A 57,671-nucleotide genomic window follows, 5' to 3' on the forward strand; every position below is an offset into this window, starting at 1 on the left:
GCCGTTTGCGAAATACGAGACGATGAGCCTGTCTTCCTGCGCTTTTAACCCTATGGGCGCAGAGTGTATGAAGACAGGCTCCAGACAAATCAACTGAATTAGAAACAGATAAGGAATAGACCATGTCAGAACGTTTGAATAATGACGTGGATCCGATCGAAACGCGTGACTGGCTGCAGGCGATCGAATCGGTTATCCGTGAAGAAGGTGTTGAGCGCGCGCAGTTCCTGATTGATCAGGTTCTGGGCGAAGCACGTAAAGGCGGCGTGAAAACCGCTGCCGGCAGCGCAAGCAGCAGTTACATCAACAGCATCGCCGTTGAAGACGAACCTGCCTATCCGGGCAACCTTGATCTGGAGCGCCGTATTCGTTCAACGATCCGTTGGAATGCGGTTATGACCGTACTGCGCGCTTCTAAGAAAGATTTGGAACTGGGCGGCCACATGGCGTCCTACCAGTCCTCCGCCACCTTCTATGAAGTGTGCTTCAACCACTTCTTCCGCGCACGCAACGCGCAGGACGGCGGCGACCTGGTTTACTTCCAGGGACACATCTCCCCGGGCGTTTACGCCCGCGCATTTGTCGAAGGTCGCCTCACTGAAGAGCAGATGAACAACTTCCGTCAGGAAGTACACGGCCATGGTCTGTCTTCTTATCCGCACCCGAAACTGATGCCTGAATTCTGGCAGTTCCCGACCGTTTCCATGGGGCTGGGCCCGATCGGTGCGATCTACCAGGCTAAGTTCCTGAAATACCTGGAACACCGTGGTCTGAAAGATACCTCTAAACAGACCGTCTACGCCTTCCTGGGCGACGGGGAGATGGATGAGCCGGAATCCAAAGGCGCCATCACCATCGCGACCCGTGAAAAACTGGACAACCTGGTCTTCGTCATCAACTGCAACCTGCAGCGTCTGGACGGACCGGTTACCGGTAACGGTAAGATCATCAACGAGCTGGAAGGCGTGTTTGGCGGCGCTGGCTGGGAAGTGATCAAGGTTATCTGGGGCGGGCGCTGGGACGAGCTGCTGCGTAAAGACACCAGCGGTAAGTTGATTCAGTTGATGAACGAAACCGTGGATGGCGACTACCAGACCTTCAAATCGAAAAACGGCGCCTACGTGCGTGAGCATTTCTTCGGTAAATATCCGGAAACCGCGGAGCTGGTCAAAGACTGGACCGACGATGAAATCTGGGCGCTGAACCGTGGCGGCCACGATCCGAAGAAAGTCTATGCCGCACTGAAAAAAGCGCAGGACACCAAAGGCAAACCGATCGTCATTCTGGCGCATACCATCAAGGGTTACGGGATGGGTGATGCGGCGGAAGGCAAAAACATCGCTCACCAGGTCAAGAAGATCAACATGGAAGGCGTTCGCTACTTCCGCGATCGTTTCAACGTGCCGGTCAAAGACGAAGAGCTGGAAAAACTGCCTCTGCTGAGCTTTGATAAAGATTCCGAAGAGTACAAATACCTGCACGAACGTCGTCAGGCGCTGGAAGGCTATGTGCCGTCTCGTCAGCCTAACTTCAGCGGTTCTCTGGATCTGCCGACGCTGGAAGACTTTGGTCCCTTGCTGGAAGAGCAAAACAAAGAGATTTCCACCACCATCGCTTTCGTTCGTGCCTTGAACGTGATGCTGAAGAACAAGTCGATCAAAGATCGCTTGGTGCCGATTATCGCGGATGAAGCGCGTACTTTCGGTATGGAAGGTCTGTTCCGTCAGATTGGTATTTACAGCCCGAACGGTCAGCAGTACACGCCGCAGGACCGCGAGCAGGTGGCGTACTACAAAGAAGACGAGAAAGGTCAGATTCTGCAGGAAGGGATCAACGAACTGGGCGCGGGCGCGTCCTGGCTGGCGGCGGCAACGTCATACAGCACCAACGATCTGCCGATGATCCCGTTCTACATCTACTACTCCATGTTCGGGTTCCAGCGTATCGGCGACTTGTGCTGGGCTGCGGGCGACCAGCAGGCGCGCGGCTTCCTGATTGGGGGCACCTCTGGTCGTACGACGCTGAACGGCGAAGGTTTGCAGCATGAAGACGGCCACAGCCACATTCAGTCTCTGACTATCCCGAACTGTATCTCCTACGATCCGGCTTTCGCCTACGAAGTCGCTGTCATCATGCATGACGGTCTGCACCGTATGTACGGCGAAGCGCAGGAGAACGTTTATTATTACATTACGACGCTGAACGAAAACTACCACATGCCGGCGATGCCGCAGGGCGCCGAAGAAGGCATCCGCAAAGGTATCTACAAGCTGGAAACGGTGGAAGGCAGCAAAGGCAAGGTACAGCTGTTGGGCTCCGGCTCGATTCTGCGCCACGTCCGCGAAGCCGCAGTGATCCTATCCCAGGACTACGGTATCGGCTCCGACGTCTACAGCGTGACCTCCTTCACCGAACTGGCGCGCGACGGTCAGGACTGCGAACGTTGGAACATGTTGCACCCGGCCGAAACGCCGCGCGTACCGTACATCGCTCAGGTGATGAGCGAAGCGCCTGCCGTCGCGTCTACCGACTACATGAAGCTGTTCGCCGAGCAGGTACGTACTTACATCCCGGCCAGCGACTACCGCGTTCTGGGTACGGACGGCTTCGGTCGCTCCGACAGCCGTGAGAACCTGCGTCACCACTTCGAAGTGGATGCGTCTTACGTGGTGGTTGCCGCACTGGGCGAACTGGCTAAACGCGGCGAAGTTGAAGCGTCTGTTGTGGCTGAAGCCATTAAGAAATTCAACATCGACCCTGATAAAGTTAACCCGCGTCTGGCATAAGAGGGCAAGATTACATGGCTATCGAAATCAATGTTCCGGATATCGGTTCGGACGAAGTTGAAGTCACCGAAGTGATGGTGAACGTCGGCGACACTGTTGAAGCTGAACAGTCGCTGATTACGGTGGAAGGCGATAAGGCCTCCATGGAAGTGCCTTCCCCTCAGGCGGGCGTGGTGAAAGAAATCAAGATTGCCGTCGGCGACAAAGTCTCCACCGGTTCTCTGATCATGGTATTTGATTCGGCAGACAGCGCGGCGGAAGCGCCGGCAGCCGCACAGCCGGAAGCGGCACCCGCGGCTCCGGCTGCGGCCAGCGCGGTGAAAGACGTCGACGTGCCGGACATCGGCGGCGACGAAGTCGAAGTCACCGAAGTGATGGTGAATGTCGGCGACAGCGTTGAAGCAGAGCAGTCTTTGATCACCGTTGAAGGCGACAAAGCCTCTATGGAAGTCCCGGCACCGTTCGCGGGCGTGGTGAAAGAGATCAAGATCGCCACGGGCGACAAAGTGAAAACCGGCTCCCTGATCATGGTGTTTGAAGTGGCAGGCGCCGCGCCAGCCGCACAGGCCAGCCAGCCGGCTGCCGCTCCGGCCGCAGCTAGCACCGGTTCTGCCGCGAAAGACGTCAACGTGCCGGATATCGGCGGCGACGAAGTGGAAGTCACCGAAGTGATGGTCAGCGTCGGCGACAACGTCACGGCAGAGCAGTCTCTGATCACCGTGGAAGGCGACAAGGCTTCCATGGAGGTGCCGGCGCCGTTCGCGGGCACGGTTAAAGAGATCAAGATCGCCACGGGCGACAAGGTGAAAACCGGCTCCCTGATCATGGTGTTTGAAGTCGAAGGCGCAGCCCCGGCTGCGGCACCGGCAGCGAAAACCGAAGCGAGCGCCGCGCCTGCTCCAGCTAAAGCTGCGCCGGCCGCGGCCAGCTCCAGCGCGAAGGGCGAGTTTGCTGAGAATGACGCTTACGTGCACGCGACCCCGGTCATCCGTCGTCTTGCGCGCGAGTTCGGCGTCAATCTGGCGAAGGTGAAAGGAACCGGTCGCAAAGGCCGTATCCTGCGCGAAGACGTACAGGCTTACGTAAAAGACGCGGTCAAACGCGCAGAATCCGCTCCGGCGGCGGGTGCGGCGGGCGGTTCTCTGCCGGGTCTGCTGCCTTGGCCGAAGGTCGACTTCAGCAAATTCGGCGAAGTCGAAGAAGTGGAACTGGGTCGTATTCAGAAGATCTCCGGCGCCAACCTGCATCGCAACTGGGTGATGATCCCGCACGTGACGCAGTTTGACGAAGCGGATATCACCGAAGTCGAAGCGTTCCGCAAACAGCAGAACGTGGAAGCCGAGAAGAAGAAACTGGACGTGAAGATCACGCCTGTCGTGTTCATCATGAAAGCCGTCGCGAAAGCGCTGGAAGAGTTCCCACGTTTCAACAGCTCGCTGTCTGAAGATGGTCAGCGCCTGACGCTGAAAAAATACATCAACGTCGGCGTTGCGGTTGATACGCCGAACGGTCTGGTGGTTCCGGTATTCCGCGATGTGAACAAGAAAGGCATCGTTGAACTGTCTCGCGAGCTGATGGAGATCTCCAAAAAGCCCGCGCCGGTAAGCTGACGGCTTCCGACATGCAGGGGGGATGCTTCACCATTTCCAGCCTGGGCGGCCTTGGCACTACGGCGTTCACGCCGATCGTCAACGCACCGGAAGTGGCTATCCTCGGCGTCTCCAAATCGGCCACCAAGCCGGTATGGAACGGCAAAGAGTTCGCGCCGCGCCTGATGCTGCCACTGTCTCTGTCATTCGACCACCGTGTTATCGACGGTGCGGACGGCGCGCGTTTCATCAGCTTCATCAACAATGTGATGTCTGATATCCGTCGTCTGGTGATGTAATCGCCGGGGCCGGCCTGCGGGCCGGTCTTTTGGCTAACGTCGACGCCGCGGCGGCAGGCTGCTCGCCGTGGCATGTTTGAGACGCAGATCCCCCTGGCTCGCCTTGCAGAGCGTTAACAACTCTGTAAACTCAATGTCAGTGTGGGGCGTCCCGGTGGATGACGGACGTACTGATCCATAACAACCACGTCTGACCGCCGGACAAACAAAACAAGAGGTCATGATGAGTACTGAAATTAAAGCCCAGGTGGTGGTGCTTGGCGCGGGCCCTGCAGGTTATTCTGCGGCGTTCCGTTGCGCGGACTTAGGTCTGGACACCGTACTGGTAGAACGCTATTCCACGTTGGGCGGGGTTTGCCTCAACGTCGGATGTATCCCTTCCAAAGCTTTACTGCACGTTGCAAAAGTCATCGAAGAAGCTAAGGCCCTTGCCACGCACGGTATCGTGTTCGGCGAACCTCAGACCGACATCGACAAGATTCGTTCCTGGAAAGAAAAAGTCATCAACCAGCTGACCGGCGGTCTGGCAGGCATGGCGAAAGGCCGTAAAGTTAAAGTGGTCAACGGTCTGGGTAAATTCACCGGCGCGAACACGCTGGTCGTTGAAGGCGAAGGCGGCAATACCACCATCAACTTCGATAACGCGATCATTGCTGCGGGCTCCCGTCCGATCCAGCTTCCGTTTATTCCGCATGAAGATCCGCGTGTATGGGACTCCACCGATGCGCTGGAGCTGAAAACCGTACCGGAACGCATGCTGATCATGGGCGGCGGTATCATCGGTCTGGAAATGGGGACCGTCTACCACGCGCTGGGTTCCAAGATCGACGTCGTCGAAATGTTCGATCAGGTGATCCCGGCCGCTGATAAAGACGTCGTGAAGACCTTCACCAAGCGCATCAGCAACAAGTTCGGCCTGATGCTGGAAACTAAAGTGACGGCGGTAGAAGCCAAAGAAGACGGCATCTACGTCACGATGGAAGGTAAAAACGCGCCGGCAGAACCGCAGTGCTATGACGCAGTACTGGTCGCTATCGGCCGCGTGCCGAACGGCAAATTTTTGGATGCCGGTCAGGCTGGCATTGAAGTTGACGATCGCGGCTTTATCCACGTCGATAAACAAATGCGCACCAACGTGCCGCACATCTACGCTATCGGCGATGTCGTCGGTCAGCCGATGCTGGCGCACAAAGGCGTGCACGAAGGTCACGTGGCTGCAGAAGTCATCGCCGGCAAGAAACACTACTTCGATCCGAAAGTGATCCCGTCCATTGCCTATACCGAACCGGAAGTGGCGTGGGTCGGTCTGACCGAGAAAGAAGCGAAAGAGAAGGGCATCAGCTACGAAACAGCGATCTTCCCTTGGGCGGCGTCAGGCCGCGCTATCGCTTCCGACTGCGCGGACGGCATGACTAAGCTGATCTTCGAGAAAGAGAGCCATCGCATCATTGGTGGGGCGATCGTCGGGACCAACGGCGGCGAACTGCTGGGCGAAATCGGTCTGGCCATCGAAATGGGCTGCGACGCGGAAGATATCGCGCTGACGATCCATGCGCACCCGACGCTGCACGAATCTATCGGGCTGGCGGCGGAAGTGTACGAAGGCAGCATCACCGACCTGCCGAACCCGAAAGCAAAGAAAAAATAAGCTGAAGGCGAGTGTACGCAGGCGCAAATAAGCGCTTGCGTATCATGACAGGTTCAAAAAATCCGGGGCAGCCGCCGCCGGATTTTTTTTCGTGTGACGATCGATGACGGAAGGGGAACGTCTGTCCGTAGGCGCTAACTCAGCAGCAGCGTCAATAGCGTTCGCGGGTTACCTGGCTGTTGCAACCGACAGTGGGCGAGCACTTTATCGCAGTCCAGATGCGGCAGCGGCTGCCGCAATCGTTCTCAGCGTCGCCGTATTGTGGTATCCCTGCGCATAGAGTCGGGGGCCGCTGGCCACACTGTTTTCCCCCTGTCATCACGACGCTGATGACATACGCCGTGAGAAAATCTTTCTCCGTCGCAGTGGGGATTTCCGCCGCCCGCGCGTAAGCGCGGGCAGGATCACCGTGCTGGGATGGTCGCGCAAGGCGGGGGGAACGTCATCGAAGTCCAACGCATGTCCGGCGTAGCCGAGCCTCAGGCTGTGCGACAGTCTGTCGTTATTGCGTAAGACCTGTTTCACGTCAACCAGTCCCTTATCCATTACCGCGTCTTCCGAGACGGGCAGCCCCAAGGCAACGAAATCGATCGCTCCTCGACGCGCGGCGTACTGGTGGTGTTGAGTTCAGCTAATGCAGGGGGGGTGTCTGCAGAGATAAGGATCATAGGCAGCCAGACACCGAGAGGAAAAAGGGCTTTTGATCTGCCGTGGCGACGGGATGTCGTCGTATAACCACGCGCCATAAGCCAGGTAGCGATGCTATATGCCGATGGCGTATGGCTAAAAACGCTCTTTGATTTGCCCCGGCGTGACGCCGAAAGTGCGGCGCAGCGCGGTGGTGAAGTTGGCCGAACTGTTGTACCCGGCGAGGCTGGCCGCCTGAGAAATCGCCATGCCGTCGCGTTGCAGCGCTAGCATGGCGCGCCGCAGTCGACAGGTGCGCAGGTATTCGAAGACGGTGATGTTAAAGGTGTGGCGGAAATGGCGTTGAAGCGTGCTGGCGCTCATGTTGACGCACTTGGCGATTTCGTCCATCGAGAGCTGGTCTGCTTCCCCGCTTTCCAGCATGTCGCGAACTTGCTGAATACGGTGATGGTTGCGCAGGTCGATGCCGTCTCGGTGCTTCGCCTGACTTTTAGCGGTCAGCGAACTCAGGGCCTCAATAATCAGCAACATGCACTGACTCTCCAGATAGAGCCGCTGCAGCGGGGTGTTGCAGCTGGGGGAATTGAGGATCTGCAACGCGATGGCCTGCGCCTGCCGGGACGGCATCCAGAGATGAGTGGCGAGATGGGTTTGCGAGAAGTCGTAGATGGCCTGCCAATCGCTGACGCTGTCGAGCAAATTTCCGTAAAGCCACTCCTGGCTGAAGGTTAGCGATACCGTGCGCTCATGCTCGTCACGTTTGCCGAGGCGACTGAAACGCGTGGGTTCGGTGAGCGAAATAAGCGAAGCGGGCTGTACGTTGCCCAGATGCAGCATTTGCTCGCCGTAGGTCACATGCGCGATGCCGTTGACGACAATCGCCAGCTTGAGCGCGCCGTTCAGGAGCGTCTGGGTCTTCATATTGGTCAGATTTACCACATCCGCAGTGTGGAGGATCAAATCGCGGTTAAGTTGAGTGACGTTAAATTCGCCAAACAGCAGCGGCGTATTGTCTATACCGGCCGGCGTCAGAAAGCGATAATCTCTGGTAATCAATCTCGAACTTTGAACAATATGATTTTTAAATATATTTTTCGACTCTGGTACTTTATTGTCCATGTTTTCCTTTCCTTTTGTCTGGCTATCCGTTGCCATTTCGATGTTTTCGCAAAACATTTTGCCGTTTGCACAAACCTCGCGTTAGAAAACAAATGTAACAATGATCGTGCCAAAAGGGTAACGCAAACGATTATCAGTGATGCTTTCTTACTGACGGTTCATTTTTCGCGCAGGTCATTTCGTTTCGCGCGGTTCGTTGCTTTCCATTGCGTAAGATGATGGAAGGGAATGTCCCCGTCTGTCAGCAGCAGCCGTCTTTCCCAATGATAAAGATATAGGGCGATTTACATGACCAAACACCCAACCCGCCACTATCTGGCGACGCTGATAGGGTTGGCTTGCTCCACCTTGTCCGGCCTGACATGGGCTGAGACAGCCGAAACGTTGAACACAATCACCGCCGCAGGGGCGAACGCGATCAACACCAGGGAACCGATCGCGACGACGAAAGCCCCGATATCCACCGAGACTTCAGCCGCCAACACCAGGGATCAGGGCCAAAGCGCGGAGAATGCGGATACGATGATTGTGACTGCCGCAGAGCAGACTCGTCAGGCGCCAGGTGTTTCCACCATTACGGCGGAAGATATCAGTAAAAGGCCGCCGGCGAATGATGTGTCGGAGCTTATCCGTACCATGCCAGGGGTGAATCTGTCAGGAAACTCGACCAGCGGTCAACGCGGCAACAACCGGCAGATTGATATTCGCGGCATGGGGCCGGAAAACACGTTGATTTTGGTGGACGGCAAGCCCATATCGAGCCGTAACGCGGTGCGCTACGGTTGGCGTGGAGAGCGCGATACCCGCGGCGACACCAACTGGGTGCCTGCGGACATGGTCGAACGGATCGACGTGCTGCGCGGTCCGGCCGCGGCCCGCTATGGCAACGGCGCGGCGGGCGGGGTGGTGAATATCATCACCAAACAGCCGACGAAAGAGTGGCACGGTACCTGGAACGCTTATATGAATATGCCCGTGCATAAAGCGGAAGGGGCGACCAAGCGTACCGACTTTAGTCTGATGGGCGGTCTGACTGATAACCTCAGCCTGCGTCTCTACGGTAATTTCAATAAAACTCAGGCCGACGCCTGGGGCATCAACCAGGGTCACCAGTCGGAGAGAACCGGCGCCTACGCCAGTTCGCTGCCCGCCGGACGTGAAGGGGTCCGTAACAAGGACATCAACGGTGCGCTGCGCTGGGACATTACCGCACAGCAGTCGCTGGAGTTCGAAGTGGGATCGAGCCGTCAGGGCAATATCTACTCCGGCGATACGCAAAATACCAACAGCAACAGCTATGTGGTCGACAATTACGGCAAAGAGACTAACCGGATGTACCGCCAGAACTATGCGGTGACTCACCGGGGTTACTGGGATAGCGGCATCAGCACTATGTCTTATCTGCAGTACGAACGTACCCAAAACACCCGTATCACGGAAGGACTGGCGGGCGGCACGGAGGGCATTTTCTCCAGCGCCAATGACTATGGCACGACCAAGCTGGATACGGTGACCGCCCACAACGAGGTCAATATTCCGTTTGACGTGCTGTTCAGCCAAACCGCCACGGTGGGCGTCGAGTGGTCGGGACAAAAAATGAAAGACCCGACGTCGACGTCGCAGGCGCTGTCGGGCGGCACGATTGACGGTTATGCCGTTGGTCCGCGCAGCGGCAAGATGTCGGCGCGTATCGCCTCCGTATTTGCGGAAGATAATATCGAGCTGACGCCCAGCACCATGTTAACGCCGGCGCTGCGGTTCGATCACCACAGCATCGCGGGCGGCAACTGGAGTCCCGGCCTTAATCTCTCGCAGGAGCTAGGCGACGACTTCACGCTGAAATTGGGCATCGCCCGCGCGTACAAAGCGCCAAACCTTTACCAGCTCAACCCGAACTATCTGCTGTATAGCCGCGGACAAGGTTGCTACGTCAGCGGGACCAACGGCTGCTATCTGTTGGGGAACGACGCCTTAAAGGCGGAAACCAGCATCAACAAAGAAATCGGGCTGGAGTTTCATCGTGACGGCTATCAGGCGGGGCTGACTTATTTCCGCAATGACTATCGCAACAAGATTGAATCGGGTATGTCCCCAATGGGGATGAGCACCAATGGCAGCACCTACATTTTCCAGTGGGAAAACGTACCCAAGGCGGTGGTGGAAGGGTTGGAAGGCTCGCTGAATATTCCGGTGTCGGATACGGTCATTTGGAACAACAACCTGACGTGGATGTTGCGCTCGGAAAATAAAACCACCGGGGATTACCTCTCCATCACGCCGCAATATACGCTAAATTCATCAGTGAGCTGGCAGGCGACCGACAAGCTGTCGTTACTGGCTAATTTAACCTGGTATGGGCGTCAAAAGCCGAAGAAATATAACTATAAAGGCGAGGCGGTCAGCGGCTCCGAGCTGACGCAGGTCAGCCCGTATTCGGTCGTCGGCCTGAGCGGGACTTACAAGTTCAATAAGAATGTGAGCCTGACCGCAGGTGTGGATAACTTGTTCGACAAGCGTCAGTTCCGTGCGGGCAACGCGCAGTCAGTGAGGAACCTGACCACCAATGTCGTCACCATTACCGGCGCCGGCGCGGCCACGTTCAATGAGCCGGGCAGAACCTTCTTTATGGGGATTAACACCAGTTTCTAAGGTGTTGCGAGCGGGAATGGCGTACCCAATCCGCTCTGCAACAAGGTCGCCGCCTGATGGGAAGGATCCCGTTCGGGCGCGACGTCGGTTACACAGGAGGCAGGGTGTATCAATTGCTCAATACCAGGGACGATATCGTTGAGTCTGCGGCGCGTGGCCATTATCGCGTAATGACGTGGAGCCCCGACGGCGGGGCGGTGCCCCCGGATGAGGGGTGGCCGGTGATTTACCTGCTGGATGGCGCCAAATATTTCTCCATGGCGGCGTCCGTGATGGCGTCGCTTAGCCGTCCTCGCTGCGGTATTACGCCGGGGATTGTGGTCGGCATCGATTATGTCGGCACCTCGCGCCGCGATAGGGACTACCGTCCTGCGGTGGTGGACCGCGTGCTGGAGCCTAATCCCCAAGGCGGCTACTATCCGGCCGGGATGGAGGGCGATGCAGCCGGATTTCGCCGCTTTCTCATTGCTGAGTTAAAGCCGATGATTGCGGCCCGCTACCCCATCGATCTGCAACGCGAAGCGCTGTTCGGCCACTCCTACGGGGGATTGTTTTCCCTGGATACGCTGTTCTGGGCGCGCGAAAGCTTTCAGCATTATTACGCCTGTAGTCCGTCGGTCTGGTGGAATGGCGAGTACATATTGCGTCAGGCGGCCTCGCTTAATCTGCAAAACCCCACCGTCTCGCCGGTGAGTCTGATGTTGAGCGTCGGCGAATATGAGCAGTCACTGGAGCCATGGGAGAGGGAATTACCCTCCGGGCAACGGGAGCTGTTGCTTGAGCATCGTCGGCGGCGCAGAATGGTCGACGGCATACGCGAACTGGCGATGGTGTTGAAAAATCGCGCGCCGGAGGTGGACGTCTTCCTGCAAACCTATCCCGGACAGTCGCACCAGTCCGTTCCATTTTTGGCGGTGCATACCGCCTTACGCCACCATTTCCAGCCATCCTGACCCATTGCCGTTCGCCCCGTGCCGCCCGCGGGCAGTTTACAGGGGCGCAACGGCAGGGGTTTTATATAAATCATTGATATAAAACGAATCATGCTTATCCTTTTCGTGAGCGGATGGTGCATTTCTGCACACCCATGTTATTCTGCTGACGTGAAAGCGTGAGCGATCAAACTACGATAATTCCACCGCGATCGCGGTTAAATGCGCCAAATGTTGCTATTATGTGAACGAAATAACCCGTGAGTGAACAAACCCAAATAGGCTGACGACGCTGAGCCGGGCACGCGAAATCTTGCTTCCACACGCCGATCTCCAGGCATGAGGATAACCATGGGCACAACGTGCGCGGGTATAACGAAGAAGATAATGAGAGCGAGGAAAATGTCGTGCTAGAAGACTATCGTAAGCACGTAGCCGAGCGGGCTGCGCAAGGGATCGTCCCCAAGCCGTTAGAGGCTTCCCAAATGGCGGGTTTGGTGGATTTGTTGAAACAGCCGCCTGCCGGAGACGAGGAGTTTCTGGTCGATTTGCTGGTCAACCGCGTGCCGCCGGGGGTAGATGAGGCCGCCTACGTCAAGGCCGGTTTCCTCGCGGCGATCACCACCGGTGAGGCGACGTCCCCATTGATTTCCCCCGAAAAAGCCGTCGAGCTGCTGGGCACCATGCAGGGCGGTTACAACATTCACCCGTTGATCAACGCACTGGATAATGGGGCTTTGGCCCCCATCGCGGCCAAAGCCTTGTCGCACACGCTGTTAATGTTCGACAACTTCTATGACGTGGAAGAGAAAGCCAAGGCGGGCAATCCCCATGCGCAGCAGGTGTTGCAGGCCTGGGCGGACGCGGACTGGTTCCTTTCCCGCCCCGCGCTGGCTGAAAAAATCACCGTGACCGTATTCAAAGTGACTGGCGAAACCAACACCGACGACCTGTCGCCAGCGCCGGACGCGTGGTCGCGCCCGGATATTCCACTGCATGCGTTGGCGATGCTGAAAAACGCCCGCGAAGGGATTGAACCGGATCAGCCGGGCGTGGTCGGTCCGATTGCTCAGATCGACGCTCTAAATAAGAAAGGGTTCCCGTTAGCCTATGTCGGCGACGTCGTAGGGACGGGGTCTTCGCGCAAATCCGCCACCAACTCGGTGCTGTGGTTCATGGGCGACGACATTCCCTATGTGCCGAACAAACGCGGCGGCGGCGTGGTGCTGGGCGGGAAAATCGCCCCTATCTTCTTCAACACGATGGAGGATGCGGGCGCGTTGCCGGTCGAAGTCGATGTCTCCAACTTAAACATGGGCGACGTCATTGATATCTACCCGTACAAAGGTGAGGTGCGCCGCCACGACGATGACGAACTGCTGGCGACCTTTGAGCTGAAAACCGACGTGCTGCTGGATGAAGTGCGCGCCGGCGGCCGTATTCCGCTGATCATCGGTCGCGGACTGACCACGAAAGCCCGCGAAGCGCTCGGACTGCCGCACAGCGATGTTTTCCGTATCGCCAAAGATGTCGCCGACAGCGACAAGGGATTCTCGCTGGCTCAGAAGATGGTTGGGCGGGCCTGCGGCGTGGTGGGTATTCGTCCCGGACAGTACTGCGAGCCAAAGATGACCTCCGTTGGATCGCAGGATACCACCGGCCCGATGACTCGCGATGAGCTAAAGGACCTCGCCTGCCTCGGCTTCTCCGCCGATTTGGTGATGCAGTCGTTCTGCCATACCGCTGCGTACCCGAAACCGGTGGACGTGCAGACGCATCACTCGTTGCCGGATTTCATCATGAACCGCGGCGGCGTTTCGCTGCGTCCGGGCGACGGCATTATTCACTCCTGGCTCAATCGCATGTTGCTGCCGGATACGGTCGGCACTGGCGGCGACTCGCACACCCGTTTTCCGATTGGCATTTCCTTCCCGGCAGGTTCTGGTCTGGTGGCATTTGCCGCCGCGACGGGGGTGATGCCGCTGGATATGCCGGAGTCCGTGCTGGTGCGCTTTAAGGGCCAGATGCAGCCGGGCATTACGCTGCGCGATCTGGTCCACGCCATCCCGTATTACGCAATTCAGCAGGGGCTGCTGACCGTTGAGAAGAAAGGCAAAAAGAACATTTTCTCCGGCCGGATTCTGGAGATCGAAGGGCTGCCGGAGCTGAAAGTAGAGCAGGCGTTCGAACTGGCTGACGCCTCGGCGGAGCGGTCGGCGGCCGGTTGCACCATCAAGTTGGATCAGGCACCGATCGTCGAGTATCTCAACTCCAACATCGTGCTGCTGAAATGGATGATCTCGGAAGGCTATGGCGATCGCCGTACGCTGGAACGCCGCGTTCAGGGGATGGAAAAATGGCTGGCGGATCCGCAGCTGTTGGAAGCGGATAAGGATGCCGAGTACGCCGCGGTTATCGAGATCGATCTGGCCGACGTCACCGAGCCGATCCTGTGCGCGCCGAACGATCCGGACGATGCTCGGCTGCTGTCTTCCGTGGCGAACAGCAAAATCGACGAGGTGTTCATCGGTTCCTGTATGACCAACATCGGGCACTTCCGCGCCGCCGGCAAGCTGCTGGAGCAGCATAAAGGCCAGCTGCCAACGCGCCTGTGGATGGCGCCGCCGACTAAAATGGACGCGGCTCAACTGACGGAAGAGGGCTATTACAGCGTCTTTGGCAAGAGTGGTGCTAGGGTAGAAATTCCAGGGTGCTCGCTGTGTATGGGGAACCAGGCCCGCGTGGCGGACGGCGCGACGGTGGTCTCCACCTCCACGCGTAACTTCCCGAACCGCCTGGGCGACGGCGCCGACGTCTATCTGGCCTCCGCCGAAATGGCGGCGATCGCCGCCTTGTTGGGACGCTTGCCGACGCCGGAGGAGTATCAGACTTACATGGCGCAGGTCGACAAAACGGCGCTGGATACCTATCGCTATCTCAACTTTGATCAACTGTCTCAGTACACGGAAAAAGCGGATGGGGTGATCTTCCAAACCGCCGTGTAATTCGCGGATGTAAAATCGCGATGTAAGCGCTATAGTGCGCGTCGCATAAGGGGCCTCGGCCCCTTTCGTCATCATGGGCCGCCGTTGCCAGCGCATAACCCTGTATGAACAAGAGACGGACGCTTTCCTCAGCGTCGGTCGGGTATAGGCCAGAACGTGGTTGAAAAGCAGGGATGGCGGAGCAGCGGCGCGAACGGTGATGATGACGCGGATAACAAGCTTATTCACAGGAGCGACGGGATGGACTATGAATTTTTGCGGGATGTCACCGGGGTGGTCATCGTGCGTATGTCGATGGGACATGAGGCGGTAGGGCACTGGCTGAATGAGGAAGTCAACGGTCAGCTGTCGGTGCTGGATGAGGTAGAAGCCGGGGCGCGCTCGGTGGTCGGCAGCGAACGTCAGTGGCAGTTGCAGGGCCATGAATACTCCCTGCTGCTGGATGAAGAAGAGGTCATCATCCGCGCTAATCAGCTCTCGTTAACCTGCGATGAAATGGAAGAGGGAATGAGCTACTACGATGAAGAGAGCCTGTCTCTGTGCGGGCTGGTGGATTTCCTCGCGCTTCTTACGAAATACCGGCAATTTATCCAAACGCGGTAAATCACGCGTTGCACTCACTCCTCTCATCTCTTGATCCCGTGGGGAGCCTGTCTGAGCGCTCCCTCCCTCCGCGTACGTTAACGCATGCTGGCCGCCATCGCAGCGACGTTATGGCTGAAGGCCGCCGTGTAGGTGGCTGCCGGACCCGTCGCGTCCGTCAGCGCTTCCGGATACAGTTCGCCGCCCGGCTCCGCGCCGCTGGCATTGGCGATCTGTTTCACCAGACGGGGATCGGTCTGGTTTTCGATAAAGTAGCTCTTCACGTGCGTTTGCTTGATCTGAGTGATTAGCGCGGCCACTCCTTTGCTACTGGCCTCCGCTTCGGTCGAATAGCCCAGCGGCGCCAGGAATTTCACACCATAGGCCGCGGCGAAGTAACCGAAGGCGTCGTGACTGGTGAGCACCCTGCGTTTATCTTGCGGGATGGCGGCGAAGATCTTTCTGGCGTTGTCGTCCAGCTGTTGCAGCTGCTGGATATAGCGCTCGCCGCGCTGGCGATACTCTTGCGTGTTGTCCGGATCGGCCTTAATCAGCGCATTCAGGATGTTGCGCGCATAGATGATCCCGTTCGCCATGCTGTTCCAGGCATGAGGATCGGTGGCCGTTTTTCCCTCTTCGACCATAGTCAACGGCGCGACGCCCTGTGACGCGGTTATCACCTCGCCCTTGTAGCCGGAAGCGGTGATGAGGCGGTCGAGCCAGCCTTCCAGTCCCAGTCCGCTAACGAAGACCAGATCCGCCTTCGCCAGCGTTTTGCTGTCTTTCGGTGATGGCTCGAATTCATGCGGGTCGCCGTTCGGTCCCACCAAATCGGTGACGTGTACATGTTCGCCGCCTACCTGCTTGACCATATCTCCCAACACGGAAAAGCTTGCGACGACGTCAAGATTTTTCGCCATCGTCAACGGACTCATCAGAAAGCTGGACAGCACTATTATTAACGTTGAACGTTTCAATTGTTTTCCCCTCGTGTATGACGCAGTCATCAACGGCGCGCACGTAACATGCCGCCGTTGGAGCCAAAAAATACGGAAATGCAGAAAATAAGGGTGGCGGTCAGAATCACCGCCGGCCCGGCCGGTAGGTCGGCGTAGTACGACCACAGCAGCCCAATCAGGCTGGCGATGCAGCCGAGCACGACCGATAGCGCCAGCATCATGCTGAGGCGCTGGGTCCAGAAGCGTGCGCAGGCGGCAGGGAGCATCATCATGCCGACGGCCATCAGCGTGCCGAGCAGCTGGAATCCCGCCACCAAATTGAGCACCACCAGCGATAAAAACAGACCGTGGATTGCGGCTCGGGCGCGCCCCGACAGCATGCGCATGAAGGTGACGTCAAACGACTCTATGAGCAAGGGGCGATAGATTATCGCCAGCGTCAGCACGGATGCGGAGCTGACGGCGCCGATGGTCAACAGCGCCGGAGCGTCGATCGCCAAAATTGAGCCGAACAGCACATGCAGCAGGTCGATGCTGGAGCCGCGCAGCGAGACGAGCGTGACACCCAGCGCCAGCGACCCAAGGTAAAAACCGGCGAAGCTGGCATCCTCCTTGAGTTCGGTGCGGCGGCTGACCAGCCCGGACATCATGGCGACCGCCAGCCCGGCGACGAAGCCGCCAATTCCCATCGCCACGAGCGACATGCCGGAGATTAGATAGCCGATGGCGACGCCTGGCAGGACGGCGTGGGACAACGCATCGCCGATCAGGCTCATCCGCCGCAGCAGCAGAAAACAGCCCAGCGGCGCGGCCCCGAGCGTCAGCGCGAAACAGCCGACCAGCGCCCGGCGCATGAATCCGAAGTCGGCGAACGGCTGAGCCAGCAGATGAATGAAGGTCACAGCACTCTCCTCAGCGGGGGCATGGGGACATGCTGAGGCGGCAGCAGTTCACGGCAGTCGCCCCAGCGGGGACCGTCGTCGTTGAGCATCACGACGCGGGGGAAGTGCTGCTCGACCTGCTCCAGATCGTGCAACACCGCCAGCAGGGTGCGGCCCTCTTCATGGAGCTGGCGGATGACCTGCCACAGCATGCGGACCGTCTCGGCATCGATGCCGGTGAACGGTTCGTCGAGCAAAATAATCGGGGAGCGCATCACCAGCAGCCGCGCGAACAGCACGCGCTGGAGCTGACCGCCGGATAGCCGACCGATGTGAACGTGTTCGACGTCGCTCATGCCCACGGTGCCCAGGGCCTCCCGTGCCTGTCGACGCAGCGCGGGCGTCAGGCGTCCGAACAGGCCGGAGTCCGGCACGCATCCCATCAGCACCAGATCGTCGACGCTAATGGGAAACTGACGGTCGAACTCGGACAACTGCGGTAAATAGCCTATCGGTCGGGTGACCTCCGGCGCGAGGCAGACGCAGCCGGACAGCGGCGGCATTAACCCGGCCAGCGTTTTTAACAGCGTCGATTTTCCGCTGCCGTTGGGGCCGATGATGGCGGTAAGTGAACCGGGCTCGAAGCGGCCGTCAAGCCTACCGAGCGGCGCCTGCCGGTAATACCCGTAAGTGAGGTGGTGCAACGTGATCATGCTAACGTGACCGCCCAGGAAATCAGTCCCCACAGCAGGGTGAGTACCAGCGCGGCGATGACGACGCGGGTCTGCGTGGAAAAGGAATATAGACTCTGCATGTGCTCCCCCTTGAAGTTAACTATGTTATAACATAACAAATGAGGGCCGCACTGTTACAGACGTAAAAAAGTTTTTCAATGAGTCTTTGCGCGGCGATACAGGGGGAATAAAAGGTTTTCAGGCCCGCGCTCATGAGAGCGGCGGGCCTGAACGCATCGACGGACGCCTTGCGCGGCGTCCCGAGGGGTTACAGCTGTTTGTTGAGCGGATCGGCGACCGGAATGCGGCGACGCGACGGCATCGGTGTCACCTTGATGGTGCGGCGGCGCGAGGGTTTGACTTCGCGTTCGTGATAGAGCTTCAGCACGATAACGATCAACGCCAGAAAGGCGGTAATGCCGTTGGCCGTCATGACGGGAATATCCTGTACGTTGAAGCCGTAGGCCGTCCACGACGTGACGCCGAAGAATAAGGCGGCGTACATTCCAAGTGAGATCCCGGTCGTGTCTTTATTGCGGATAATGTGCAGCACCTGCAGGAAAAAAGAGCCGGTGGTCACCCAGGCGGCAAGGCCGCCCAGCGCCATCGGCCAGCGATAAAGGGTGACTATCGCGACCGCGGCGGCCGCCATCGTTCCTGCAACAATCGTGATGTTCTTCTTCATATTATGCTCCTTCACTCACCGGCTGTAGCGCCTCGCGAACTTCTTCAACGGCGGAGCTCAGATGGTCAGCTAATGCTTCGTGATGGCGTAATGATCCAAACAGCGCCGGGTGTCGTGAGAACGCGGTCAGCGGATCTGCGGCGCTGAAAATCGCATCAAAGTCGACGCTGTCGATGGCGCGGTCTTCATAGCTGAAGGGCAGTTCGCCAGCATGATGCTGCTGCATAAAGAGGAAAAACAGCGCGGGCAGTCGCAGCGTCGCTCGCGGGACTTCATTCTGACGATACCGGTCCTTTAGCGTCGGTACGATAAAGCCATGCAGTTTGGCGATGCTGTCTGAAGAGACGCGAGCAACGGTATCGCGGACGCCGCGGTTGCCGAAGCGCGCCAGAACGCTTTCGCACTCTTCTTCCTGCACGTGAGTTATGCCGCGGCTGCGAAGGGCGGGCAGCACGTCCTTGATGACGTATTCGCGTACCCACTTCGTGACCTGCGGCGTCAGACTTTCATCGATGTAGCGTTTGTCCAGCAAAGCGCCGGCCCAGGCGATGCCGCTGTGGCTGGCGTTCAGCAGGCGGATTTTCGCCTCTTCGACCGTCGTGACGTCCTCGACGAATTCGACGCCGACTTCTTCCAGCGGCGGACGTTCGCTCACGAAATGATCTTCGATCACCCAGCGAGCGAAACGTTCGGCGGAAAGCGGAGCCGCATCGTCGGTGATGCCCTGCTTTTCCAGACGGGCATAGAGCGCTTCGTCAAATTTCGGTGTAATCCGGTCGACCATGCTGTTGGGGGCGGAGGTGTTGTCTTCCATCCACTTAACCAGATCCTGCCGTTCCTTGGCGACCAGAAATTCACGCAGCCCCTGCGAGAAGCTATCGCCATTTTGAAGCAGGTTGTCGCAGCACAGTAAAGTCACCGGTCCGCTTTGCTGTTGTTGACGGGCGGTCAAAATCAGCGTCAATGCGCCATATAAAGTATTTATTTCACCTTCATCGCGAAGATCGGCCTGCACTGCGGGGTGCGTCAGATCGAGGTGGCCATCGTCGTCCAGGAAGTAACCTCCCTCGGTAACGGTGAAAGAAATAATTTTTGTCTCGGGAGCGGCGCCTACAGCCACCGTGGAGGCCAATTGGCTATCCCAAAGAATGATTTGATCGACTGCGTCTATGGTCTCGTAGGTATGTTCGCCGTCAGGGGAAATGGTTTCCAGCGTGTAGAGACCTTTCTGAGATTTGAGCTGCTGAAGCGTTTTTTGTGTTGAGCTATTGCGGATGTTGGATAGCGCCATGTGCCATCGCTCGTTGCCCTGCTTTCGCAGCTGGTTAAGGTACCAGGCCTGATGCGATCGGAAGAACGCACTTGCACCCAGATGAAGCCAGTTAGAGGAATCTGTAGTTGATATAGCCAAACCCTTTCCTTACTCCATTGGAGATAATTTATCCGATATTAAGGTTAGCACTTTTTGCAACATAATAAAAATATGCTAATTATCAATGTATTGATGTTTTTTCGGATGGAAGGGGGCAAGCCGACGGTCGAAGGGAGACGATCATCCCAAGGGGAGTGTCGGCGTTTCCGCCCGACTCGTCGGCTGGGGGAATTACTGGATGTTTACGCTCCATTTAGAGACTCTAAAGGTCCCTGAACCTTTATACAATTCAGTGCCAAATTCGATGCTGCTAAGGTACTTGGTGTTGCTCATCCACTGCTTAGCGTTGACCAGATAATCCGTAAAGTTCTTGATATCGAGGTTCGCGGCAGTCTGATTGCTTTTGATTACAAAGGAGTAAATATTCCAGCCGCTGCCGTAGCCTTTGTACAGATCCCAGGGGATACCGCCTATCGTGACGGTATTAACATAAGAACCGGCTGGTATCGCATTGGTGCTGTTCATCCAGATCATCAGCTCATCGGTCGGGGTTGACCACCAGTTTGCATTATTGTCTGAGTGGAACCAGATATCGTAAGCGACGTTGTACATGCCCGTTGCGTTAGAGAAAGACCAGGCCGCGCTGGTATTGATGTTTTTGTTTTCGGAAAGGCGGACCGGCAGTCCGGTATTGGTCCCGTATCCTGTCGTCCAGTGCCAGCCATGCACGATGGAGGGGTAGCCTTTCACCGAGTTGGCGTCGCTGGGCCACGACCATGACCATCCCATATCCTTCGCGTTGTTGACATAAATGGCTTGCTGCCCGTTAGGCACTGCGCTTTTTCCCCAAGTATTGTTGTAGACATAATCGATGCCGCTCGGTAGATAAAGTTTGGCATTATCGCCAGAGGATGACGCCGCTAACGCGCCGCCGTTCGCCATGATCACCGCCATGGCAATAGAGGCAAAACCCACTGTCTTTTTCATAAACATGCTCCTTGTTTTATACCTAAAATAAATATGACCTGTTAACGCTGATTGTCGTCGTTAGCCGGTTTTTTCGTCGATTCCGTTTCGTTCACGAATAGGGGGCTGGCGTATTTAATGACTCGGTATTAAATAAAATAATAAAAACTCAATTATTCGAGTAAAGACGGTCGTGCTGTGATGAATAAAGTTATTCCTATATTATTCCTGAATAACTTGATGTATCGCTTATTTGTTAAGTTTCATGGCTTGGTTTGGGTGTAAAAAGACCAGTTGCTAAAATTGTTGTTTTCTTGTTCTATTGATAAACTTACTTGCCACATCATTGATATGATATAGATACGCTATATTGTCATTTTCCTGGTTTATGAATGACCTTAATATCTAACATTAGCAATCTGACTGACTTTCTTGACCTCGTTTCCTAAAATAAAAAACAAGTTTTACAAGGGGTTTATTGCAAGCTGACCACGAGTTAAATAATAAGATTGTTCTCATCGACATCATTTTGAGCATATTTTTCACCAATCGGTGTGCCTTTTTTGATCTTTCATTGTGTTGTTTAACTGCCATTTGATTATGGGCAAAAATAAACGGTTCTTCAATGAAAAAGACCAATTTATTGCTTCTGTTCTTAATAATCATAAGATTCTGAAAGAAGTAATGTCAGTAAATTCAGTAAGTTGATTGAGGCGATTGGGAGGATTTTAATTCTTGTCTTTTTATTTTAATGTTTAATGGAATCGTTATCTTGAACTATTGGTGGTTGTTTTTAGTTCTTTTTAAAATATACACATTGAGCTTTTCGGTATTCATCTATTATGAAGTTAATGATTGGTATATTAATCAAGTGTTCATCAGTGTCAAAAATAGTCATATCGGCGGGGTTTTACCGTTGAAATATTGTTTCCTCAAAGAAACGAATTGGTCTATCAGAGATAAAAAATGTCTGGTGATGACTTAGGCACCTTATAGACACATAACTACGTCAGCATCAGGCTGTTTTTTTTCACTGCTGAGCGGAGAGCAAGCTCATCCGGTGTTTTCAGGAAGGGCGTCAGTACAGCACTCAGAATATACAACCCTGCATAGATGCCTAATTCGCCGCCAGCGCCGAGCGAAAAGTAAAGCAGTGCGTCGATGGCCGGGCGTATTGTCGTTTTTCCACATAAGGAAGGAGTAGGCGAATAGGAGATAACCGATACCGCGTACGGCATAAAAGGGCAGCCCCCAGGCTTGCTCGACGTCATCGCCGGTCATGAATATGGTCAGGCCGATATAGCCCGTATTAGATTTTTAGGCAGTCCTGGTTTTCGTGATTTTTTATTTTCTCAAACGTTGACCCCGGAATTGGAAAAGAAAGATCGAGCGATTGTCTTATTTATCGATGATAACCTGGAGACGATGTCTATTTCTGATATTTCCCCCGACCTGAATGGCAGCGTTGCCGGTATTACCAATGTTTATAAATCACCGGGTTTACCATATTTCACGATCTTAAAAATGAGTGTTGCTAAGAAAGAGGTTAATTTAGAAGAGATTATCGAAATCCCCGTTATACATGATGCGGATCTTTATACTAATAAAGTCATTGAGATCACATCATTCAATTCTATTGTTTCCTTACAAGACAGTTTGGAAGCGATAGATCGTCGTGTCATAGAAACCGTTGCACCGCTGTCGATCACCTTCCCCGTAAGGGGCGAAAATCATTCTCGCGGGCTGTGGGGGTTTTGGCGTCGTCTATGAGGATTTCAATCACAATCCACTAAAATTGAGTGTATTTCCTTATGCGATCAGCGGCAGCCATAAATAGCTAATGAGCGCATCGCTAAAGTAGCCGGGAGATATTCTGCTGGCTGTTTCACATTCAGGTCAAATGACCGATAGTATTGATTGTGGTGGAGGTGGCCAACGCAAAAGGCGCGGAGTCTATTTGCCTGAATGAGTATTCTTATCGCCTATCAGGCGGCATCTAGGTGTTTTCGGTGATGCCGACCGGTAAATAATTTTCTAAACTCCACGCAATAAAAAACCCCGATATCTCGGGGTTTTTTTAGTGGATTTTTTAACGAATGAGTCGGGTTCAAATCAGAACGGGATATCGTCGTCGAAATCCATCGGCGGTTCATTGTTCGGCGCTGCCGGAGCGGTATTCTGCTGCGGGCGCGCTGCCTGTCCGCCGCCACTGAACTGGTTGTTCGCCTGCGGCTGCTGAGGCTGACCCCAGCCGCCCTGCTGCTGGTTGTTGCCGCCTGCAGGCGCGCCCGCCGGTGCGCCGCCGCCTGAACGGCCGCCGAGCATCTGCATGGTGCCGCCGATATTGACGACGACTTCCGTCGTGTAACGGTCGGTGCCGCTTTGATCCTGCCATTTACGCGTCTGCAGCTGGCCTTCGATATAAACCTGAGAACCCTTGCGCAGGTATTCTCCGGCGACTTCAGCCAGTTTGCCGAACAGCACAACGCGGTGCCACTCGGTTTTTTCTTTCTGCTCGCCGGTTTGCTTATCGCGCCAGCTTTCGGACGTGGCCAGGGTAATGTTGGCTACTGCGCCGCCATTCGGCATGTAACGAACTTCCGGGTCTTGTCCGAGATTCCCGAGAAGAATGACTTTATTAACGCCTCTGCTGGCCATGTGGGTGTCTCCTGATGGATCAATTTTTAAATAGTCTAAACGATGAATTCTAGCATGCTACACCGCCTTATAATACTCGCGATGCGCGCCGCATAATTTTTTCCTTTACGCGGTTAATTGACAACCACCACTGGTTATCCATTCAGTTTTATTTATGCCATAATCATTGGTTTCGTACTGGATTTCTCTCTGTGTGAGGGATGCAAAACAGCGTCAATGACGGGAAGTATGTGAATGGATAATATCGAAGTTCGTGGTGCCCGTACTCATAATCTCAAGAATATCAATCTGATAATCCCTCGCGATAAGCTGATTGTGGTCACGGGATTATCCGGATCCGGAAAGTCATCGCTGGCTTTTGACACCCTCTACGCCGAGGGGCAGCGACGTTACGTAGAATCTCTGTCAGCGTATGCCCGGCAGTTTTTGTCCCTGATGGAAAAACCGGACGTCGATCATATCGAAGGGTTGTCGCCGGCCATTTCCATTGAACAGAAGTCGACGTCGCATAACCCGCGTTCGACCGTCGGCACCATCACTGAAATTCATGACTACCTGCGCCTGCTGTATGCCCGCGTCGGTGAGCCGCGCTGTCCGGAACACAACGTTCCGCTGGATGCGCAGACCGTGAGTCAGATGGTGGATAACGTGCTGGCGCAGCCGGAAGACAAGCGGCTGATGCTGCTGGCGCCGATCGTAAAAGATCGCAAGGGCGAGCATACCAAAACGCTGGAGAATCTGGCGACGCAGGGTTACATCCGCGCCCGAATCGACGGCGAGGTGTGCGATCTGTCCGATCCGCCGAAGCTGGAGCTGCATAAGAAGCACACCATCGAGGTCGTCGTTGACCGCTTCAAGGTCCGCAGCGATCTGGCCCAGCGGTTGGCGGAGTCGTTCGAAACCGCGCTGGAGCTGTCCGGCGGCAGCGCCGTTGTTGCCGACATGGATGACAGCAGTGTGGCCGAACTGCTGTTCTCCGCCAACTTTGCCTGTCCAATCTGCGGCTACAGCATGCATGAGATGGAACCGCGCATGTTCTCCTTCAATAACCCCGCCGGCGCGTGCCCGACTTGCGATGGGTTAGGCGTGCAACAATTTTTCGATCCGTCCCGCGTCATCCAAAACCAGGAACTCTCTCTGGCGGGCGGGGCGATTCGCGGATGGGATCGCCGCAATTTTTACTACTTCCAGATGTTGCGATCGCTGGCGGAACACTACGAGTTTGATGTCGACGCACCGTTCAACAGCCTGAGCGCGGACGTTCAAAAGGTCGTGCTGTACGGTTCCGGCAAACAGAACATCGAATTCAAATACATTAACGACCGCGGCGATACTTCGGTGCGACGACACCCGTTCGAAGGGGTGCTGCACAATATGGAGCGTCGCTATAAAGAAACGGAATCAACGGCGGTGCGCGAAGAGCTGGCGAAGTTTATCAGCAACCGCTCCTGCGCCAGCTGCCACGGTACCCGCCTGCGCGAAGAGGCTCGCCATGTCTACGTGGCCGAGACCACGCTGCCGCACATTTCCGACATGAGCATCGGTCAGGCGCTGAGTTTTTTCCAGAATATTGAGCTGAGCGGTCAGCGGGCGAAGATTGCCGAAAAAGTGTTGAAAGAAATCGGCGATCGGCTGCGCTTCCTGGTGAACGTGGGTCTGAATTATCTGTCGCTTTCCCGCTCGGCGGAAACGCTGTCCGGCGGCGAGGCGCAGCGTATCCGGCTGGCGAGCCAGATCGGCGCGGGGCTGGTCGGCGTAATGTACGTGCTGGACGAGCCGTCCATCGGTCTGCATCAACGGGACAACGAACGTCTGTTGGAAACGTTGATCCACCTGCGCGACCTCGGCAATACGGTGATCGTGGTTGAGCATGATGAGGATGCGATCCGCGCCGCCGATCACGTGATTGATATCGGTCCGGCGCCGGGGTGCATGGCGGCGAGGTGATCGCCGAGGGCACCGTCGACCAGATTATGGCCGTTCCCGAATCCCTGACCGGGCAGTTCCTCAGCGGTCAGCGAAAAATTGAGGTGCCGGCTGAACGCGTACCGGCCGACCCCACCAAGGTACTGAAATTGATCGGCGCCAAAGGCAACAACCTCAAAGATGTGACGCTGACGCTGCCGGTAGGATTGTTTACCTGCATCACCGGGGTGTCCGGTTCGGGCAAGTCTACGCTGATCAACGATACGCTGTTCCCGCTGGCTCAGCGGCAGTTGAATGGCGCCACCATCGCTGAATCCGCGCCGTATCGCGATATCCAGGGGCTGGATCACTTCGACAAAGTGATCGATATCGATCAAAGCCCCATCGGCCGTACGCCTCGCTCTAACCCGGCGACCTATACGGGCGTGTTTACGCCAATCCGCGAGCTGTTCGCCGGCGTGCCGGAATCACGCACCCGCGGTTACAACCCCGGTCGTTTCAGCTTCAACGTGCGCGGCGGACGCTGTGAGGCATGTCAGGGCGACGGCGTCATCAAGGTTGAGATGCACTTCCTGCCGGATATCTACGTACCGTGCGACCAGTGCAAGGGCCATCGCTACAATCGTGAAACGCTGGAAATCAAATACAAAGGCAAAAGCATTCACGAAGTACTGGATATGACGATTGAGGATGCTCGCGAGTTCTTCGACGCCATTCCGGCGCTGGCGCGTAAGCTGCAAACGTTGATCGACGTCGGTTTGTCCTATATCCGTTTGGGGCAGTCGGCCACGACGCTGTCGGGCGGCGAGGCGCAGCGCGTCAAGCTGGCGCGCGAACTGTCCAAGCGCGGCACCGGCCAGACGCTCTACATTCTGGATGAACCGACCACCGGGCTGCATTTCGCTGATATCCAGCAGTTGCTGACCGTGCTGCATCAGCTGCGCAATCAGGGCAATACCATTGTCGTCATCGAACATAATCTGGATGTGATTAAAACGGCCGACTGGATTGTGGATTTGGGGCCGGAGGGCGGCAGCGGTGGCGGCGAAATTCTGGTCAGCGGTACGCCGGAAACCGTTGCGGAGTGCGAGGCTTCGCACACTGCACGCTTCCTCAAACCGCTACTGGCGCGAGATACAACGCGCGTCGTCTGACCCGTGGGTCCGCGTGGACAATAGCCCGCGCGGACAAACCTGTCCGTAACCTAAAAGGGGGTGAACATGTGGATGCAACGAGAAGTCATTCTGCAGCCGAGAAGCCGCGGCTTTCATCTGATCACGCGCGATGTGCTGGCGTCGATCCCGGAAATCAGGCAGTTGCGGGTTGGACTGTTGCAGGTATTCATCAAGCACACCTCCGCGTCATTAACGCTGAATGAAAATGCCGACCCCACGGTACGTCAGGACTTCGAAAGCGCATTCAACCGGCTGGTGCCGGAAGATGGACCGGACTACCGTCACTGTGATGAAGGCAGCGACGATATGCCCGCGCATCTCAAGTCCAGCCTGCTGGGCAGTAGTGTGATGCTACCGGTCAGCGACGGCGGCCTCAACATGGGGCTGTGGCAGGGGATTTATCTGTGTGAGCACCGCAATTACGGTGGGAGTCGAACGCTGCTACTGACGCTGCAGGGCGAATAGCAAGACGTCTTCAGAGCGGGGCGATGCTTCCGCCGGCGATATACTCCACCACCACGCGGTTTCTGCCGCTATTTTTCGCCTTGTACAAAGCGTTGTCGGCGGTTTTGACTGCCATATCCAGCGGGCACTGTTTCGGCGTAAACGACGTCACGCCTAATGACACTGTGACGTGGCGGCACATGGGAAAGATCATGCGCTCCACGCTTTTACGCAGGCGTTCGGCGATGATAGAGGCGATGTGAATATCCGTCCCTGGCAGCAGCATCAAGAACTCCTCTCCGCCGGTGCGGCACATAATATCCATTTTGCGGGCGTTACTGCGAATCTGCTGGCCGAGCTGGCGGATGACCTCGTCGCCGATATCGTGGCCGTAGGTGTCGTTGACCTGCTTGAAGTTATCGATATCAATCACCACGACCGATACCGATTTCTTTTCCAGCATGACCATTTCCAGGCCTTCCTGCAGTCCCCGCCGGTTGAGCAGTCCCGTCAGTGGATCGGTGTGCGCCTCTGAGCTGAGACGACCAATACGCTTGTGCAGCATCATGGTGCCAAGCAAAATCGCATCCTTCAACTGAGCCGCTTCCACATACCAGGAGGGCACCGCTCGGATCTGGCTGATAGCTCCCTGTTCGCTCATTCTGCTCGCCGATCTGGCCAGCTGGCGTAGCGGCCGGGCGATGAATACGGCGAAGATCGTCAAGACCAGCAGCGTCAGCAAGGCGACCGGCGTAGCTGCTTTCAACACGTTGTACATGACGTTATTTAACGCTTTGTCCGTGACGGCGGAGGATTGCAGGGTGATCACGGTCCAACCCGTTTTATGCACCTTGGCGAAGCCTGCCAGCACCATATTGCCTTGTTCGTCGGGCATCATGAACGAGCCGTTGTCCTGTCTGGCAGTCGCTTTCTTCAACTGTTGATCGTTAATGTGCTCGCCGAACGGTTCTTTATTGTTGTAGTGATAGATGATATTGCCTTCATTATCAATGATATAAACCATCGATCGGTCGTTGTTGAGCGGCGTAAATTCATCCATGATGCGTAACTTGGTCAGATGAATGGAACCGCGAATGTCCCCCAGGCGTAACTCCTGTTCATTGACGATGGGCGCTGACAATGCGATCGCATAATCGTTTTCATTGGTTTTATAAGGAAGGCTGGCGGCGACGTTGTCGAGTTGCTGAGGGGAATCACCGGTATCAGCGACCAGTTTATTGACCTCTAGCATATTACTTTCCGGGGAGAACGCGACCAGGTTGTTATTATTATCGACGATAATGACTGAATTGAAATTTTGACTTAATTGATAAATACGATCGGTCTCTTCCTGAATCTGATTGGTATCAGGAAAGTATTTAGAGATAAAGTGTGCGCTATAGGCCATCTGTTTTTTTGAAACAGATAATATGTTCTCGACGCTTGCTGCCAGACGTGAGGAATAATCTATATTGATTTTAGCTAACTGATTAGCGAACAACTCTTTATAGACGTTATAGATAGAGAGGTAACCATTTGTCAGAGTGACCAACATGCTTGCTATTGAGATAGATAGAATAAGCCCCCGCAAATTGATCTGCAATATCTTCTTTATTTTCATCCAGTTCCAACCGGTTTTTTTAAACTTTATCGTGGTGGAGGTAGTAACAATGCCACTGTGTTAGCGTGCGAACTATTTTTATAAGATTTAAAGTACGTAGTGTTATTTTTAATTAAAACTTATTACGCAAAAATAGCAAAAAAATATCAAAAAAGTTAGTGGTAATAATAATTTTTATTATTTGTGTGTGAGGGGTGTCTTTAATTCTTATAGGAGCGAAAAAAGTATCTGTTTTTTATTATAAGGAAGGGCGTTAAATAAATTTTATTATCTAAAAGGTAACCGGTTTCTCTTTTTTTTCTCAAACCAGAATCGTGGCGTAGCAACAGGACGATTAGAAGCGAGTCGCTTTGTACGCTGATTTTTGGGTGTTTTTGTGTAATGTCCATTTGTCTAAATTGTCGTCTTTTCAGGGCTTGTAATTACAGTGATGTGTAAAGATATGATTAATATGTAAAGTTGTGGCATTTGTGGCCGATGAAGAGCACGCACGACCGTGTTGTTGGTAGGGATGCTTCAGAGGTCATTCGGATAATAAAGGCGACGATAATCGTTGTCATTTATCCCCAATTTCCTTTGATGTTTTCTACTCTATTTTAAATTCAGCACGGTTAATTCGGCTCTCTCTCGTTTTGTCGGTAGCGCGATATCGGGGGAATAATCCCATTGCTGGATGACGGCCATGAAAATCTGGCATGAAGTGGCTGTCGGCGCTGCGTTGTCGCGGCGCGCTGTTTTCCATCGCGTCACTGCTGGATAAATGTCTGGTCATCAGCCGATGGGCTTGGAGCCTATCCTATTAGATCGCATTAATGGCCGTTTGGGATTGTGGAAGCATTCGACATCCCAGGTATATCGACGCTATGCCGGATGAGTATTTTCGCTCCCGCATATTGACCGGATGTCGTCAGTATAAAGCGTCTGACGTTTTGTCTGCGCTGCTCGTGTCAGGAATCGCCGCGCCAACAACGTCTGCTGGGATAGGCTCTTTGTTTTTTCCCCGTTTTGTCATCTCGCCTGCATATCCGTCATTCGTGTGAAGTGCTGATTTTGCGCTTTGAAAATAGACATCTCCCAATGTCTTCAATGCTGTCACTGCGCAATGTGATTTATGTTGGTGATTATTTGTTTAGATAATATTCACTTTTGTTTTTACTGTTATGGCTTTTCATTTTTGAATAAAAAAGGGAACAAGATTATGCGTTTATCTGATTGGAAAATAGGCTATCGGCTAGCGGCCGGGTTTGCCGTTTTAGTACTGATGATCTGTATCGTTAGCTTCGTCTCTATTTCCAGACTGTCGGATTTTCACGAGGATGCGCGGGGCATCGTGACGGATGTTTATCCGCAGACGGTACAGTCGAATAACTTGATTGATAACGTCAACGCCGTCGTCCTTGCCTATCAGAAACTGTTGCTGGTCCAGGATGCAGAAAAAACTCGCGTCATCATGAATGAAATTGCGGAGCAGGCGAAGAAAATCACCGCGTTGATGCAGGAAATCGACAAAACCGCCGAACAACTGAACGATGAGACTTCATCGCGCATTATGGATAATATCCATTCGATCCGCGGCGAATTCTTGATCTCGGGACGAAATATTATCGACCGCGTCAAAGCGGGGGATATTGATGGCGCGACCATCGAATTCAATACGCATTTAGACGTCATTCAAGGCAAATACCGCGCTGCCGTGGCCTCGCTCATCGACCATCAGGACGATGCCATGGGCGACACGATGCACAAAATGGAAAGCACCTACAACTTCACGCGTTGGCTGCTGCTGGGTATTTTGGCCGCCTGTGTGGTGTTAGTCGTGGTAATTGCTCGCGTACTGACGGGCAGCATTACTTCGCCGATCCGTCAGGCGCTGGGTCTGGCAGAAAGCGTGGCCCAAGGCGACCTCACCGCGGAAGTTCCGTCTTCGGGTAAAGATGAAATGGGTCAACTGCTGCGTTCGTTGGAGCACATGAACGTTAGCCTGAGCCAGATCGTCGGCCAGGTACGCGACGGCGCGGAAAGCATTTCCTCTGCTTCGTCGCAGATCGCGGCCGGCAACCAGGATCTATCCGCACGTACGGAAGAGCAGGCCAGTTCTCTGGAACAGACGGCTTCTTCTATGGAAGAACTAACCTCGACCATCACTAACACCGCCGAAAATACGCGCCATGCGACCAGCATTGCCGACCAGGCGTCGCTGGCGGCAAAGCAGAGCAGTGATGTCATGTTGTCCGTCACGCACAAAATGCGCGGGATTCGCGACTCATCCCAACGTATGGCGGAAATCATCGGCGTGATTGACGGCATCGCCTTCCAGACCAACATTCTGGCGCTGAACGCCGCGGTGGAAGCAGCTCGAGCCGGTGAGCAAGGCAGAGGCTTCGCCGTGGTGGCGGGTGAAGTTCGCTCTCTGGCGCAGCGCAGCGCGACGGCGGCGAAAGAGATCAAAGAGCTGATTGACGATTCTGTCAGCAAGATCCAGGAAGGTATGCAGCTCGTTGATTCTGCGGAAGACAATATCTCCAACCTGACCACGCATGTGCAGGACGTGAACGACATCATCATCGAAATCTCTCAGGCCAGCGGCGAACAGAGTGACGGTATCAATCAGATTAACATTGCAGTCGGCCAGATTGACTCAACGACGCAGCAGAACGCCGCGCTGGTTGAAGAGTCTGCGTCTGCGGCGCTGTGCCTTGGCAGTCTCAGGCAACCATGCTGACCGAGGCAGTGAGCACCTTCAAATTGAGCCACAGCTTCGTTGCAACGAGCGGTCGTCAGCAGCCGCAGTCGTCAGAGGCGAGCGCATTGCCTGTAGCGAAAGCCGCTAAGCAGGACAATCCGCAGCCAGCCACGGCTTCCGCCAGCTCTGAGGACTGGACTTCGTTCTAAGACGCAACGGCTGGCACAAGCCTCTAACGAGGTGAATTCTCGCCATCCGCTCCTGATATCCGCCGCGGCGGATATCAGCGTGCCACTCGGGCGGTCGCAAAAGTCAGCGATCGCCCTCCCGCCTGAAAAAAACTCAAAAAAAAGCCTGCCGTTTGATGCTGGCAGGCAGTATGAGCAAACCGATGCTATTGCACGGCGGCAAACGCCGCGGCAACCCTTTGTACGTTGCTGTGATTGAGTCCGGCTATGCAAACGCGGCCACTGGCGATGAGGTACACGCCAAACTCCTCGCGCAGCCGATCAACTTGTTCAGGGCTGAAACCAGTGTAGCTGAACATTCCGCGTTGCGTCAGCAGGTAGTCGAAATTGCGACCGGGCAAGGCTTGTTTTAGCGCATCCACCAGCGTTTGACGCATCTCAGCGATGCGTTGACGCATCGACGCCACTTCCGCGTGCCACTCAGCGTTGAGCGTTTCGTCATTGAGCACGTGAGAAACCAGCTGTCCGCCAAAGTTCGGCGGGCTGGAGTAATTACGACGGACCGCCGCCTTCAACTGACCCAGAACGCGCTCTGCCGCGTGGCTGTCTTCGCAAATGACGGAAAGCCCGCCCACGCGTTCGCTGTACAGCGAAAAGATTTTAGAAAACGAATTGCTGACCAGCGCCGGTAGACCGGAGCCTGCGATTGCGCGGAGGGCATAGGCATCATCGTCCATGCCTGCGCCAAATCCCTGATAAGCGATATCAAGGAAAGGGATCAGATGGCGCGAAAGCAGCACTTCAATAACCTGCTCCCATTGCGCACGGGTAAGGTCCGCGCCGGTCGGGTTGTGGCAGCAGGGGTGCAACAGGACGATGCTTTTTGCCGGCAACTGCTTCAGCGCATCAAGCATACCCTGGAAATTCACACCGCGGCTGGCGTCGTCGAAGTAGGGGTAGGTATGCACCTTGAAACCGGCGCCGGAGAAGATGGCGATATGGTTTTCCCAGGTTGGATCGCTGACCCATACTTCAGCGTCAGGAAAATAGCGTTTGAGGAAATCCGCGCCGACTTTCAGCGCGCCTGATCCGCCCACGGTCTGGATCGTGGCGATACGCCCGGCATTCAGCGCGGGGTGGTGAGCGCCAAACAGCAACTGCTGAATGGCGCTGCGGTAAGACGCCAATCCTTCCATCGGCAGGTAGCTGCTCGCCTGTTTAAACTGATTCGTCAGTTGAGCCTGTGCGGTGCTGACCGCTTTCAACTGGGGGATCACCGCGTGCTCGTCGTAGTAAAGCCCGATGCTGAGGTTAACTTTGTCGGCTCGGGGGTCCTGTTTAAATTGCTCCATCAACGACAGGATGGGATCGCCCGCATAGGCGTCAACATGTTGAAACACGGTCACGTACTCCTGAGTTAATCGATTTCTTGCGTAGTGATCTTGCGCATGGTCATACGACTTTACACCGCGTAGCGTCCCGGACGGTGATTCATGGCAATAATCAGATTCAGGATGGTCGCCCCCACAATCGAGGCCACCAGCATGGGTATGCTTACCACGAACAGCGACGCCAGCACAATAATCACATCCACCACCATTTGAAATTTGCCCGCTCGGATGACGTTTTTCTCTTGCAGATACAGCGCGAGAATATTGATGCCTCCCAGACTAGCTTTGTGGCGGAATAAGACAATGAATCCCAGTCCCATGATCACATTGCCAAAGAGTGTCGCATAAAAAGGATCGAGCAGGTCGATATGGATGAAATGCCCGTGAAGGTCGGAAAACACCGATACCAGCGCAACGGCGCAGAAGGTTTTGAGCGTAAAACGCCACCCCATTCGGCGGATAGCCAGATAATAAAATGGCAGATTAATCAGAAAGAACGCGACGCCGAACGAGATGTGAAGCACATAGTGCAGCAAAAAGGCCATCCCCGCCGTACCGCCGGTCAGGGCGCCGGACTGACGCAGCAAAACCACGCCGAAAGACACCATGAGCGTACCAATAAAGAGCGCGATCGTATCTTCGATCGGCGTGTGCGACAGATCGTCGTGGCTGATGACATTATCCATAAGAACAGTACGTTAATTGAAAGAACGGTGAGAAATAGGAAGCAAAAAATGCACCAAACCAGGCCAACTCACGTCAGTTTGGGGGATCTTCAAACAATTTTTGGCTAACGTATTGATATCTTTAAGGGTTGGATTTGCACGGAATGCGCATAAAAAGGGATATTTTGATTGTGATGTGCGATATGTCTTCATTTTATGCGTGATTTGACTAAGAGGCGTGCACCATCATAAAGCCTTATGCCCCGAAGTGGGGCAATCAGGCCGTCGTCGCCATCAGTCCATTTTCCTTAAGGCGGTTGAGAACCACCGAGGTTTTCAGGTGCGCCACGCTCTTGTTCTGCGACAGTATACGACTAATCAGTTCGCTGAGCCCGGGGAGGTCCGCCACCGCGACTTTCAGCAAATAGTCGGCGTCGCCGGTAGTTTTGTAGGCGTCGATAATAGCATCCACTTCGCCCAGCATTTGGTGGAAGCTGTCCACGCATTCTGGGGTGTGATTGATGAGGCGCACTTCGATCAACCCCAGCGTTTCCAGCCCGATCGCGTCCGGCGCAAGTCGGGCGTGATATCCCAGAATCAGTTGCGCCTGCTCAAGAGCGATGCGTCTTCGCGAGCATTGCGATGCGGACAGCCCGACCAGATCGCTCAGTTCCTGATTGGTGAGCCGGCCATTCGACTGCAGCAGCGTCAGGATTTTCAGGTCAAAGTCATCAATGTTGTACATGGTGATGTCTACCGGGCAAAAAACGAGTTTACAGACTAACAGGTTTTTGCCGCACGGAAACCCTGCCTGCGCTCCCGACGAGACGGTGTTGAAGGGCAACGCGTTTCGAGCGCGGCGGAATGCGGGTACGGATGAAAATTTCGCGAGCGGCTTGTAGACGAAAGTCTGGAGGACGACGCCAAGGACGGTGAGTTTGGAAGCGTGAGATAAGCGGATTGCTCTCTTACAGTTGGTGCGCCTGTCGGGATGTGTCATAAAGAGTGAAAAATTATCTCGTCGGCGCAAGCACGACGTCGCTCAACGTCAATGGTAAGGGTTAAATGAAATGAAGAAATGGTTCCCGCTGACTCTGTTGCTGGCTTCCGGCGCTGCAAGCGCCGCATCGCATCTGGATAGCGTGCAGCGGCAGGGCGTGCTGAGAGTCTGCACCACCGGAGATTACAAGCCCTACAGTCTGCTGCGGGAAGATGGCGAATACGAAGGGATTGATGTCGACATGGCGCACTCGCTGGCCGCCAGCCTGGGCGTGAAGGTCGCCTGGGTAAAAACGACCTGGAAAACGCTGATGCCCGACTTTCTGGCTGGGCGTTGCGATATTGCCGTCGGCGGGATTTCCGTGACGCTGGAGCGGCAGAAAAAAGCGTCCTTCACGAACAGGATCGATGTGGATGGGAAAATCCCGCTGGTGCGTTGCGAAGACCAAGCGAAGTATCAGACGATCGACCAAATCAACCGCCCATCCGTGCGTCTGATTGAGCCTGCCGGAGGCACGAATGAAGCATTTGCGCACGCGCATTTGCCTAATGCGCAGCTGATACTGCAAGACAACGTGACGATTTTCCAGCAACTGGCGGACGGCAAAGCGGACGTCATGATCACCGAGGCGTCGGAAGCGTTGTATCAACAGAAACATTATCCGTCGCTGTGCGCGGTCAATCCGGCGCATCCGTTGCAGTACGGCGAAAAAGCATTTTTGCTGCCGCGGGACGACGCGAGCTGGAAGCAGTATGTTGACCAATGGCTGCACTTGACAAAAGCCACCGGAGAGCACCAGGAGATTATGGGAAAATGGCTCTCGGTAACAAAATGATAAACTGCTTATGGTTAGATATCAGGTTGCTTGGACTGAAATAAGGGTATTATGCCATATTTAATGCGATCGCACCGATAGCTAAATAGAATAATTTTTTAACTATCGGTGCTTTTTTTGTTCATATTTTTTGAACGTGGCCAGCAAATTAACCCAATTTTAACAGCGCCGTAACTAGACTATCATTATTCACATCGAAGACAGACATCGTCTTCCTCACCATCATGTGAAGGATATTTTTATGAAAACCCTGAATACTGTTATTGCCGCTGTTGTTCTTTCCACTGCTTCATTCGCTACGCTGGCCGCGACCGAAGTCAACCAGGCTCAGGATACGTCGATCGGTAGCGTCTCCGCCAGCGCAAGAAACCTGGGCGACCTGCAGACCAACCTGTCTTCCGCAGCGGATGCCTCGGGTGCGAAGTCATTCCGCATCATCTCTACGATGGACAGCAGCAACCATATCCGTGGTGTCGCTGAACTTTATAACTAATTTCTCCGGTGGGACATCTTCATAAGGTTGGCAGCTCATGAAACCTATCGATGATAAGGCACCTGACAAAAAGGCCCGCAATAGTATTGCGGGCCTTTTTTACGTCTGCGTCAGAACAGGTGAGATCAGAAGGGTTCGTCCGTGTAAACGATTTCGGTGCGGGAAGTCAGGCGCGTCAACAGCTCATAGGCGCTGACGTCATTCACCGCCGCCACGCTTTCGATAGGCAGATGTTTTCCCCATAGCTCAACTTTATCGCCGACGCGATCCCGCGACTCCGGCCCGAGATCCACCGTGATCATATCCATCGATACCCGACCCGCCAGCGGGACTTCGCGTCCGTTGACCCACACCGGCGTACCGCTTTTCGCGCAACGGGGGTAGCCGTCTCCGTAGCCCATGGCGACCACGCCGAGTCGCGTATCGCGCGGGCTGGTCCAGGTACTGCCGTAGCCGACGGGTTCGCCGGAATGATGTTCGCGTACGGCAATCAGATGGGACGTCAACCGCATCGCGGGCTGTAACCCCCAGCGGGCGGCATTGTCGCCGTCGAGCGGCGAAACGCCATAAAGCACGATGCCGGGACGAATCTGGTCGCGGTGCGACTGCGGCCACAGCAGAATACCGCCGGACGCGGCGATGGACTGCGCTCCCGGCCTGCCTGCGGCAACCGCGTCGAACGTCGCCAACTGGTGCTTGGTGACATCCACCTCCGGCTCATCCGCACGGCAGAAATGGCTCATGATGTTCACCGGTTGCACCACATTGTGGCAACGGGATAGCCGTTGCCAGAAGTCGCAGGCCTGGTCCGGCCGCACGCCGAGGCGGTGCATGCCCGTGTCCAGCTTCATCCAAACCGTCAACGGACGCTCCAGCGTCGCTTGTTCCAGCGCTTCCAGTTGCTCGATGCTATGGACCGCGGTTTCCAGCCCCTTGGCCGCCAGCAGCGGAAGTTCCTCCGCAGAGAAAAAACCTTCCAGCAACAGGATAGGGTGGGTGATGCCCCCGGCGCGCAGGGCCAGGGCTTCGCTGAGGCGGGCGACGCCGAAGGCATCGGCGTCGCCCAAGGTTCGGGCGGCTTCCAACGCGCCATGCCCATAGGCGTTGGCTTTAACTATCGCGACCAGACGGCTATTGGGCGCACGCTGGCGGATGACTTGCAGATTGTGTCGCAGAGCGCGGCGATTAATGACGGCGGTTGCCGTTTGCATGCTCGTTCCCTTATCACATTATTCATCATCGTACTGTGGCCCGGCGTAGTTATCGAACCGCGACCACTGCCCGTTAAAGGTCAGTCGTACCGAGCCAATGGGGCCGTTACGCTGTTTCCCAATAATAATTTCAGCGATGCCTTTCAGGTCGCTGTTCTCGTGATAAACCTCGTCACGATAGATAAACATGATCAAGTCGGCATCCTGTTCGATGGAGCCGGACTCACGCAGGTCGGAGTTGACCGGACGTTTATCGGCGCGCTGCTCCAGACTACGGTTCAGCTGGGATAGCGCGATAACGGGCACTTGCAATTCTTTCGCCAATGCTTTGAGCGAGCGTGAAATTTCTGCGATTTCCAGCGTACGGTTTTCCGACAGCGACGGCACCCGCATCAGCTGCAGGTAGTCGATCATGATCAGGCTGAGGCCGTCATGTTCGCGGAACACGCGACGCGCGCGGGAGCGGACTTCCGTCGGCGTCAGGCCGGAGGAGTCATCAATGTACATGTTGCGCTTTTCAAGCAGCAGCCCCATGGTGCTGGAGATGCGAGCCCAGTCCTCGTCGTCCAACTGACCGGTACGAATACGGGTCTGATCGACGCGCGACAGCGACGCCAGCATACGCATCATGATCTGCTCGCCGGGCATTTCCAGACTGAAAATCAGCACGGGTTTTTCCTGCGTCATAGCGGCGTTTTCGCACAGGTTCATGGCGAAGGTGGTTTTCCCCATGGACGGTCGGGCGGCCACGATAATCAGGTCGGATTTCTGCAACCCGGCCGTTTTCTTATCCAGGTCCTGATAACCGCTGGAAACCCCGGTGACCCCGTCGTGCGGACGCTGATAAAGCTGCTCGATACGGGAGACGGTGTCTTCCAGAATACGGTCGATGCTTTTTGGGCCTTCGTCCTTGCTGGCGCGGTTCTCCGCGATTTGGAAGACGCGGGATTCCGCCAGATCCAGCAGATCTTCACTGCTGCGGCCTTGCGGATCGTAACCGGCATCGGCGATCTCGTTGGCGACGGCGATCATCTCACGCACGACGGCGCGTTCACGCACGATATCGGCATATGCGCCGATGTTCGCGGCGCTGGGGGTGTTCTTGGCCAGCTCGGCCAAATAGGCGAAGCCGCCGGCGGATTCCAACTCGCCTTTCTGCTCCAGCGACTCTGACAAGGTAATCAGGTCGATGGGTTTGCTCATCTCCAGTAAACGCTGCATTTCGCTGAAAATCAGCCGATGAGCGCGATTGAAGAAGTCATTGGTGACGACGCGTTCTGCTACGTTGTCCCAGCGCTCGTTGTCGAGCATCAGTCCACCCAACACAGACTGTTCCGCTTCCAATGAATGTGGGGGGAGCTTTAGCCCTTCGACCTGACGGTCGCGAGGTTCTGCGGATTTATTGGTGGATCTTTTCTTCTCAGCCATGAAGCGCGTTCTTACGGGTTGATTTACCAGAATGGAAGGGGGCATTGTATCTCTGAAAAGCGGGAATGGCACCCGCTGTCACCGTAAACCCTTAAATTGAGAAAGAACCTGGAGAGCATATGGCTAAGCGCATTCAATTCAGCCGCCCCGGCGGGCCGAGAGTGCTGGAGCTAATGGATTACCTCCCTGCCGAACCGGCCCGAAATGAGGTACAGATCGAAAACCGCGCCATCGGCGTCAACTTCATCGACACCTATTTCCGCTCCGGGCTGTATCCTACGCCGTCCTTGCCCTCCGGTCTGGGGAGCGAAGCGGCGGGCGTGGTGGTCAACGTCGGTGCCGACGTCTCGGCGCTGCGGGCGGGCGACCGCGTGGTCTATGCGCAGGGCGGGTTGGGCGCTTACAGCCAGGTGCACAACGTTGCAGCGGATAAGGTGGCGAAGCTGCCGGACGCCATCAGTTTCGAACACGCGGCGGCCAGTTTCCTGAAAGGGCTGACGGTTTACTATCTGCTGCGTAAAACCTACGACGTACAGCCGGGGGAAACCATTTTGTTTCATGCGGCGGCGGGCGGCGTTGGACTAATCGCTTGCCAGTGGGCCAAAGCGCTGGGCGCTCGACTAATCGGGACGGTGGGATCCGCGCAGAAAGCCGAGTTGGCGCAACAGGCCGGGGCGTGGGCGACGATCGACTACCAGCAGGAAGATATCGCGCAGCGCGTATTGGCGTTGACCGATGGCAACAAGGTCGGCGTGGTGTACGACTCAGTCGGGAAGGCCACCTGGGAAGCGTCGTTGGACTGCCTGCAACGCCGAGGATTGATGGTGAGTTTCGGCAATGCGTCCGGACCGGTGACGGGCATCGATCTCGGCATCCTCAACAAAAAAGGCTCGCTGTACGTCACGCGGCCGTCGCTGTTCGGTTACATCACCAATCGCGAAGAGCTGGAGGAAGCCAGCAACGCGCTGTTCTCCCTGCTTGCCAGCGGTGCAATTTCAGTAGACGTACCGGAGGCACAAAAATTTGCGTTGGCCGATGCCCGTCAGGCGCATCTGGCGCTGGAAGGTCGTCACACTCAAGGTTCCTGCCTGCTGATCCCGTGATGCTTGGGCGGGATGTGAGCCAGAGTTTCCAGCTACGCCCGCTTTGCGGGCGTTTTTTTGTGTGCAACGGGAGGATTCCCCCGGCTTGCGCCGGGGAGGCTGCGAGGTATTAACCTGCGCTTTGAGGGGGATGGACGCGCTCTACCGCCGGTAACGGGCGAAAGAAGCGCCGCGGATTTTCATCGCGCTGTCTTGTAGGGTACAGCGGTCCGTCGGGAGCAGGGGCCTCTAGGCGTTGTTGTTTTCTGTCCCGACGTTGATGAAAACAGGGGCCTGAGCGCGGCGTGCAGGCGGTGCTCAGACTGACGAGTCAGAAGCGTATCAGCTTGAGGACGTAAAAACGCATCGTCGACGCACAATTTTGACGATGGGTTTCACTCACCTCCACACGCAGGATGGCGGCTACCGGTAATAGCGCTGACGCTGTTTCTGCTGATAGCTGCGCCACATCCATACTGCGGCGACGGCCAGCAGCAGCCACGGCAGCATTTTGAACGCCATGACCAACAAACCGCCGAACAGCATAAAGACCGTGGCCGCCAGCAACGCGGCGAGCACGCCCAGCAGCGATATTCCCGTCATCAACAGCATGACGAAGAAACCGACGACGAAGAAAATTTCAAACATGGCGTACTCCTGTCAGGGTGGAGCCGGGCGTCACCCGGCGAGTGTGGCGTACAACGCCTGACAGGAGCTATTACAAGAAGCATGCCAACGCGATACTGAGCTAACCCGTTGACTTTATTCGCAGGAAGAGTGGCGTCAGGCCTGACGCCTCAGCGAAAACCACTAATTGTTAGCGAATCCCGCCGCATCGCGCGGTACCAGCGAGAGCGCTTTCTCCACGACGGACACATCCGCGCCGGGGCGATGCGCATTTTCGCTCAGGTAGCGACGCCAGCGTCTGGCGCCCGGCACGCCCTGGAATAGCCCCAGAATATGACGCGTGATATGGCCGAGATAGGCGCCCTTTGCCAGCTCGCGTTCGATATACGGATAGAGCGACTCCACCACGCTGAACGGGTCGGGCGCACTCTCCGCGCCGAACAGCTCGCGATCAACCTGCGCCAGCAGGCCGGGGTTCTGATACGCCTCGCGGCCCACCATCACGCCATCCAGATGCGTCAGATGTTCTCGGGCTTCCGCCAGCGTTTTAATTCCGCCGTTGAGGGCGAGGGTCAGCGCGGGAAAGTCCTGCTTGAGCTGGTAGACGCGCGGGTAATCCAGCGGCGGGATTTCGCGGTTTTCCTTCGGGCTGAGGCCCGACAGCCAGGCTTTACGGGCATGGACGATAAAGTTGTCGCAGCCGCCGCGTGTCGCCACCGTGTCGATAAAATCGCACAGGAACGGATAGCTGTCCTGCTCATCAATGCCGATGCGGGTTTTGACCGTGACGGGAATGTTCACCACGTCGCGCATCGCTTTGACACAGTCGGCCACCAGCGCCGCATTCGCCATCAGGCATGCGCCGAAGCGGCCGTTTTGCACGCGGTCGGACGGACAGCCGACGTTCAGGTTAATTTCGTCGTAGCCGCGGGCCTCGGCCTGTTTCGCGCACAGTGCCAGCGCCGCCGGATCGCTGCCGCCCAGCTGCAGGGCCACCGGATGCTCCTCCTCGCTATACGCCAGATAGTCCCCTTTACCGTGAATGATGGCGCCGGTCGTCACCATTTCTGTGTACAGCAGCGCCTGACGGCTCAGCAGCCGGTGAAAGTAGCGGCAGTGGCGATCCGTCCAGTCGAGCATCGGCGCGACGGAAAAACGGCACAGCGGGTAAGCGGTCTGCGCGTCGGAGGAAGTACGGGGATCTAACGTGTTTTCAGCTTTATTGTCTGGGTGCATGTCTTCATTTTCTGGCGTGTGGAGGCGGACTCAGCGCGTCGGTAAACGGCGTCCGACTGGGGTCGAACGTATGTTGCACTAATATAACATAAGGTCGCATTAACACGCGGATGCCGTGCGGAGAGAACGTGTAGGATGGCGGGATGCGCCGGCGCGATATCACATAAACGCGATGCGGCAGGGCGCGAAACGCTCGGTGCGTTGCTACACTTGCTGCGCCGGAGTCACGCAGGCAATGAACGTTTTCTGAACGGTTTTTCATGCACTTGGGGGAGTTATGCAGTGTGATTTAATCCTGGACGACGGGTTCTACCGCCCGCTCTCGACTTACGTCGACGGCCTGTCTTTTCATCTGTTGCAACATAATTTCACTTACGGCGTCTTTTCACGCCGACAGGACGAAGCGTCTGTCGTTGCCGGTTACGAAGTCTATCCCTATAAAGATCTGTCTCAGGAACGCGCGTCGTTGCACCGTCAACTGACGGCCGTCCTCGGGGACGAGGCGATCTCCACGCTCGTTTTGTGGGTCAATCTGGGCGTCGCCCGGCAGGAAATTCTGCTGTATGAAATTCTGGTCTGGCTTGCCGAGGGGCGCTGGGGCGATAAGGTCGCCGTGCGCTGCGTGGATCTCGCCGAGCTGCCTTCGCCCGCCTATCAGGAAGGAACGGCCGCTTACTACCTGCGGATTTACCATGATTTTTCGCTGCCGCAAAATAACAATCCCCTTACGCCTGAGTTGACCGCGGGCGCGCGAAATACGCTGTCGGAGCTGTATCACGCGGGTCACCTGATCGTCAGGCACAAAGACGTGCTGGCGGCGCTGCCGACGAATTTTTTCGATGAGGTTATCGTCTCCGTGGTGAGTACGCGCTATCAGCCGGTCAAGGTCCTGACTGCGAAGGTGATGTTGTCACTGTGGGCGAAAGGCTACGCCGAGGTGGAGGATGTGATCATCATGTCGCGCATTCTGTTCCTGGTCAGCCACGATCCCCGGTTACAGGCGCGGAAAAACATCTTCGATCAGAACCTGATTTCCAACGTTTATATCAAGCTGACGTGACGGCGGCGTCCGGCGGGCTCAACGCCGAAGCCGGACGCATCGCGCATGACTCTCTCACTTCCTGTCGTCATCGTCGATGAGGTGCTGCAAGCGCGCCGGGAATGCCTGCGCAACTCGTTGCAGATGTTCGGTCACGGTATCGACCAGCGCGGAGGCGGGGCGGTGCAGCGGGCGAATCAGGCTGACGGTAAAGGGGACGTCTATGCTAAAGCGGCGGACGACCACGCCGTGACGCGAGGCGGCATAGTCCGCGGCGGTCAACGGGTTGACGATGGACAGCCCCACGCCAGCGCGCACCATCGCGCAGACCGAGGCGGCGCTGTGCGTTTCCATCACCATACTGCGCTCCACGCCCGCTTCCTGAAACAGATGGTCGAGCCATTGGCGGTAGCTGTCTGCGCTGGACAGGCTGATGAACGGCTGGTGGCGAAAATCCTCCGGCGTCAGCACCGGCTTGCCGGCGAGCGGATGGCGAGATGGCACGACGCAGACTTCGCTGAGCTGCATCAGCGTCTGACGCTCGGTGCCTGCGGGCGTCGCGCTGTTTTCGGTCAGCCCGAGGTCGTGACGCTGCGCGGAGAGCCACTCCTCAAGCAGCGGCGACTCTTGGGGAATGATGTGCAGATTGAGCGTGGGGTACTCCGCCAGCAGCGGCTGACAGACCTCCGGCAGCAGCGACTGGGAAAACACCGGCAGGCAGGCGATGGACAGCTGCGCCTGTTGAAAGCGGCGGATATCGTCGGCTGCGCTGACGATCCGGTCCAGCCCGTAATAAGAGCGCTGGACCTCTTCGAACAGCTGTAGCCCCTGCGCGGTCGGATGCAGGCGGCCGCGCACCCGGTCGAACAACGCCATCTGCATGAGACGCTCGAAGCGCGCCAGCTCCCGGCTCACCGTCGGCTGCGACGTATTGAGCAGGCTGGCGGCTTCGGTCAGGTTGCCGGTGGTCATCACGGCATGAAAAATTTCGATATGTCGCAGGGAAATGGCCGCCACGGGAGACACCTTGCTGTGGGATAAAGCCATATCATAAATGAATAGACTCTGCGTAAAAGGATATTTGTCTCCCGAAAGGGAGATTACGCACAATGAGGACATGATTTCATTTATCAGGTTTTGACCGAATGCCGCACGATCTTAATACCCCGTCCCACGCGTTGAACGCAGACAGCCTGCGGGCGCTGCCGTCCCGTTTCGGCTGCCCGGTCTGGGCCTACGATGCCGACACCATCACCAGCCGCATTGCCCAGTTGCGCGACTTCGACACCATTCGGTTCGCCCAGAAGGCGTGCTCCAACATCCACATTCTGGCGTTAATGCGCCAGCACGGCGTCAAGGTCGACTCCGTCTCGCTGGGCGAGATCGAGCGTGCGCTGGCCGCCGGGTTCCAGCCGGGAACGCCGGATCATGAGATCGTCTTCACCGCCGATCTGTTGGATCAGGCTACGCTGGAACGGGTGGCTGCGCTGAACATTCCCGTCAACGCCGGGTCTGTGGACATGCTCGATCAGCTGGGCGCCGTGTCGCCGGGGCATCCGGTGTGGCTGCGCGTCAATCCGGGCTTCGGTCACGGACACAGCCAGAAAACCAATACGGGCGGCGAAAACAGCAAACACGGCATCTGGTTCGGCGATCTCCCGCTGGCGCTGGCGGCGATTGAGCGTTATCAGCTCAAATTAGTCGGATTGCATATGCACATCGGCTCCGGCGTGGACTACGGCCACCTGGAACAGGTTTGTGATGCGATGGTGCGGCAGGTGATCGACTTTGGCCAGGATCTGGAGGCCATTTCCGCAGGCGGCGGGCTGTCCATCCCTTACCGTTACGGTGAAGAGTCGATCGACACGCAACACTATTACGGGCTGTGGAACGGCGCGCGTGAGCGCATCGCCGCGCATCTTGGTCATCCGGTCATGCTGGAGATTGAACCCGGCCGCTTCCTGATGGCGGAAGCGGGCGTGCTGGTGGCGGAAGTCCGGGCGGTTAAGGCGATGGGCAGCCGTCACTTCGTGCTGGTCGACGCGGGTTTTAACGATCTGATGCGCCCGGCGATGTACGGCAGCTACCATCATATTTCCCTGCTGCCGGGGGATGGACGCGATCTCGACGGCGCTTCCCTACGCGATACGGTCGTGGCGGGGCCGCTATGCGAGTCCGGCGATGTCTTTACCCAGCAGGCGGGCGGCGGCGTCGAAACTATCGCCCTGCCGGACGCCAACGTCGGGGACTATCTGGTTTTCCACGATACCGGCGCTTACGGCGCTTCCATGTCCTCCAACTACAACAGCCGTCCGCTGCTGCCTGAAGTCTTGTTCGAAGGTGGGAAGCCGCGTCTGATCCGCCGTCGGCAGACGGTGGAAGAGCTGCTGGCGCTGGAACAGCTGTAATTTTCTTCTCGCCTTTCCCTGCATTGGGGAGAGGCGCATCTCATCGTCCCCGCCGTCCCCGTCGTCTGTGACCGGTCTCTCCCCGCCTTGTCTTTCCACACGGTTTTCATCGTGATTTCACCGGCTGAATTTGTGCTTGCGCACATAGGTGAACGCCGCCGTCAGCCCTAAAATAAGGGCTATCAAATCGTGGTTTTATCTTATCGACGTCCGTCGTCGCAACACCGTTTCTCTACCCTACGTAACAGATATAACAATAACGAGGTCATATTATGAACGGCATGGAACCCCTTGGTTGGTATGGGGCATTGATAGGTCTATTCATTGCCATCTTATTGATTCTTCGAAAAATAAACCCGGTCTATTCGCTATTTTTCGGTGCGATAGCGGGCGCGGTGATCGGCGGCGCGAGTCTCGACCAGACGCTGGCTCTGCTGACCGCCGGTACGCAGAGCGTGATGGGGACGGTGATCCGCGTTCTGGCCGCCGGTGTACTGGCCGGCGTGATGATGGAGTCCGGCGCGGCGGAGACGATCGCCCAGGCGGTGGTGAAAACCATGGGCGAGGGCAAAGCGATCATGGCGCTGGCGCTGGCCACCATGATCATCACCGCCGTCGGCGTTTTTATCCCGGTCGCGGTGCTGATCGTCGCGCCGATCGCGCTGTCGGTCGGCAACAAGATGGGGATCTCCAAGCTGGCGCTGCTGTTGGCGTTGTCCGGCGGCGGCAAGGCGGGCAACATCATCTCGCCGAATCCGAATGCCATCGCGGCCGCTAACGGTTTTCACATCACCCTGAGCGATGTGATGATCGCCGGTTTTATTCCCGCCGTGGGGGGGGTGTTGATGACGATCCTGATCGCGGGTTTGCTGAAAAATAGAGGCGCCAAGGTGACGGACGAGGAAGCCGCCGCGCTGTCCGCGCATCAGGTCCCCGGCGATAAACATTATCCGCCGTTGCATCAGGCGATCGTCGCGCCGCTGGTGGCGGTGATCCTGCTGATGATCAATCCTATCGGCTCGATCTTGCATATCCCGCTGCTCTCCGAGTGTAAGCTGGATGCGCTGTACGTCCTGCCGATTGCCGGGATCGTCGGCCTGCTGGCGATGGGGCAGCATCGAAAACTGATCGCCTACACCGCATCCGGGCTGGAGAAAATGACGGCGACGGTGCTGATCCTGATCGGCGCCGGGGCGATAGCGGGTCTGATTGCGGCGTCGAACCTGTCGGCGCAGGTGGTGGCGATCATCGACCTGATGGGGATCTCCGGCACGTTTCTGGCGCCGATTTCCGGGATCCTGATGGCGGCGGCCACGGCGTCGACCTCTACCGGCGTGATTCTGGCGACAGGGACGTTCGGCAGCGCCATCGCCAACGTCGGCGGCAGCCCGATCGCCTCCGCGGTCATGGTGCACACCGGGGCGACCGTGATCGACTCCTTGCCGCAGGGCAACTACTTCCACGTGACCGCGGGCAGCATGAACATGGCGTTGCGTCAGCGGATGTCGCTGATTCCTTATGAAGCGATGGTCGGCGGCACCATGACCCTCATCGCCACCGTGCTGTACGGTCTCCTTTAACCCGTGACGAGAAGATTCCTATGAAACATCAAACCTTTGTATTGGCGCCGGATTCGTTCAAAGAGAGCATGACCGCCAAAGAGGTCTGCGTGGCGATGGAGAAAGGGCTGCGCAAAGTCTTTCCCGGAGCGAACTACATTCATGTCCCGATGGCGGACGGCGGCGAGGGCACGGTGCAGTCGCTGGTCGACGCCACCCACGGCGAGCTGTTTCAGCTTCAGGTGACCGGGCCGCTGGGCACGCCGGTGGACGCGGTCTACGGCGTTATGGGCGACGGTCTGGTGGGGGTGATCGAAATGGCCTCGGCCAGCGGCATCCACCACGTCAATGAGCAAACCCGTAATCCGCGGGTGACGACGACCTATGGCACTGGCGAACTGATCCGGGCCTGTCTGGATAAAGGGATAGAAAAAATCATCCTCGGGATCGGCGGCAGCGCGACGAACGACGGCGGCGCGGGGATGGCCGAAGCGCTCGGCGCCCGTTTCTTCGACGGCGACGACAAGCCGCTGCCACGCGGCGGCGGGGCGCTCGGACAGCTTCGGCGTATCGACGTCAGCGGAATGGATCCGCGCCTGGCGCAGGTCGAGATCGTCGTCGCCTGCGACGTCACCAATCCTCTGTGCGGCGAACACGGCGCTTCCCGGGTCTTCGGACCGCAGAAAGGCGCAACGCCGGCGATGGTGGCGCAGCTGGACGCCAACCTGTCTCACTATGCCGACGTGGTGTTGCAGCAGTTAGGCAAGTCCGTGGGGACGGCGCCGGGCGCGGGCGCGGCGGGCGGACTGGGGGCGGGGCTGATGGCCTTCACCCGCTGTGTGATGCAGAAAGGCATCGATATCGTCATCGAGTACAGCGGCCTGCGGGATAAGTTGCAGGGAGCGGACTACTGCTTGACGGGCGAAGGCCGCATCGACAGTCAGACCCGTTTCGGCAAAACGCCTTACGGCGTGGCGAAGACCGCGCAGGCGCTACAGGTGCCGGTGATCGCTGTGTCCGGCTGTGTCGGCGACGGCATCGAGTCGCTGTATCAGGAAGGGATCGACGTCATCTTCGGGATGATCCCGCGCGCCGATCCGCTGGCGTCGTTACTGCAAGCGGGGCCTGCGAATATGGAACGCGCCTGTGAAAATATCGGTCGCTTAATCCGTATCTCCCATGCGCGCGGCGCGTCGACGAGAGGTTAACCCCGGCGTTGCGTCGGCGGGATCATGCTAGGCTGAGTGAGCGGGCGAGCGCGGTGTTGCCGCGCGCCTGCGCCACCGTCTGGAGAAAAGACATGTTGGAGTACCATTTTGACGCCACGCTGGCCGGTGCCATTGTCGCGCGCACGATGCAGATCATCGAATGCAACGTGAACGTGATGGATGCGACGGGGAGAATCATCGGCAGCGGCGACAAGGAGCGTATCGGCGAAATTCATGAGGGCGCGCTGCTGGCGCTCGCGCAGGAACGCATCGTCATGATCGACGACGCGTCCATGCACATCTTGCAGGGCGTGAAGCCCGGCATCAATCTTCCCCTGCGGCTCGACGGCGTGATCGTCGGGGTGGTGGGGCTGACGGGTCAGCCGGAGGGACTGCGTCAGTATGGCGAACTGGTCTGCATGACAGCGGAAATGATGCTGGAGCAGGCGCGGCTCATGCAACTGCTGGCGCGCAACAGCCGTCAGCGCGAAGAGCTGGTGTTGAACCTGATCCGCAGCGAGACCCATTCCGAGACGGTCAGCGAATGGTCGAGACGGTTGGGGATAGACTTGCAGAAGCCGCGCGTTGCGTTGGTGGTGGAGCTGGATAGCGGCCAGCTAGGCGTCAGTACGGCGATGACCGAGCTGCAACAGTTTCAGAATCTGCTGACGGAGCCGGGCATGGCGCCGGATCGGGAAGAGGGGCTGATGGCGATCGTCTCATTGACCGAGATGGTCGTGCTGCAACCGCTGTCCGAGCATGGCCGTTGGGATCCGGAGGCGCATCTGCGGCGCATCCAACTGCTGTATCAGCGCCTGCATGACGAAAGCCCTCTGCGGGTGCGGCTGGCGTTGGGCAACTTTTTTCCCGGCGAAGGGGGCCTGCAACGTTCCTATCAGACGGCGAAAACCACGATGAAAGTGGGCAAGCAGCGCCAGCCCGATGCGCATTGCTACAGCTACCAGGATATGGCGCTGCCGGTGCTGCTGGACAGCCTGCGCGGCGGCTGGCAGGCCAATGAGCTGATGCGGCCGCTAGGACGGCTGCGGGCGATGGACGGCAATGGGATCTTTCGCAAAACGCTCTACAGCTGGTTCTGCTACAACTTGCAAAACACGGTCACGGCGAACGCGCTGTACATCCATAAAAATACGCTGGAATATCGCCTGCGCCGCATCTCGGACATCACCGGACTCAACCTCTCCCGCGTCGACGATCGCCTGTTGCTGTATATCGCGCTCCAACTGGAAGAGGGGTGATCCGCCGCCTCGATTATGGATGGGCGGCGGTGGCGTAAGGTCCGGGCCGCACCGAATCGCGAATTTTCAGCACGCCGGTAAACGGCGTCAGCGGGGTGGCATCCTCTCCTGAAATCAGACGCAGCGCCTGCTCAATGGCGGCGCCCATCATCTCTTCGATCGGCAGATACACCGTCGACAACGACGGACTCAGATAGGCGGCGTTAGGCTCGTCGTCGAAACCGAACAGGGACAGATCCTCCGGCAGCGTTTTACCCGCTTCGTTAAACGCCTTCATTGCGCCGATGCACATGTCGTCGTTGCTGGAGAAGAGCGCGCTGAACGCCGTCCCGCGCACCAGCAGCGTACGCGCGGCGAGATAGCCGCTCTCCACGCTGCTGTCGCCGTGGACGATCAGTTGGGGATCGATCGTCAGATTGTGGTGGCGCAGCGCCGCTTTATAGCCGGACAGACGTGCCTGTGACGTCGGCGTCGTCATCGGACCGGTGATGCAGGCGATCTCCCGGTGGCCTTGGGTAATCAGATAGTCGACAACCTGAAAAGCCGCGCTCTGCTGCTCGAAGACAACGCTGCGATCGCGCCGCTGCGGCAGGTCGCGGTTGATCACCACTATCGGGACGCTGGACTCCGCCAGCAGCGTCATCAGCTCCTGTTCGGACATGTGGCGGGTGTAAAGGATGATGGCGTCGCAGCGGCGGTCGGCCAGCAGCTGAACCGACTGGCGTTCGTCCTCCGGCGTGTCGTGCCCGTCGGTGACGATCAGGTGTTTGCCGCTGCGCTCGGTCAGTTCGGCGGCCTGGCGCAGCAGGCGGCCAAAGTAGGGACCATCGAAATGAGACACGACGAGGCCGATGCTGTTCGAGCTGCGGTTGGCCAGCGAGCGCGCCAGAAAGTTGGGCCGGTAGCCTAACTCGGTCATGGCCTTGAAAACGCTTTCTTTGGTACTGGCTTTGACCTGGCCGGTGCCGTTCAGGACGCGTGATACCGTCGCTTTTGAAACACCGGCGCGGCGGGCCACATCAAGCATGGTTTTCATGGCGGTTTATCCGTCTTCAGTTGTTCAGTCTGAGTTCGCATACTATCACAAGGGCGAAAAAGCGCGCACAAGGGGGGATTTCGGGCCGTAAGCCCGAAAGTGTTTTTGCTTGAAAATAACCCTAGTCACAGGGTGTGATTACATGCTGGGTCAGAATTTTACACATGGTTGCACTTCATGCAGTTATCTTGCGATTCGTCACTAGAGAATAAATGTCTGACTCTCTAGAGTGAAAGTCCCAGAGGTATTAATGGGTGATAAGTGGATGTGATGTTCACCATGAACCATATTTATTTCACCAACCTACGCAGATGCGTAGGTTTTTTTTGCCGGTTGTTCCCCCGACGAACACGTTCTGTTCCTTTATCTGCGCGGCATTCCTGCCTGAACATACGGTGTTGCCCCGAAGCCGCTCACCCGGTTGTCGCGGATCGCTTTCTCCGCACGTTTCTCGGCCGCAACGTCGTGCGAGTTCTGGACGCCAGGACGCTTATTCTGGTGGCAACCGGTTGGCTATAGTATTTTGTGCTATTCAATTCGTTTAAAACCCCGCGAAGCACGGCGGCCGGACATGGCGTCCAGGCGTGGCAGCGAGGGTTTTACCTAGGGAGATGGGATGATTTACAACGCACTACGCTGGCTGTTACGTCGCCTGTACCGTATCGAAATCACCGGGGACGAACGCGTCTTCCGGCAGTCAAAACTCCTGATTACGCCAAACCACGCGTCGTTTATAGACGGCGTGCTGCTGGCCTTGTTCCTGCCTCTGCAAGAAAAACCGATCTTTGCCGTTTACTCCTCCATCGCCGACCGTTGGTTCATGCAGTGGACGAAGCGATTTGTGGACTTTGTGGCGCTGGACCCGACGCAGCCGATGGCCATCAAACATCTGATCCGCGTGGTTGAGCAGGGACGGCCGGTGGTGGTGTTCCCGGAAGGACGCATTACGATCACCGGCGCCTTGATGAAAATCTACAGCGGCGCGGCGTTTGTGGCGGCGCGTTCAGGGGCGACCGTCGTCCCGGTCCGTCTGGAAGGGCCGGAGTTCACGTTTTTCGGCCGTCTGGGCGGCGTTGTACGTCGTCGTCTCTTCCCGCAGATTTCCATGCATTGGCTGCCGGCCGTGCAACTCCCCATGCCTACGGCCGATGGATCGCGTGAGCGCCGTGAACTGGCCGGCGAGCATCTGCATCGCATCATGATGGAAGCCCGCATGGCGGTGCGTCCCCGTCATACGCTGTACCAGGCCTTTTTAGCCGCCTGCGGCCGCTATGGCTACGGCGCCTCCAGCATTGAGGACGTCGCCATGCAGGAAGACAGCTACCACGGCCTGTTGAAAAAATCGCTGGGGGTGTCGCGGATCCTGCAACGCTTCACGGCGGATAAGGAACACGTCGGCCTGCTGCTGCCGAACGCGACCATCACCGCCGCCACCATTCTGGGCTGCTCCCTGAGCGGTCGTGTCCCGGCCATGCTCAATTACACGGCGGGCGTCAAAGGGCTGCAAAGCGCTATTTTGGCGGCCAGCCTCAAAACGATTGTGACGTCGCGCCAGTTCCTCGAAAAAGGCAAGCTGACGCATCTGCCGCAGGAGGTGAAGGACGCCAACTGGGTCTATCTGGAGGACCTGAAAGGGACGGTGACGATCGCCGACAAATTGTGGATCCTGTTCCATCTGCTGTTCCCCGCACAGGCGATGGTGCCGCAGCAGCCTGACGATGCCGCAATGATCCTGTTTACTTCCGGATCGGAAGGCCACCCTAAAGGCGTGGTGCATTCCCACAATAGCCTGTTGGCGAACGTTGAGCAGATCCGCTCCGTCTCCGATTTCACGCCGCAGGACCGCTTTATGTCCGCGTTGCCGCTGTTTCACGCCTTTGGGCTGACGGTCGGGTTGCTGACGCCGCTGATGACTGGCGCGAAACTATTTCTCTACCCGAGTCCGTTGCACTACCGCATTGTGCCGGAGCTGGTCTACGACAGGAATTGCACCGTACTGTTTGGCACCTCGACCTTCCTGGGCAACTACGCGCGCTACGCGCACCCTTACGACTTCACCCGGTTGCGTTACGTCGTCGCCGGGGCGGAAAAACTTTCGGATACCACGCGCGATCTGTGGCAGGAACGCTTCGGCATCCGCATTCTGGAAGGTTATGGCGTCACCGAGTGCGCGCCCGTCGTGGCGATTAATGTGCCGATGGCGGCCAAGCCGCACACCGTCGGGCAGTTACTGCCGGAGATGGAAGGACGCCTGATCCCGGTGCCGGGCATTACCGCGGGCGCGCGTCTCCAACTGCGCGGACCGAACGTGATGAAAGGGTATCTGCGGGTAGAGCGGCCCGGCGTTCTGGAAACGCCTGCCGCCGAAAACGCGCAGGGCGAGCGGGAAGAGGGTTGGTATGACACCGGCGATATCGTCACGTTGGATGAACAGGGTTTCTGCGCCATCGTCGGGCGGGTGAAACGCTTTGCCAAGCTGGCGGGCGAGATGGTCTCGCTGGAGAGCGTGGAGCAACTGGCGTTACAGGCCTCCCCCCATGCGCAACATGCGGCCAGCGCCCGTACCGACAGCAGTAAAGGGGAAGCGCTGGTGCTGTTTACCACCGACGCCGACCTGACCCGCGACCAGCTACAGGCGCAGGCGCGTCAGCATGGCGTACCTGAGCTGGCGGTGCCGCGCGATATTCGTTATGTGAAGGCGCTGCCGATGCTGGGCAGCGGCAAGCCGGACTTCGTCACGCTGCGTGAAATGGCGGAAAATCAGGAGCTCACCGCATGAATCCCGTCTCAACGCCAGCAACGCCGCTGCTTTCACGCGGCATGATCGCCGTAATGGCGGCGCAGTTCTTTTCCGCTTTCGGCGACAATGCGCTGCTGTTCGCGACATTGGCGCTAGTGAAATCGCTGCTGTATCCCGACTGGAGCCAGCCGTTTTTACAAATGGGCTTCGTTGCCGCCTATATCCTACTGGCGCCGTTTGTCGGCCAGTTTGCGGACAGCTTCTCCAAAGGCCGCGTCATGATGCTGGCGAATGCCCTGAAGCTGGCGGGCGCGTTGCTGATTTGCGTGGGCGGTAACCCTTTCCTGGGCTATACGCTGGTCGGCGTTGGCGCGGCGGCGTATTCGCCCGCCAAATACGGCATTCTGGGCGAGATTAGCCACGGCGACCAGTTGGTGAAGGCCAACGGCCTGATGGAAGCCTCCACTATCGCCGCTATTCTACTTGGTTCGGTCGCGGGCGGCCTGTTGGCGGACTGGCATTTGGGCGCCGCGCTCGGCATCTGTGCGCTGGCCTACGGCATCGCGCTGGCGGCCAACCTGCTGATCCCGCGTCTGAATGCGGCGAAAAGCGGCTGTTCGTGGCATCCCCGGCAGATGGTCGGGGCTTTCGTCCATGCCTGCCGGGTGCTGTGGGGCAACGGTGAAACGCGGTTGTCTCTGCTGGGCACCAGCCTGTTCTGGGGCGCGGGCGTGACGCTGCGTTTTCTGTTGGTGCTTTGGGTGCCGCTGGCGCTGGGCATCAGCGACAACTCGACGCCCACGCTGCTAAACGCGATGGTCGCCGTGGGGATCGTCTTCGGCGCGGCGGCGGCGGGGCGTCTGGTGACGTTGAAAACCGTGCGCCGCTGTCTGCCCGCAGGTGTGATGATCGGCGTGATGGTGGTGTTCTTCACGTTGCAGCACACGCTGTTCGGCGCCTATACCTGCTTATTGGTCTTGGGGGCGCTGGGCGGTTTCTTTATTGTGCCGCTCAATGCATTGCTGCAGGAGATCGGCAAGGCCAGCGTCGGCGCGGGCAACGCCGTCGCGGTGCAAAACCTGATGGAAAACGGCGCGATGCTGCTGATGCTGGCGCTGTATTCGCTGGCGGTGAAGCTGGGCGTGCCGGTCATGGGCATTGGGATTGGCTTCGGCGCGCTGTTCGCGCTGGCGATAGCGGTGCTGTGGGCATGGGGACGAGTTAAGCGCTGATGACGAGCGAGGGGAGCGTGGCGACGTGACGACGGCGGTGGAGTGGCATGACTGGGGTGTTGACGATCTGACGGTGAAAAGCGTGTATCAGCTTCTGCGGCTGCGCAATCAGGTCTTTATCGTTGAGCAATCTTGTCCGTATCTGGACATCGACGGGCAGGATCTGACGCCGGGCCATCGCCATATCGTCGCCTACCGACACGGGCAATTAATGGCCTATGCGCGTCTGTTGGCGCCGACGCCTGCGCGCGACGCGGTCGCCATCGGCCGCGTGATCGTCTCCGCCGAGGCGCGTGGACAGAAACTGGGGCATCAACTGATGGCGCAGGCTCTGTCGGCCTGTGCTCGTCACTGGCCGCAGCGTCCGTGCTATTTGTCGGCGCAGGCGCATCTGCAAGACTTCTATCGTCAGCTGGGTTTCGTCGCCGTCGGCGAGCCTTACGACGAAGACGGCATACCGCATATCGACATGTCCCTTCCCGGCAGACCCTCCGCAGATTGAGTCTTATCCCGTTCAGCGCGTGCGTCGCTGAATGGCGCGCGCGCTTTTTTCCCCTTATTTTCTAAAGCGGTGGTCTCGCATCGACCCGCTTTAATTACGCGGCTGGCGGGGGGATATGAACGTCGTCGCGTGGGATAAACCGACAGAAAAACGCCCCAGACGTGAAATAACGCTTGGGGCGGAGTGTGATGCTCAGCGCTTTAGGGGGTTAGCTGGCGGTACGGGAGATAGAGCTGCCGAGCTTTTGCACGTCCTGACCAAATCCGCGCGTGGTGTTACAACCGCTCAGCAGGGTGGTTATCAACAGTACAGCCGTCAGTAATGTGATGTTTTTCATCGTGGTTTACCTGCTACCTCAGTGTCAGTCCTGACTTCACTTTGTCATATTCCCGCCTGCCAGATCAATGCGCTTCATCGCGGCGCCAGCGGATTTGATTCAGGCCCGTATCGCATGACGACGCGCGGCGAAATCAGTCGGCGAGAAAGCCTTCCAGCAGCGTATTCAGGAACAGTTTGCCGTGCTCGGTGATCTGCCAGTGGCGGTCGGTCTCCGTCAGAAAACCTTGCGCCAGCGCTGCGTCGATCTGCGGGCGGATCGCCTGCTCCGTCAGTCCAGTATAGTCCGTGAAATCAGCGCGCGGGGCGGGTTCGAGCAGACGAAAACGGTTCATAAAGAACTCGAACGGACGGTCTTGAAGCGCGACCTCCGTGGTGGTATGGCGATATTCGCCCCGCATGTAGCCACGCGGATGACGCATTTTGGCGGTGCGCACAATCCGTCCGTCGGCGAACGTCAGCTTGCCGTGTGCGCCGCAGCCAATGCCCAGATAGTCGCCGAAGCGCCAGTAGTTCAGATTATGTTGGCACTGGTAGCCCGGCTGGGCGTAGGCCGAGGTTTCATACTGTTGATAGCCTGCGGCGCTCAGCAGGTCGTGGCCGGCGCTGAAAATGTCCCAAAGCGCATCGTCGTCCGGCAGCGTCGGCGGCCGTGAGCCGAACAGCGTATTGGGTTCGATGGTGAGCTGATACCACGACAGATGCGGCGGGTTCAGCGCGATAGCCTGACGCAAATCGTCCAGCGCTTCTTCCAGAGACTGCTGCGGCAAGCCGTGCATCAGGTCGAGGTTGAAGCTGCGCAGGCCTAACCGTTCGGCCAGCCGCGCGGCGCGTTTCGCCTCTTCCGGCCCGTGAATGCGGCCCAGCCGCTTGAGTTTGTCCGGGCTAAAGCTTTGCACGCCGATGGAAATGCGGTTGATGCCCGCCTGTTGGTAGCCGCTAAAGCGATCAGCTTCGACGGTGCCGGGATTGGCCTCCATTGTGACTTCGGCCTCCGGCGATAGATCCAGTCTGGCGCGGACGCCGTCCATCAGCTGTTGCATCGCTTCGGCGCTCAGCAGGCTCGGTGTGCCGCCGCCGATGAAGATCGAGTGCAGCGGACGCCCCTGGGCCATCGCCAGATCCGCATCCAGATCGGCCAGCAGGTGATCCACATATTCCCCGTGCGGCACTTCGCCTTTGAGCGCGTGCGAGTTGAAGTCGCAGTACGGGCATTTCTGCACGCACCAGGGAATATGGATGTAGAGACTAAGCGGAGGTAGCTTAAGCATTGCGCAGGGCATCCAGCAGTTGGCGAAGGGCTTTACCGCGGTGCGATCGGCTCAGCTTTTCGCTGCGGGTCAGCTCTGCGGCGCTGACGCCGGCGTCCGGCACGATGAAAATCGGGTCATAGCCAAAACCGCCGCTACCCGCCGGTTCACGGGCGATAGTGCCCTGCCAGCTGCCGTGACACACCAGCGGCGTCGGGTCGTCCGCATGCATCAGAAAGACCAGCACGCAGTGAAAACGGGCGGTGCGCTGGTCATCCGGCACATCTTGCATGGCATCCAGCAGCTTGTTCAGATTTTGCTGGTCGTCGGCGTCTTCGCCCGCGTAGCGCGCGGAGTAGATCCCCGGCGCGCCGGCCAGCGCATCCACGGCCAGACCTGAGTCGTCGGCGATGGCGGGCAGTCCCGTGATGCGCGCGGCATGACGGGCCTTAAGGATGGCGTTCTCGATGAACGTCAGGCCGGTCTCTTCGGCGGCGTCCACGCCCAGATCGGTCTGCGCCACGATATCCAGCCCGAAGTCCGCCAGCAGATCGGCGAGTTCACGCACTTTACCGGCGTTGCCGGTGGCTAATACGACTTTTTGCATTAATGAGTTAGTCCTGAGAAGGTGAAGCAATGAGTTCCGCGACGTTGGCGGGGATCGTCTGCGGATCGACGATTTTGATCTGTTTATGCCGACCCAGCTCGCCTTTTTCAATAATGACTTTGCTTTTGGCGACGCGAAACTGCTTGGAGAGAAATTTGACCAGATGCGCGTTGGCCTGACCGTCGACCGGCGGCGCGGTGATCGCCACCTTAAGCTCTTCGCCGTGCAGGCCGACAATCTGGTCGCGGCTGGCTTTCGGCTGTATATACAGCCGAATCACCAGTTCGTCCCGATCGTAGCTGACTGCACTCACAGCAGGAACCACAGCCCGGGGAACAGATCCATGCCGAGGTAGTTCAGCAGATACAGGATCAGGATGACGACCATCGCGGAGAAGTCGAGGCCGCCCATCGCAGGCAGTATGCGGCGGATTGGCGCCATCAGCGGCTCGGTCAACTGATACAGCAGGTAATCGACCGGGCTGCGGCCCTGGCTGATCCAGCTCATCAACGAACGGATGATGACCATCCAGAACACCAGATAACCCGCGGATTTGACCAGCGACAGCAGTCCGACCAGCAGATTCATCGGGCTTAGCGACAGCGCGCCGACCTGTATGAGCAGCAGCAGCGGGTATTTCAGCGTGGTCAGCAGGAACGCCAGCAGCAGCGAGGCGCTATCGATAGGGCCGAGCGAGGGGATGATGCGGCGCAGCGGTCCGACGATCGGCTGGGTCAGCTTCACCACGAACTGCGATAGCGGGTTATAAAAATCGCTGCGCGACCACTGCATCCAGATGCGCAACAGCAGCACCATCACATACAGATCGATTAGCGTTTTGACTAAAAACGTCAGAGTAAGCATAAATGCAACGGTTCCTTTCGGGTCAGAGGGAGATGTCGTGGAGGCATAAGGCCACGATTAAAACAGCTTTTCCATTTCTTTGGCGCGAGCGACGGCGGCCTGCATGGCGTTAGA

General features: G+C 57.1%; 45 protein-coding genes and 3 pseudogenes (1 of these 48 running past the window's edge). 22 read left to right on the plus strand and 26 right to left on the minus strand.

Translation table 11 applies throughout. The annotated features are described in order from the left end of the window. Positions 1–122: 122 nt before the first annotated feature. The 3 genes and pseudogenes from aceE to lpdA all read left to right on the plus strand — a co-directional run bounded on the left by aceE (position 123) and on the right by lpdA (position 6,322). Positions 123–2,786 carry a pyruvate dehydrogenase (acetyl-transferring), homodimeric type gene (aceE, locus tag AU511_RS01455; RefSeq protein WP_094108542.1) on the plus strand — a complete coding sequence of 888 codons (2,664 nt, stop codon included), beginning with the start codon at positions 123–125 and terminating at the stop codon, positions 2,784–2,786. Between the two features lie 14 nt (positions 2,787–2,800). Then, positions 2,801–4,674 (plus strand): annotated as a pseudogene (aceF, locus tag AU511_RS01460) (pyruvate dehydrogenase complex dihydrolipoyllysine-residue acetyltransferase). A gap of 223 nt (positions 4,675–4,897) precedes the next feature. Further along, positions 4,898–6,322, plus strand: a complete 1,425-nt coding sequence (lpdA, locus tag AU511_RS01465) for a dihydrolipoyl dehydrogenase (RefSeq protein ID WP_094108543.1) — start codon at positions 4,898–4,900, stop codon at positions 6,320–6,322. A gap of 318 nt (positions 6,323–6,640) precedes the next feature. Here lpdA and AU511_RS17165 read toward each other — a convergent pair whose 3' ends face one another. After that, positions 6,641–6,868, minus strand: a complete 228-nt coding sequence (locus AU511_RS17165) for an MmgE/PrpD family protein (protein WP_139829349.1) — start codon at positions 6,866–6,868, stop codon at positions 6,641–6,643. 237 nt (positions 6,869–7,105) lie between these two features. Next, a complete protein-coding gene (locus tag AU511_RS01470; RefSeq protein WP_094108544.1) occupies positions 7,106–8,089 on the minus strand; it encodes a helix-turn-helix transcriptional regulator in 984 nt (327 codons plus the stop codon). A gap of 288 nt (positions 8,090–8,377) precedes the next feature. Here AU511_RS01470 and AU511_RS01475 point away from each other — a divergent pair, with 288 nt between their 5' ends. The 4 genes from AU511_RS01475 to yacL all read left to right on the plus strand — a co-directional run bounded on the left by AU511_RS01475 (position 8,378) and on the right by yacL (position 15,278). Next, positions 8,378–10,738, plus strand: a complete 2,361-nt coding sequence (locus tag AU511_RS01475) for a TonB-dependent siderophore receptor (protein ID WP_094108545.1) — start codon at positions 8,378–8,380, stop codon at positions 10,736–10,738. Positions 10,739–10,842: 104 nt separating this feature from the next. Further along, positions 10,843–11,691 (plus strand): alpha/beta hydrolase, encoded by an 849-nt coding sequence (locus tag AU511_RS01480; protein WP_094108546.1) that lies wholly within the window; start codon positions 10,843–10,845, stop codon positions 11,689–11,691. A 386-nt stretch (positions 11,692–12,077) separates the two neighbouring features. Beyond that, the gene (gene acnB, locus AU511_RS01485) at positions 12,078–14,675 is read left to right on the plus strand and encodes a bifunctional aconitate hydratase 2/2-methylisocitrate dehydratase (protein ID WP_094108616.1); all 2,598 of its coding nucleotides are present in this window, start codon (positions 12,078–12,080) and stop codon (positions 14,673–14,675) included. Positions 14,676–14,915: 240 nt separating this feature from the next. Next, positions 14,916–15,278, plus strand: coding sequence for a protein YacL (gene yacL / locus AU511_RS01490; RefSeq protein ID WP_094100817.1), 363 nt, complete (start codon positions 14,916–14,918; stop codon positions 15,276–15,278). Between the two features lie 77 nt (positions 15,279–15,355). Here yacL and AU511_RS01495 read toward each other — a convergent pair whose 3' ends face one another. From AU511_RS01495 to AU511_RS01530, 7 genes are all read right to left on the minus strand, one after another. Next, entirely contained in the window at positions 15,356–16,234 is an 879-nt protein-coding gene (locus AU511_RS01495) for a metal ABC transporter substrate-binding protein (RefSeq protein WP_094108547.1), read from the minus strand. Positions 16,235–16,263: 29 nt separating this feature from the next. Further along, complete coding sequence (locus tag AU511_RS01500) at positions 16,264–17,118, minus strand: metal ABC transporter permease (RefSeq protein WP_100059631.1); 855 nt, start codon at positions 17,116–17,118, stop codon at positions 16,264–16,266. Then, positions 17,115–17,810, minus strand: a complete 696-nt coding sequence (locus tag AU511_RS01505) for a metal ABC transporter ATP-binding protein (protein WP_100059632.1) — start codon at positions 17,808–17,810, stop codon at positions 17,115–17,117. The genes AU511_RS01500 and AU511_RS01505 overlap by 4 nt, the downstream gene beginning before the upstream one ends. 289 nt (positions 17,811–18,099) lie before the next feature. After that, positions 18,100–18,516 (minus strand): SemiSWEET family sugar transporter, encoded by a 417-nt coding sequence (locus AU511_RS01510; RefSeq protein WP_094100819.1) that lies wholly within the window; start codon positions 18,514–18,516, stop codon positions 18,100–18,102. Between the two features lies 1 nt (position 18,517). Further along, a complete protein-coding gene (gene dalD / locus AU511_RS01515; protein ID WP_094108548.1) occupies positions 18,518–19,927 on the minus strand; it encodes a D-arabinitol 4-dehydrogenase in 1,410 nt (469 codons plus the stop codon). Between the two features lie 192 nt (positions 19,928–20,119). Next, on the minus strand, positions 20,120–20,875 hold the full coding sequence (locus AU511_RS01520; protein ID WP_240503738.1) for a GH12 family glycosyl hydrolase domain-containing protein: 756 nt from the start codon (positions 20,873–20,875) through the stop codon (positions 20,120–20,122). Between the two features lie 983 nt (positions 20,876–21,858). Further along, positions 21,859–22,092, minus strand: coding sequence for a hypothetical protein (locus AU511_RS01530; RefSeq protein WP_094108551.1), 234 nt, complete (start codon positions 22,090–22,092; stop codon positions 21,859–21,861). Positions 22,093–22,111: 19 nt separating this feature from the next. On the opposite strand from AU511_RS01530, the gene AU511_RS01535 reads away from it, so the two are divergent. After that, on the plus strand, positions 22,112–22,624 hold the full coding sequence (locus AU511_RS01535) for a hypothetical protein (protein ID WP_094108552.1): 513 nt from the start codon (positions 22,112–22,114) through the stop codon (positions 22,622–22,624). A 342-nt stretch (positions 22,625–22,966) separates the two neighbouring features. Here AU511_RS01535 and ssb1 read toward each other — a convergent pair whose 3' ends face one another. Continuing rightward, positions 22,967–23,512, minus strand: coding sequence for a single-stranded DNA-binding protein SSB1 (ssb1, locus tag AU511_RS01540; RefSeq protein ID WP_094100823.1), 546 nt, complete (start codon positions 23,510–23,512; stop codon positions 22,967–22,969). Positions 23,513–23,746: 234 nt separating this feature from the next. On the opposite strand from ssb1, the pseudogene uvrA reads away from it, so the two are divergent. Together uvrA and AU511_RS01550 are read left to right on the plus strand one after the other, a co-directional pair. Further along, positions 23,747–26,592 (plus strand): annotated as a pseudogene (gene uvrA / locus AU511_RS01545) (excinuclease ABC subunit UvrA). A 66-nt stretch (positions 26,593–26,658) separates the two neighbouring features. Next, complete coding sequence (locus tag AU511_RS01550; protein WP_094100825.1) at positions 26,659–27,078, plus strand: secondary thiamine-phosphate synthase enzyme YjbQ; 420 nt, start codon at positions 26,659–26,661, stop codon at positions 27,076–27,078. Between the two features lie 10 nt (positions 27,079–27,088). Here the strand turns inward: AU511_RS01550 and AU511_RS01555 are convergent, their stop codons facing one another. After that, entirely contained in the window at positions 27,089–28,465 is a 1,377-nt protein-coding gene (locus AU511_RS01555; protein ID WP_240503739.1) for a sensor domain-containing diguanylate cyclase, read from the minus strand. A gap of 1,411 nt (positions 28,466–29,876) precedes the next feature. Here AU511_RS01555 and AU511_RS01560 point away from each other — a divergent pair. After that, positions 29,877–31,570 (plus strand): annotated as a pseudogene (locus AU511_RS01560) (methyl-accepting chemotaxis protein). Positions 31,571–31,755: 185 nt separating this feature from the next. Here AU511_RS01560 and AU511_RS01565 read toward each other — a convergent pair. The 3 genes from AU511_RS01565 to AU511_RS01575 form a co-directional block, all read right to left on the minus strand. After that, positions 31,756–32,949, minus strand: coding sequence for an amino acid aminotransferase (locus AU511_RS01565; RefSeq protein ID WP_094108619.1), 1,194 nt, complete (start codon positions 32,947–32,949; stop codon positions 31,756–31,758). A 62-nt stretch (positions 32,950–33,011) separates the two neighbouring features. Then, on the minus strand, positions 33,012–33,626 hold the full coding sequence (locus AU511_RS01570) for a YitT family protein (RefSeq protein WP_094100827.1): 615 nt from the start codon (positions 33,624–33,626) through the stop codon (positions 33,012–33,014). Between the two features lie 256 nt (positions 33,627–33,882). Beyond that, entirely contained in the window at positions 33,883–34,350 is a 468-nt protein-coding gene (locus tag AU511_RS01575) for an Lrp/AsnC family transcriptional regulator (RefSeq protein ID WP_094100828.1), read from the minus strand. Positions 34,351–34,675: 325 nt separating this feature from the next. Between AU511_RS01575 and AU511_RS01580 the strand changes: the two genes are divergently transcribed. Next, on the plus strand, positions 34,676–35,440 hold the full coding sequence (locus AU511_RS01580) for a transporter substrate-binding domain-containing protein (RefSeq protein ID WP_094108554.1): 765 nt from the start codon (positions 34,676–34,678) through the stop codon (positions 35,438–35,440). A gap of 241 nt (positions 35,441–35,681) precedes the next feature. Continuing rightward, complete coding sequence (locus tag AU511_RS01585; protein ID WP_094108555.1) at positions 35,682–35,933, plus strand: YdgH/BhsA/McbA family protein; 252 nt, start codon at positions 35,682–35,684, stop codon at positions 35,931–35,933. Between the two features lie 125 nt (positions 35,934–36,058). Here AU511_RS01585 and alr read toward each other — a convergent pair whose 3' ends face one another. Together alr and dnaB are read right to left on the minus strand one after the other, a co-directional pair. Next, entirely contained in the window at positions 36,059–37,144 is a 1,086-nt protein-coding gene (gene alr / locus AU511_RS01590; protein ID WP_094108556.1) for an alanine racemase, read from the minus strand. 18 nt (positions 37,145–37,162) lie between these two features. Continuing rightward, entirely contained in the window at positions 37,163–38,572 is a 1,410-nt protein-coding gene (gene dnaB, locus AU511_RS01595) for a replicative DNA helicase (protein WP_026739166.1), read from the minus strand. A 119-nt stretch (positions 38,573–38,691) separates the two neighbouring features. On the opposite strand from dnaB, the gene AU511_RS01600 reads away from it, so the two are divergent. Beyond that, complete coding sequence (locus AU511_RS01600) at positions 38,692–39,675, plus strand: quinone oxidoreductase (RefSeq protein ID WP_094108557.1); 984 nt, start codon at positions 38,692–38,694, stop codon at positions 39,673–39,675. 402 nt (positions 39,676–40,077) lie between these two features. Here AU511_RS01600 and pspG read toward each other — a convergent pair whose 3' ends face one another. Together pspG and dusA are read right to left on the minus strand one after the other, a co-directional pair. Then, positions 40,078–40,302, minus strand: a complete 225-nt coding sequence (gene pspG, locus AU511_RS01605) for an envelope stress response protein PspG (RefSeq protein ID WP_094100833.1) — start codon at positions 40,300–40,302, stop codon at positions 40,078–40,080. 162 nt (positions 40,303–40,464) lie between these two features. After that, positions 40,465–41,517 carry a tRNA dihydrouridine(20/20a) synthase DusA gene (gene dusA, locus AU511_RS01610; protein WP_094108558.1) on the minus strand — a complete coding sequence of 351 codons (1,053 nt, stop codon included), beginning with the start codon at positions 41,515–41,517 and terminating at the stop codon, positions 40,465–40,467. Positions 41,518–41,794: 277 nt separating this feature from the next. Between dusA and AU511_RS01615 the strand changes: the two genes are divergently transcribed. Beyond that, positions 41,795–42,577, plus strand: a complete 783-nt coding sequence (locus AU511_RS01615) for a hypothetical protein (protein WP_094100835.1) — start codon at positions 41,795–41,797, stop codon at positions 42,575–42,577. 54 nt (positions 42,578–42,631) lie between these two features. Here the strand turns inward: AU511_RS01615 and AU511_RS01620 are convergent, their stop codons facing one another. Next, a complete protein-coding gene (locus AU511_RS01620) occupies positions 42,632–43,573 on the minus strand; it encodes a LysR family transcriptional regulator (RefSeq protein ID WP_094100836.1) in 942 nt (313 codons plus the stop codon). Positions 43,574–43,701: 128 nt separating this feature from the next. Between AU511_RS01620 and lysA the strand changes: the two genes are divergently transcribed. The 4 genes from lysA (at position 43,702) to AU511_RS01640 (ending at position 48,990) form a co-directional block, all read left to right on the plus strand. Then, positions 43,702–44,964, plus strand: coding sequence for a diaminopimelate decarboxylase (gene lysA / locus AU511_RS01625; RefSeq protein ID WP_094108559.1), 1,263 nt, complete (start codon positions 43,702–43,704; stop codon positions 44,962–44,964). 272 nt (positions 44,965–45,236) lie between these two features. Continuing rightward, complete coding sequence (locus AU511_RS01630) at positions 45,237–46,544, plus strand: GntP family permease (RefSeq protein ID WP_094100838.1); 1,308 nt, start codon at positions 45,237–45,239, stop codon at positions 46,542–46,544. 20 nt (positions 46,545–46,564) lie between these two features. After that, positions 46,565–47,731, plus strand: a complete 1,167-nt coding sequence (locus AU511_RS01635; protein ID WP_094108560.1) for a glycerate kinase family protein — start codon at positions 46,565–46,567, stop codon at positions 47,729–47,731. Between the two features lie 92 nt (positions 47,732–47,823). Further along, on the plus strand, positions 47,824–48,990 hold the full coding sequence (locus AU511_RS01640; protein WP_094108561.1) for a CdaR family transcriptional regulator: 1,167 nt from the start codon (positions 47,824–47,826) through the stop codon (positions 48,988–48,990). 13 nt (positions 48,991–49,003) lie between these two features. On the opposite strand, the gene AU511_RS01645 is transcribed toward AU511_RS01640, so the two are convergent. Continuing rightward, complete coding sequence (locus AU511_RS01645) at positions 49,004–50,026, minus strand: LacI family DNA-binding transcriptional regulator (RefSeq protein ID WP_094108562.1); 1,023 nt, start codon at positions 50,024–50,026, stop codon at positions 49,004–49,006. Between the two features lie 616 nt (positions 50,027–50,642). Here AU511_RS01645 and aas point away from each other — a divergent pair. The 3 genes from aas to AU511_RS01660 are packed head-to-tail and all read left to right on the plus strand — an operon-like array spanning position 50,643 to position 54,500. Then, a complete protein-coding gene (gene aas / locus AU511_RS01650) occupies positions 50,643–52,805 on the plus strand; it encodes a bifunctional acyl-ACP--phospholipid O-acyltransferase/long-chain-fatty-acid--ACP ligase (protein WP_094108563.1) in 2,163 nt (720 codons plus the stop codon). Continuing rightward, the gene (gene lplT / locus AU511_RS01655) at positions 52,802–53,998 is read left to right on the plus strand and encodes a lysophospholipid transporter LplT (protein ID WP_094108564.1); all 1,197 of its coding nucleotides are present in this window, start codon (positions 52,802–52,804) and stop codon (positions 53,996–53,998) included. Before aas ends, lplT begins: the two co-directional genes overlap by 4 nt. A 25-nt stretch (positions 53,999–54,023) precedes the next feature. Next, positions 54,024–54,500, plus strand: coding sequence for a GNAT family N-acetyltransferase (locus AU511_RS01660; protein WP_094108565.1), 477 nt, complete (start codon positions 54,024–54,026; stop codon positions 54,498–54,500). Between the two features lie 208 nt (positions 54,501–54,708). Here the strand turns inward: AU511_RS01660 and AU511_RS01665 are convergent, their stop codons facing one another. From AU511_RS01665 to proC, 6 genes are all read right to left on the minus strand, one after another. After that, positions 54,709–54,837: an entericidin A/B family lipoprotein gene (locus AU511_RS01665; RefSeq protein WP_094100845.1), complete on the minus strand. Its 129-nt coding sequence runs from the start codon at positions 54,835–54,837 to the stop codon at positions 54,709–54,711. A gap of 133 nt (positions 54,838–54,970) precedes the next feature. After that, positions 54,971–56,107, minus strand: coding sequence for a radical SAM family heme chaperone HemW (gene hemW, locus AU511_RS01670; RefSeq protein ID WP_094108566.1), 1,137 nt, complete (start codon positions 56,105–56,107; stop codon positions 54,971–54,973). Continuing rightward, a complete protein-coding gene (gene rdgB / locus AU511_RS01675) occupies positions 56,100–56,693 on the minus strand; it encodes an RdgB/HAM1 family non-canonical purine NTP pyrophosphatase (protein WP_094108567.1) in 594 nt (197 codons plus the stop codon). Before rdgB ends, hemW begins: the two co-directional genes overlap by 8 nt. A 7-nt stretch (positions 56,694–56,700) precedes the next feature. Further along, entirely contained in the window at positions 56,701–57,006 is a 306-nt protein-coding gene (yggU, locus tag AU511_RS01680) for a DUF167 family protein YggU (RefSeq protein WP_085651113.1), read from the minus strand. Then, positions 57,003–57,557, minus strand: coding sequence for a YggT family protein (locus AU511_RS01685; RefSeq protein ID WP_094108568.1), 555 nt, complete (start codon positions 57,555–57,557; stop codon positions 57,003–57,005). Before AU511_RS01685 ends, yggU begins: the two co-directional genes overlap by 4 nt. Positions 57,558–57,614: 57 nt before the next feature. Next, positions 57,615–57,671 carry the final stretch of a pyrroline-5-carboxylate reductase gene (gene proC, locus AU511_RS01690; RefSeq protein WP_094108569.1) on the minus strand. The gene runs 765 nt beyond the window's last position, so the window shows 57 of its 822 coding nt (coding positions 766–822); its start codon lies off the right edge, out of view; it ends in the stop codon at positions 57,615–57,617.

The organism is Lonsdalea iberica, assembly GCF_002111585.1.
Taxonomy (GTDB): domain Bacteria; phylum Pseudomonadota; class Gammaproteobacteria; order Enterobacterales; family Enterobacteriaceae; genus Lonsdalea; species Lonsdalea iberica.

Coding starts and splice junctions, on each gene's coding strand:
- lpdA (WP_094108543.1), top strand. CDS start 4,898: ATGAGTACTGAAATTAAAGCCCAGGTGGTGGTGCTTGGCGCGGGCCCT.
- yacL (WP_094100817.1), top strand. CDS start 14,916: ATGGACTATGAATTTTTGCGGGATGTCACCGGGGTGGTCATCGTGCGT.
- pspG (WP_094100833.1), bottom strand. CDS start 40,302: ATGTTTGAAATTTTCTTCGTCGTCGGTTTCTTCGTCATGCTGTTGATG.
- AU511_RS01570 (WP_094100827.1), bottom strand. CDS start 33,626: ATGGATAATGTCATCAGCCACGACGATCTGTCGCACACGCCGATCGAA.
- AU511_RS01585 (WP_094108555.1), top strand. CDS start 35,682: ATGAAAACCCTGAATACTGTTATTGCCGCTGTTGTTCTTTCCACTGCT.
- AU511_RS01640 (WP_094108561.1), top strand. CDS start 47,824: ATGTTGGAGTACCATTTTGACGCCACGCTGGCCGGTGCCATTGTCGCG.
- dusA (WP_094108558.1), bottom strand. CDS start 41,517: ATGCACCCAGACAATAAAGCTGAAAACACGTTAGATCCCCGTACTTCC.
- AU511_RS01505 (WP_100059632.1), bottom strand. CDS start 17,810: ATGATCACGTTGCACCACCTCACTTACGGGTATTACCGGCAGGCGCCG.
- AU511_RS01635 (WP_094108560.1), top strand. CDS start 46,565: ATGAAACATCAAACCTTTGTATTGGCGCCGGATTCGTTCAAAGAGAGC.
- aas (WP_094108563.1), top strand. CDS start 50,643: ATGATTTACAACGCACTACGCTGGCTGTTACGTCGCCTGTACCGTATC.
- AU511_RS01470 (WP_094108544.1), bottom strand. CDS start 8,089: ATGGACAATAAAGTACCAGAGTCGAAAAATATATTTAAAAATCATATT.
- aceE (WP_094108542.1), top strand. CDS start 123: ATGTCAGAACGTTTGAATAATGACGTGGATCCGATCGAAACGCGTGAC.
- AU511_RS01550 (WP_094100825.1), top strand. CDS start 26,659: ATGTGGATGCAACGAGAAGTCATTCTGCAGCCGAGAAGCCGCGGCTTT.
- AU511_RS01600 (WP_094108557.1), top strand. CDS start 38,692: ATGGCTAAGCGCATTCAATTCAGCCGCCCCGGCGGGCCGAGAGTGCTG.
- hemW (WP_094108566.1), bottom strand. CDS start 56,107: ATGCTTAAGCTACCTCCGCTTAGTCTCTACATCCATATTCCCTGGTGC.
- rdgB (WP_094108567.1), bottom strand. CDS start 56,693: ATGCAAAAAGTCGTATTAGCCACCGGCAACGCCGGTAAAGTGCGTGAA.
- AU511_RS01645 (WP_094108562.1), bottom strand. CDS start 50,026: ATGAAAACCATGCTTGATGTGGCCCGCCGCGCCGGTGTTTCAAAAGCG.
- lplT (WP_094108564.1), top strand. CDS start 52,802: ATGAATCCCGTCTCAACGCCAGCAACGCCGCTGCTTTCACGCGGCATG.
- AU511_RS01615 (WP_094100835.1), top strand. CDS start 41,795: ATGCAGTGTGATTTAATCCTGGACGACGGGTTCTACCGCCCGCTCTCG.
- AU511_RS01475 (WP_094108545.1), top strand. CDS start 8,378: ATGACCAAACACCCAACCCGCCACTATCTGGCGACGCTGATAGGGTTG.
- AU511_RS01630 (WP_094100838.1), top strand. CDS start 45,237: ATGAACGGCATGGAACCCCTTGGTTGGTATGGGGCATTGATAGGTCTA.
- AU511_RS01665 (WP_094100845.1), bottom strand. CDS start 54,837: ATGAAAAACATCACATTACTGACGGCTGTACTGTTGATAACCACCCTG.
- ssb1 (WP_094100823.1), bottom strand. CDS start 23,512: ATGGCCAGCAGAGGCGTTAATAAAGTCATTCTTCTCGGGAATCTCGGA.
- AU511_RS01510 (WP_094100819.1), bottom strand. CDS start 18,516: ATGAAGAAGAACATCACGATTGTTGCAGGAACGATGGCGGCCGCCGCG.
- alr (WP_094108556.1), bottom strand. CDS start 37,144: ATGCAAACGGCAACCGCCGTCATTAATCGCCGCGCTCTGCGACACAAT.
- lysA (WP_094108559.1), top strand. CDS start 43,702: ATGCCGCACGATCTTAATACCCCGTCCCACGCGTTGAACGCAGACAGC.
- AU511_RS01575 (WP_094100828.1), bottom strand. CDS start 34,350: ATGTACAACATTGATGACTTTGACCTGAAAATCCTGACGCTGCTGCAG.
- dnaB (WP_026739166.1), bottom strand. CDS start 38,572: ATGGCTGAGAAGAAAAGATCCACCAATAAATCCGCAGAACCTCGCGAC.
- AU511_RS01555 (WP_240503739.1), bottom strand. CDS start 28,465: ATGGCCTATAGCGCACACTTTATCTCTAAATACTTTCCTGATACCAAT.
- AU511_RS01520 (WP_240503738.1), bottom strand. CDS start 20,875: ATGAAAAAGACAGTGGGTTTTGCCTCTATTGCCATGGCGGTGATCATG.
- AU511_RS01580 (WP_094108554.1), top strand. CDS start 34,676: ATGAAGAAATGGTTCCCGCTGACTCTGTTGCTGGCTTCCGGCGCTGCA.
- AU511_RS01530 (WP_094108551.1), bottom strand. CDS start 22,092: ATGCCGTACGCGGTATCGGTTATCTCCTATTCGCCTACTCCTTCCTTA.
- AU511_RS17165 (WP_139829349.1), bottom strand. CDS start 6,868: ATGGATAAGGGACTGGTTGACGTGAAACAGGTCTTACGCAATAACGAC.
- AU511_RS01685 (WP_094108568.1), bottom strand. CDS start 57,557: ATGCTTACTCTGACGTTTTTAGTCAAAACGCTAATCGATCTGTATGTG.